Source organism: Verrucomicrobiota bacterium (genome assembly GCA_016200005.1).
GTDB lineage: Bacteria > Verrucomicrobiota > Verrucomicrobiia > Limisphaerales > PALSA-1396 > PALSA-1396.
The window spans coordinates 1-57487 of sequence record JACQFP010000033.1 but is presented as its reverse complement, the minus strand read 5'-3'; the positions used below and the strand labels follow the sequence as shown (position 1 = coordinate 57487).

Genomic DNA, 57487 nt, shown 5'->3' with positions numbered 1-57487 from the left:
AAAATCTGCAAGACTTCGTGTTCGGTCATGCGCGGAGTTTCACGCTTCACGTTTCACGTTTCAAGTTCGTTTGCGCCGGAGGTCAGGCGTTGGCTTGCTCCGCTGACACGCTGAAGCGTGAACTCCAACCCAGCTTCCACTCCGCTTTCTGCTGGATTCTGGATTCTGAATTCTGAATTCTTCTGCCGTGCCCAAGTGGTGCAAAACCATCATCGCCGTCCTTCTGCTGCCGGTTTGTCTCGGGGCAGCGCGGGCATTGTGGATGGTGCTGCGGGCCAGCGGCGATGCCACCACCATCTGGGTGGCGTCCATTGCCGGGGCCGCCTGTTGGGTGGTGATTTACCTGATGCTGCCCAAACCGATGTGGATCTATGTCTTCGGACATGAATTTACGCACGCGCTTTGGGCCTGGGTGTTCGGCGCCAGCGTCAAGAAATTCAAGGCCTCGGCCAAAGGCGGACATGTGATTGTCTCCAAAAGTAATTTCGTCATCGCACTCGCGCCTTATTTTTTCCCGGTTTATGTCGTGCTGGTGGTGCTCGTATTCGTCGTTGGCAATTTGCTCTGGAACTGGAAACATTATTTGCCTTGGTTTCACTTGTTCGTGGGCGCGGCGTATGCCTTTCACCTCACGTTGACCTGGCACATTCTGAAGACCAAACAATCTGACATCACGCAGCAGGGTTATCTGTTTTCGACGGTTGTCATCTTTCTGGGGAACATCAGCGTACTGCTCATCGGCGTGCCGTTGTTGACTGCGCGAGTGGATTTGTTGACTGCGTTGGGCTGGTGGCTCGAATGCACGGGCGAAGTTCTTCATCGCTTGGGCCGGCTGTTGTAGCTGGAGGATGGCGTTCCGCCACGACACTCTTTCGGGCCCGCACTTCGCGCTTGAATTGCGGCCTTGCTTCAGGCGAAATGGCCGAACGATTTTACGCTATGGACCTCGGGGATATTCTAAGCAAAGAGCAAGTCATCACGGATTTGCGGGCAACGAACCGCTGGGAAGCGATCGACGAGCTGATCAATCTGCTGGTCGCCACCGGCAAAATCCAACCCGAACATCTGGAAGCCATCTCCGCCGTGGTCAAGAAACGCGAATCCTCGATGAGCACTGGCATCGGCTTCGGCATTGGGATTCCCCACGCCTCGACGGACTTGATTTATGAAGTGGTTGGCGCTTTTGGGCGGTCCAAGAAGGGGGTGAACTTCGACGCGCTCGACAATCAGCCGGTGAATCTCGTCATGTTGTTTCTCGTGCCCCAAGGTCAGTTTCAAAAACATCTCCACACCCTGGCCAACATCGCCAAGCTGCTTCACAAAAAAGAATTTCGCCAGGCCTTGGAAGAAGCGCCGGATGCCGAAACCATGCTGAGAATCATCAAGGAACACGGCAAAAAATAATAGGGCTATGCACTTGATTCGCTTAAGCGAACCCACGCCCGCAGTTGAAAGCGACGGCTGATGTTCTCCCTCTCTCCTCGCGAGGAACGAGCGGGGAGAGAGCCGGAGAGAGGGGCATTCGAGTAAACAGCGCCTCCTCTCCCCGGCCCTCTCCTCCCCCGGGGTGGAGAGGGAGAAAGCGCCGCGTACCAAAACATGAAGGGGAATTAAGTGCTTCGCCTAAAAAAAATAATTCCCGGCCGGTTTTGCCGCGGCTGAACAACGAGAACAATTCGGCCCAAAACCTTTTCATCTCTGTGTTACCACATCAATTCCTCGAAGAGCGTTTACAACACGCGGTCAAGGCGATCCTGCCCGATGCAGCGGCGGCGACCGTGCTGGTGCGGCCCTGTCCCGATCCCAAGTTCGGCGATTATCAGACCAATGCCCTCATGTCGCTGGCCAAAGAACGGAAACTGAACCCGCGGCAACTTGCCACCGATGTGCTCGCCAAACTCAATGTGGGCGAGTGGTGCGAGAAGGTTGAAATCGCAGGCGCCGGTTTCCTGAACTTCCGACTCAAGACCGCCGCGCTGGCGGAAGCACTGCAAGCCGCCGCGCGTGGCGAACATTTGTTCTTCAGCAAGGCGACCCAACCGCGCACGATCGTTGTCGATTTCAGTTCACCGAACGTTGCCAAGCCGATGCACGTCGGTCACATCCGCTCCACGATTCTGGGGGATTGTCTGGCGCGCACGCTGCGACTGCTCGGTCACCGCGTCATCACAGACAACCACATCGGCGATTGGGGCACGCAATTCGGCATGCTGCTTCTCGGCTGGAAACAATTCCTGAATGAAGCGGCCTTGAACTCCGACCCGCTCGCCGAGCTGGAGCGTCTCTACAAACACGTCAGCGCCGCTTGCAAGGAAGCGCCCGCCTTGCTGGAACAGGCCCGCCAGGAATTGGTGAAACTCCAGGGCGGCGACGAGGAAAACCTTCGCATCTGGCGGCAGATGATTGAGCTGTCGCAACACCAGTTCGACACCATCTACGCCCGGCTCGGCGTGAAGTTCGATCACACGTTCGGCGAAAGTTTTTACAACCCGCGTCTTAAAGACCTCGTTCAGCAACTGCGCGACGCCGGCATCGCAAAAGAAAGTGAAGGCGCGACGGTTGTGTTTTTCGAGGACGTTCCTCAACTCAAGGAACCGCCCGCGCTCATTCAGAAAAGCGACGGCGGTTTCAATTACACGACGACCGATCTCGCGACGCTGGCTTATCGGATGGCAACCTGGCAGCCGGATGAAATTGTTTATGTCACCGATGGCCGGCAACAACTCCACTTCCAGCAACTCTTCGCCGTGTTCCGCCGCTGGCAGCCCGAAGTGAAGGTCAAACTCGCGCACGTCTGGTTCGGCTCGATTCTTGGCGAAGACGGCAAACCGTTCAAGACCCGCGCCGGCGAAACGGTCAAGCTCGCCGACCTGCTCGACGAAGCGGAGGAGCGCGCCTTCAAAGTTGTTTCCGAAAAAAATCCTGAAGTCGCCGAAACGCAACGGCGCGAAATTGCGCGAGTCGTTGGAATCGGCGCCATCAAATACGCCGACCTGTTGCTCAACCGTCAGAGCGACTACGTGTTCAGTTGGGACAAGATGCTCGCCTTCAATGGCAACACTGCGCCTTACCTGCTTTACGCCTATACCCGTATCCGAAGCATTTTTCGGAAAGGTGAAATTGAACACTCAACACTCAACACTCAACATTCAACACTCAACCTCTCGGCGACGGCGGAAATCGCGCTGACCAAACATCTTTTGAACTTCGGCCTGACATTGGAAGCCGTGGCCGAAGAATACCGCCCCAATTTTCTCTGCAACTATCTCTACGACTTGGCCGGCCATTTTGCGCGTTTCTACGAGAACTGTCCCGTGCTCAAAGCCAACGAACCGGAGCGCGCGACCCGTCTTCTGCTGTGCGAACTCACCGCGCGCGTTCTGAAACGAGGTTTGGAAGTCTTGGGGATTGAAGTGTCGGAACAGATGTGAAGGCCGACCACCCAGTTCAGCGACCGCCGCCGGGGACGCGCTCCAGCGGCAATGATTCCTCCCATGCCGGGCGCGTGTGGAGTGCTTCCGTCTCCTCCAGCCGCCCGCGTCGGCCCGGCGGGATCGCCACCGCGCACGACGGGTCGAGTCGCCGACTCACTGCCGGAGTTCTCCCGGTTTGCCCTGTCCGCCTTTGCCTGTCCGGTCGCCTTCCCACTTACGACAGGGACTTGACCCTCGGTTCACTGTCGTTGCAACCGGACAGTTCAGTCTGCGTGGTCCTATTGTGACAGAGGGACGACGAATTCTTCAGCCGCGATTCTGTTGCCTGAACACCAAAGTCGGTTACACTGCATGAGTGATTCGCAACGTCATCTTCGATTGGTCGGGCACACTGGTGGACGATTTGCCCGCCGTCTGGCAGGCGACCAATTACGTGTTGAGCCAGGCGGAGCGGGAGGAAATGACGCTGGAACAATTTCGCGCCGAGTTTTGCCTGCCATTCACCCGGTTTTACGAACGTTACGTCCCGCACATTCCGTTGCCGCAACTGGAGACCTGGTTTCACAGCCGGTTCAAAGAGGTGCACGATTCCGTGGTCGAACTGCCGCACGCGCGCGAGTTTCTGGAGTTTTGCCGCGCGCGCGGATTGCGAACCTTTTTATTGAGCACCGTCCACCGCGACCATTTTCAGGCGCAGCAGGTGACAACTGGCTTCGGAGAATATCTGGAGCGACCTTACATTGAAGTCTGGGACAAGCGCGCGAAGATTCACGAGCTTCTGGCGGAAAATAATTTGCACCCGGAGGAGACGATCTTCATCGGCGACATGCAGCATGACATCGAAACCGCCAGACACGGTGGCGTTCACTCCTGCGCAGTGCTGACCGGCTACAACAGCCTCGAACAATTGCGCGCCGCCGCGCCGGATTTGATCGTGGAACATCTGCGCGAGTTGCGTGAGATTCTGGAGCGAAACGAACTGCATTTGAAACCAGGCTCAAATTCCGCCGAAATGAACGGCGCGCCCGTCGTCACCGTCGGGGCATTGATTTTTAATGACGCCGATGAAGTCCTGATGATCCGCACGCACAAGTGGTCGAACCTCTGGGGCATTCCCGGCGGGAAAATCAAGCGCGGCGAGGGTTCAGTTGCCGCCTTGCGTCGCGAAATCAAGGAGGAAACCGATCTGGACATGACCGGAATTGAGTTCGTGATGGTTCAGGATTGCATCAACTCGAAGGAATTTTATCGGGACGCGCATTTTGTTCTGCTCAATTACACTGCGCGTTGCGTGGGCGAACCGCAGGTCAAATTGAACGAGGAAGCGCGCGAATTTCGCTGGGTGACTCTGCCGCAAGCGCTGGCGATGCCGATCAACCAACCGACGCGCGCCCTGTTGGAGGTGGTGCTAAACAGAGGACGGCAGGAGAAACGGAATGGATAAGATCACGATCTCCGAACTGGAAATATTTTCGCGTGTCGGCGTGCCGGACGCGGAACGCGCGCAACCCCAGCGTTTGCTCGTGACAGTGGAGATGGGGCATGATTTCTCGGCGGCGGCGACCCGGGATGACTTGTGGAGCACCATTGACTATCACGCGGTCGCGAATCGGTTGCTTCATTTCGGCGAAGGGAGGAGTTGGAAACTGATTGAGACGCTGGCAACGGCGATGGCCGAAATGATTCTGAAGGAGTTCAAACCGCAAACCGTTTCCGTGGAGTTGAAGAAGTTCGTCATTCCCAAAGCTCGCTACGTGTCGGTCATCGTGGTCAAGGGCCGCTGACACCGGCCGCGACGCAGCAAATGTGGCGTCAGAAGTCCCTCGCCTGCCGCTACAACAGCTTAACTCCCGCACTGTTTACCAAAATCAATTTCCGGATTACCGCTCACCCCTTCCCTCTCCTTTTCCGATGGCGAGAGAGATTCCCGAAACAAAAATTCGCGCATTGAACCGCTGAACCCACCGCCCGGCCCCTCCCAGGAGGGGAGCAGCGCACGGTGGATTGTCCCCCTCTTGGGAGGGGTCAGGGGTGGGTTGGGTAGGAAGTAGGTACATGGAAAGGGTGGTCGAAGGCCGGGTGAGAGGGCGGCGAATTCTTATCAGGAAATCGGGCTATGCACTTGATTCCCCTTCAGGCAAACGGGGGACAACCTAAAGGTTGAACTCCAACGGAAACGGCCCTCGCGCGGCGTTGGAGTTCACGCTTTAGCGTGTCGGATGGGCCAAGGGGAATTAAGTGCCTAGTCCAATCAGGAAATTTACTTTAGCAACCGATCTCCGCTCATCGGCTTCAATTCCCAATGGTTCGCACGAAGGAAAAATGTGACCGCTCCGCTCGTGCGCGTGTAAATCACTTGCGCATTTCTTTTCGCCAAACGTTCCCGCAACTTCTCGTTCGCGCGACGCGTGGCGGGAAATTCCGAGTCGGTAATGACAATCACTCGCGGTTGAACAACATCGAGCAATGCGTCGCTGATTGGTTCGCTGCCGGTCGGCAGGCCCGTGACCACGATGTCGGCACGCAACTCCGGCGTGCGTTCCAGCAAAACTTCCTGACCCGGCCGCCCCAAATCCGAGAGCAGCAGAATGCGCGTGCCTTGAATATTGCCGGACAACACCACCGAACTGTCGTCTGCCTGTGGAAAATGGTCGTCCGACTTCGGATGCAGTATGGTCCACGGGCCGATTCGGTCGTCACGGGCGACGTGTTGCCGTTTTTCAGGATTGCGTTCCAACCGTTCCAAAATATTTCGGTAGGTCGGCGAGCGGAATTGGATGGGACTGGTGGCGATTTGTTTCACTGAAAAAGCGTCGCCAACCAGTTCCGCTCCGCCCACCTGCCGCAGGTCGCCGTGAGTGAGCAGCAGTCGGTTCAACCGGTTCACGCCTTGCGCGCGCAGAAATGGCTTCACGATGAATTGGGCCGCGTTCGTGTTTCCGCAATCTACCAGCAGATCATTCTTGTGGCCGGGTGCGTCGAAGTAAACCGCGTGGCCACCGTTCAACGGAAGAATCGTCAGGCGTGTGGTCGTTCGTTCTTGTTGCCAATGGGACAACCAGGCGACACCGAGCAATGCCAGTCCAGCCGCGACCCAGACCCGCCAGCGCGGCCGCTTGAGCCAGCCGCCCATCAGGCTGACGAGCAGCGCGTAGTAGAAGATGAAACCGATGGCCGAAGGCGCGGCGATATAAACGCAACCGCCCGGCAGGTTCGCCGCCCATTCGCTGACGCGCAGCATCAACAGCATCCAAAACCAGGCGCTGTGGTTGAACAATTCAGCGCAGGCGGGAAACCAACCACCGACGATGAGGCTGGCAAGATTGCTCATCAAGGCGAGACTGCTCAGCGGCACGACAATCAAGTTGGCGAGCAAACTAACCGGCGTGAACAGATGAAAGTAGTAAGCGATCAAAGGAATCGATCCCAACCACGCCGCCAGTGAAGTGGTCAGACCGGCGGTGACATAATAGATCGGCACGTTGAGCCAGCGTTGCCAGCGGGGACGCAATTCGCCGGGCAACAAGGGATCGGATTGCAGCCATCGTTTGCGGATCTTTTCCAGCACCGGCACGAACAGCGCCAGGCTCAACACGACAAAAAAGGAAAGTTGAAAGCTGGCTTGAAAAAGTTGCTGCGGGTCCCAGATCAAAATGATGAACGCGGCGGCGGCCAGCGAATTCAGCAGATCACTGGGGCGTTTGAGCGACCAGCCGGCAATGATGATCGTCATCATGACGGTGGAGCGAATCGCCGACGCCTGCCAGCCCGTAACGCCGGTGTAAAACCAGATCAGCGGGATCACCACCAAGCCGCAAACGGCGCGCGGCACTTGCAGCACCCGCAGCACCGCGACAAGGATGCCGGCTATCAACGCGATGTGCAGTCCACTGATCGCAAAAATGTGCATCGTGCCGGAGCGCATGAACGGTTCGTTGACTTCGTTCGTGAGCGCAGTCTTCCAGCCGAGTGTCATCGCCCAGAGCAAACGAAGCGGTTCATCTTCCACCGGCAAGCCTAGCGCGAGCGTTCTCTTGGCCCAGACGAAAAAACGATCCGAAATGGGCGGTGATGGCGGCGCGTTGGTGGAGGAAACAATTTCCCAGTCTCTCAGCGAGGCAACCTGTAACTGGTAATAAATTCCCTGGCGGCGCAGATAAGTTCGGTAATCGAAAAGCCCATCCGCCACGGCACCTTTCGGCGCGCGGAGAATGCCGGTGACTTCCACGGTTTGTCCGGCGAAGAAGTTGGAGGAAAGAATTCCCGGCGTGCTGATGGCGACGCCACCAAAAGTGGGTCGCCAGATTTGTTTTTGGAACCGCAGTTCACTGACATCCACCAGTGACATCGTGCGCCACGATGGTTCTTGGTCGTGGTGTTCGTAAACACGCTGGTAGGGCGTTTCGCTCAGCGCGCCCCGGAGTGTGATGAATTCGGTCCGCTCACCGACCACCACGCGCAAATCAATTGGCGAAATAATCGCGGTGCGAAGTGTGAGATTGGTCCAACCCGCCAGGAGGACAAGGAGGCCGAGGAGCACGGAGCGCGCCTTGGCCCACAACAATGCGCCCACGGCGAGACTGAGCGTGACAACAATTAGTCCCACCAGTGGCACCTGTAAAAAGTCGGCCAGCAACAGGCCGCCACTGTAAAGCAACGCCACCATTACGAGTGGTCGTTTCATTCGGTATCACCAGTATCTTCGCCACCGGCCAAAACCCCAGACCAAAATCAAACCAAGCGCCGCGCCAAATGCGTCAATCAGTACATCCACCACCGAACTCTCGCGACTCGGCACGAAAGCCTGGTGAAATTCGTCCGTGGCGGCATAAGCCATCGCCAGCAACACAATGAACCGGGCCTCCGACCATCGCCAGGCGGGGCGTTTGTCCTTGGACGGTTTGTTGCGCGCGCGCCAAAGCAGGATGGCGAACACGGCGTATTCAGCTTCATGGGCGCACTTGCGCGCGAAGAACACGATTTCGTCAACCCGCGTCTGCGGCATGTCCGGGAAAAGCCAGTGGAGAATCGGTCCGATGATCCGCGAACTGTGCTGGCCAGATTGGGTGTCGCCGGAAAAGGAAAAGATGATCAACATCCAGAGGACGACGGCCAGCCAGTATTTCAAGAGCGAACGCACCCAGAGCACGACGCATCAAAGCAAGCTTGTTCGCGCCAAGGCAATCTTAATTCTAATATGACACTGAACTTGATTCCCCTTATCGAACCGGAGCGTGAGGTCAACGCAGTTTCTCCCTCTCTCCCTGCGAGGGACGAGCGGGGAGAGAGCCGGAGAGAGGGGTTTTCGAGCAAAAGTTCCTCCTCTCCCCAGCCCTCTCCTCCCGCAGCGGAATGAGAGGGAGTGTCGCCGCGCCTGCCGAAAGCTGAAGGAGATTCAAGTGCATAGCCCTAAATTCTTATTCCGTTTGCCAAGGTGATGCAACTTTGGCAATAAACGTCCTGCCGTGCGGAACTGCATCCAATGTTAAAACTCGGACTCAACATCGACCACGTCGCCACGTTGCGCGAAGCGCGCTATCGCGGGCGCGAGTGGGGCGAGCCGGACCCCGTCGCTGCGGCTTTGATTGGCGAAGCGGCGGGCGCGCACGGCATCACCGTCCATCTGCGCGAAGACCGGCGGCACATTCAGGATCGCGATATTTGGAAGTTGAAGGAAGCGATCAAGACCCGGCTCAATTTCGAGATGGCCAATGCGCCGGAGATCATCGCCATTGCGCTGAAACAGAAGCCGCACGTCGTCTGCCTCGTGCCTGAACGCCGCCAGGAAGTCACGACGGAAGGCGGACTCGACGTCGCCGGTCATTGGCAGGAACTGGCCGAGACCCGGAAAAAGATGAACGATGCCGGCATCGAGGTCAGCTTGTTCATCGCGCCCGACGCGGCGCAGATTGAAGCCTCGGCACGTGTCGGCGCGCAGTTCGTCGAACTCCACACCGGCGCGTTCGCGGAAGAGTTTGGAAAAGCAGAAAGCGGAAAGCAGAAACCTGAAATTGAAATCCAGCGGTTGATTGCCGGCGCGAAACAGGCGCATGCGCTGGGATTGAAGGTCAACGCCGGGCATGGGTTGAATTATCAGAATACATCTGAGATTCACCGTGTGCCTCACTTGATCGAATTGAACACCGGTCACAGCATCATCAGCCGCGCCGTCACGGTCGGCCTCGCCACCGCCGTCAAAGAAATGCTCAAGCTGATGGAAAACTATCCGGGTTGACGTGATTGTCTTTTTGCTTCTCTCAACTCTCAACTCTCAACCCTCAACTATCTTGTGATCCTTGGCACAGGCATCGACATCATTGAGGTGGAACGCATCCGCACGTCCTTTGAGAAGTTCGGCGAACGGTTCGTGAACCGCATCCTGCATCCGGCGGAGATTGCCTATTGTCTCTCACACAAAAATCCCGCGCCTTTCATCGCCGCGCGGTTCGCGGCCAAGGAAGCGATCTCCAAGGCGTTCGGCACCGGCATCGGCGCATCACTCGGCTGGCACGACATGGAGATCTGCCGCAAGGAATCGGGCGAACCTTACGTCGTTCTGCACGGCAAAGGAAAAGAGTTGCTGGAAAAACGGTATGCGCGCGCGGTGCTTGTCAGTCTTAGCCACACCCAGAATTACGCGGCGGTTGTTGCGATTCTGGAAGCGTAGCCGCCGACGTAAAGAGGCGGACCAAGGTGCATTGTGTCGCGTGGAATCCGCCTCCTCACATCGGCGGCCACGTTTTTCAGACACTCTCCTGATGAAGGATTATGAATGGCGCTCGTGAAATCATGGCTCGCCATTCTGTGCTCGATCTGCTTATACTAACCGTGTCAGCCTCACTCACTAGTCGCTTGTCGAGGCATGAGAATGAAACATTTATTACTGGTGATGGTCGCCTTCAGCGGCCTGTTCTGCGTGGTTGATTTTACGTCCGCCCAAACTTGGACGCAGACCAGCGCTCCGAATAAAAATTGGTGGTCGGTTGCCTCCTCAGCGGATGGTAGCAAATTGGTTGCAGTGGTCTATGGCGGCCCGATTTACACGTCAACGAATTCGGGAGGAAACTGGTTATCGAACAATGCGCCGACAACGAATTGGCACGCCGTCGCATCCTCGGCGGATGGCACCAAATTGGTGGCGGCGGCTCTTGACGGCCCAATTTACACGTCGACGAATTCAGGAAACACTTGGACGTCGAACAGCGCTCCTACTAGATCTTGGATGTCGGTGGCTTCCTCGGCCGACGGAAGCAAACTCGTGGCGGTAGTCGATGGTGGCCCAATTTACACGTCGACAAATTCGGGAGACACTTGGACGTCGAACAGCGCACCGAACCTGCTATGGAATTGCGTTGCCTCTTCCGCAGATGGAAACAAACTAGTGGCGGGGTGTACTGGTGGCCCGATTTACACTTCGACGAATTCGGGAGACACTTGGACGCAGGCCAACGCCCCCACCAATTATGGGTTTTCCGTCACCTCCTCGGCCGATGGAACCAAATTGGTAGCGACGTCCTTTTTCAGCCGCCCGATTTACACCTCAACCAATTCGGGAGCGACCTGGCAGGCAACCATTACCCCCTCCCTATTTTGGTCTTCAGTCGCCTCTTCGGCAGATGGAAAGAGACTGCTGGCCGCAGCCTATAATATCGCGATTTACACCTCGACCAATTCGGGAGGAACCTGGGCGTCGAACAACCTGCCCCAAAAACCATGGATTTCCGTCGCCTCTTCGGCGGATGGAAACAAATTGGTGGCGTTGGCTGGTGGTACTGGCATTTACACCCGGCAATCTATACCGTCGCCGTTGTTGAACATTACCTCTTCGGGCAGCGACGCCCTCATTTCCTGGATCGTTCCCTCAATGGATTTCGTTTTGCAGGAGAACTCCGATCTCGCCAACACGAATTGGACGGACGTGCTAACGCCACCGAGTACCACAAACTACGAATTCCAAGTAACTGTCTCGCCGACCAACGGCAACAATTTCTATCGCCTCAAAAGCCCCTGACATAATAAGGCGGCAAGGCTGGCAAAACCAATCCTGTCCGCCAGCTTTCGACTGCATATTAAAAGTGCTTCATGCTCTTGTTCCGTGAAAAAATCCCGCTGATTGGCTCCCGAAGGTTCTGGCCAATCTTCCCGCGGTGCTGGTTGATCACGCTCACTTGGAACGCAAAGCGGCGACGACGGCCTTGAACCTGGAAAAATATCGCGATTTGTATTCCCGCGTGGAGGAGCTGAATGCCATCGCCATCGAAGAGCTGCAACATTTCCAGCTTGTGTTGGGTTTGTTGAAGCGACGCGGCATTCCCTTCGGCCAGCCTTATCCCAGTCCGTGGATCAGCGGCTTGATGAAGTCCGTCCGTAACGGACAACGGCATCAGGCCATCGACCATTTGATTTGCTGCGCGCTGATCGAGGGGCGGAGTTGCGAGAAGTTCCAAATTCTTGCCAATGAACTCAAAGCCATCGATCCGAAGCTGGCGCAGTTCTACGCCGGGCTGGTCGAGTCGGAAGGGAATCATTATGCCACCTACCTGTTGATGGCGCGGAGCATTGACGAAGCGGAAACCAATCGCCGGATGGAGTTCTATCTCGACCTCGACGCGCAACTCATCCGCATGCCCAATCCGCTGCCGATGCTGCATTAGGTTTTGAGGAAAGCCTCCGGCTTTGTTGAAAGGTTGGAAAAGCTCGACGGTTCAGCGAAAGAACTCCGTAAACCTCGCCCGCGTCTTGCGCCCCTGAACCCAAAGGAATGCGGGTGGTCGCGTTAGCGTTTGGAGTGCGGCGACTTGTCGCCGCTTTGGGGATGTGCCGACTCCAGAGCAGGCGTGTCTTCCCCACACGCGAAGTGCAACAGCGGCGACAAGTCGCCGCACTCCATACGCTCCGCGCGTCTCCGACGGTTCGGAAAGTATCGAGGTTCATGGGCGGGAAGGACGTTGATGAGATGTCCTCTCGCTCCAGTTCTCTCTCTGCCCGGTCCGTGGCGGCTGAGCGCGTGCGAAGCCGAACGATGCTTGTCGATGCCGCGCGAACCTGTTTATCATCCCACCATGATCCGCCGAATGTTGATTGCTTTGTTGCTCACGTCGCTTTGCTTCGCCACCGCCTTTACCCTCCTTGCTGAAACCGACTTCGAGCGTGATTGCGCCAAGCTGGCTAAAGGGAACGGTAGGGATGCCGAGCGCCTGCATCAGCTTATCAAGCTCCACTGGGAATACACGATGCACGAGAACCCGGAGTTCGCGACCGGAGTCGGTTATCCTGGTCAGAACCATCGCTGGACGGACAATTCACTGGAGGCGATCGATCGTCGCAAACGCGAACTGCAAGCGCCGATGAAGGTCATTCAATCGATCAATCGTTCGAAGCTGAAAGCCGCCGATCAGTTGAATTACGATTTGTTCAAGAAGGACCAGGAGAACGCCATCGAAGGCACGCGCTTCAAAGGCGAATACATGCCGCTGACGCAATTGAACGGCGTGCAACAGGACGTGGCGCAGTTGCTGGAGATTTCTCCGCGCGCGAAGGTTAAGGATTACGAAGACATGATCGCGCGGTTCAACTCCGTGCCGACACTAATCGATCAGACGCTCCTGCTGCTGAACAAGGGACTTGAAACGGGCATCACACCACCTCGCATCACGCTGCGCGATGTGCCACAGCAAGTGCTGAATCAACTCGTGGAAGACCCGGACAAAAATGCGATGCTTAAACCATTCACCGAGTTTCCTTTGGAAATTCCGACGGCGGTGCGGGATCGTTTGCGCAAGGACGCCGCGGTCGCTCTGAAAGAAGAAATCCTGCCGGCGTTTCGCAAACTGCATGAGTTCCTGGTCAAAACGTATCTGCCCGGCGCGCGTGAAAGCATTGCCATGAGCGACCTGCCCGATGGCAAAGCCTGGTACGCCTACAACGTCCGCACTCGCACGACGACTTCGCTGACGCCACAGCAGATTCACGAGCTTGGATTGTCCGAAGTGAAACGCATTCGTGCCGAGATGGACAAAGTCATCGCGGCGACCGGATTCAAAGGCAGCTTCGACGAGTTCCTGAAATTTCTCCGCAAGGATTCACGATTCTATTTCGCGGACGCGGACAGCCTGTTGACGGCTTATCGCGAAATATGCAAGCGGGCCGATCCGGAGTTGGCGAAATTGTTCGGCAAACTGCCGCGCCTGCCCTACGGCGTGTTGCCCGTTCCGGCTTACGCGGAGAAATCGCAGACCACGGCCTATTACCAACCCGGCTCGCCACAGGCGGGTCGGCCCGGATATTATTACGCCAACACCTACGCGCTCGACATGCGGCCCAAGTGGGAGATGGAAGCGCTGACGTTGCACGAATCCGTGCCGGGTCATCATCTGCAAATCGCGCTCGCGCAGGAAATGACCGATGCGCCGGAGTTCCGCAAGCACGGTGGCTACACGGCGTTCGTCGAAGGCTGGGGGCTGTATGCCGAAAGTCTCGGCGACGAGATGGGTTTCTACAAAGACCCCTACATGAAGTTCGGTCAGCTCACTTACGAAATGTGGCGCGCCATCCGGCTGGTCGTCGATACCGGCATGCACTCGATGGGTTGGACGCGTCAGCGGGCCATCGACTACTTCCTCGCCAACGCCAGCAAGAACGAACACGACGTGACGGTGGAAGTGGACCGCTACATCGTCTGGCCGGGACAGGCGCTGGCCTACAAAATCGGCCAGTTGAAAATGCAAGAACTCCGCGACTACGCCAAAAAGGAACTCGGCGACAGGTTCGACATCCGCGCCTTCCACGACGAACTCCTCGGCAACGGCGCATTGCCGATGGATATTCTGGAAACGCGGATGAAAGCGTGGACGGCAAGACAGAAGAGGTAGTTCGGAGCGAATTGGTCGCGCGTGGGTAACCGGCATCCCTCTGAACGCGTTTCCCATCACTGCGGGTATTGACTTCCTCGGGAACGCGGTATAATAGCCCGGCAAATGCAGTGGTTGCCCACCGTCCGGGTTGCCTTCCAAGCCGAGGGTCGCGGGTTCGACTCACGCCGGGCGCGCCACTTCGGATTTACGATTTTGGATTTGCGATTTACGATTTTCTCTGCGTGCTAAACCTCGAACAATTTTCCGAGTTGCTTGAAAAGAATCGCGCTGCCGCACAAGCGCACACTTGAAATCTGCCCGGCCCGGCGGGTAGGCTTCGCACATGAGCGATGTCACCCACATCCTCGACCGCATCGAGCAGGGCGATGGCAACGCCGCATCGGAACTGTTGCCGCTGGTTTATGAGCAGTTGCGCCACTTGGCCGCAAGCAAGATGGCCCAGGAAGCGCCCGGCAACACGCTCCAACCTACCGCCCTCGTCCATGAAGCTTGGCTCCGACTCGCCGGCAACCAAAATCAGCATTGGAACAGCCGTAACCATTTCTTCATGGCGGCGGCCGAGGCCATGCGGCGCATCCTTATCGAGCACGCCCGGCAGAAATCCCGGCTCAAACGCGGCGGCGACCGGCAGCGCGTGCCGCTCGAGGAATTGGACCTCGCCGTCAACGCCGATTCCGAAACCCTGTTGCTTGTTGAAGACGCGCTCGCGCGGCTGAACGCTGATGATCCTGTCAAAGCCCGGCTCGTTGAGCTGCGTTTCTTCACCGGCTTGACGCTCGAGGAAGCCGCGCAAGTGCTCGGGGTCTCCACGCCGACGGCCAAGCGCTATTGGGCCTATGCGCGCGCGTGGCTCTTCCAGGAAATCGAACGCCTCCGCTGATCCTTTCCGTCGCCAAACGGCGCACTAAATAAAGGAATGAACCGCGAAGAAACCATCTTTGAACAGGCGCTGGGGTTCGATTCCCCGGCCGCCCGCGAGGCCTACCTCCGTGAAGCCTGCGCCGGGGACGAGCCGCTATTTCAATCCCTCCAGGGATTGCTTCGGGTGCATGACCGGGCTGGAAAATTCATGGAACACAACCGGCCTGCTGACGGAGCGCACGAGTTCGGTGTCCCGCCTTCAGGCGGCAACCAACTCCGACCGGCTGAAGCCGAGACAACAAGCCTGGTGACCGAGAAACCCGGCGACCGCATTGGCCATTACAAGCTGCTCGAGAAAATCGGCGAAGGCGGCTGCGGCGTGGTCTATATGGCCGAGCAGGAAGAACCGGTCCGCCGCCGTGTCGCGCTCAAGGTGATCAAGCTTGGCATGGACACCGAGGCCGTCATCGCCCGCTTCGAGGCCGAGCGCCAGGCGCTGGCGTTGATGGACCATCCCAACATCGCGAAGATTTTTGATGCGGGAATCACAGGCATCCCCCTCACCCCATCCCTCTCCCCCACTGGGGGAGAGGGTGTCCGAAGGACGGGCGAGGGGGATTCCGGTTCCGCCAACACTCAACCCTCAACTCTCAACTCTCAACTTTCTCCTGGCCGCCCCTATTTCGTCATGGAACTGGTTCGGGGAACCAAGATCACGGAATACTGCGACCACAACAATCTGACCATGCCCGCGCGGCTGGCCCTTTTCATGCAAGTCTGCCGCGCCATTCAGCACGCGCATCAAAAGGGCATCATCCATCGCGACATCAAGCCCTCGAACATCCTGGTCACGCTGCATGACGGTGTCCCGATTCCCAAGGTGATTGACTTCGGCATCGCCAAAGCGACCCAGGGCCGGCTCACGGACAAGACCGTCTTCACCGCCTTCCATCAATTCATCGGCACACCCGCCTACATGAGTCCGGAGCAAGCCGAGATGAGCGGACTGGACATTGACACCCGCAGCGACATTTACAGCCTGGGCGTGCTGCTCTATGAATTGCTCACGGGCCGCCCGCCGTTCGATCAAAAGGAACTGCTCGCCGCCGGTCTGGACGAAATGCGCCGCACCATCCGCGAGAAAGAACCGCTGAAACCTTCCACGCGGCTGACCCAGGAACTCGTAGCAGCGGACGTCAGTCCGCTCAAATCTCGTGGTGGAAACGAAAGGGATATTAGAGCCGACTCACGTCGGCTGCTACAGGAAGTGCGCGGCGATCTGGATTGGATCGCGATGAAGTGCCTGGAGAAAGACCGTGCGCGGCGTTATGAAACGGCCAACGGTTTGGCATCGGACATTCAGCGGCACTTGGCCAACGAACCAGTCGTGGCCCGCCCGCCGAGCGCGGCCTACCGATTTCAGAAACTGGTGCGCCGGAACAAAATCGCCGTCGCCGCCACAAGCGCGGTGGCCGCCGCACTGATCATTGGCCTGGGCGTCTCCACCTGGATGTTCCTCCGAGAAAAGGCCGAAGCCGCCAAGAGCCAGCAAGTGGCCAAGTTCCTGAAAGACACGCTTGAGGACGTTGGCCGAGTGGTCAGCTTGGGCCGCGACAATAAGATAATGCAGGACGTACTGGACAAGCTGGCTGAGCGCGTAGCCAAAGACTTGACCAACCAGCCAGAGGTCGAGGCGGAATTACGAATGACCATCGGGAACATTTACAGGTATATGGGCCTGTATCAGAAGGGCGAGGCAATGTTTCGGAATGCTCTGGCCATTAAACGCAATCTCTGGGGAAACGAGCATCCAGAAGTGGCTGCCTCACTCAACAGTCTGGCCGGTGTGCTCTGGGATCAACAGAAGCTGACCGAGGCCGAGACTTTGGGGCGCGAGGCGCTGGCGATGAGGGAAAAGTTCTTGGGACCCAAACACCGAGACGTTGCCCAGTCGCTCAACACCCTGGCCATAGTGCTCGTCGATCAAGGCAAACTGGCCCAGGCCGAAGTAATGCTTCGGCAGGCGCTCGCTATTCGGAAAGCACTACCGGGCAAAGACGAGCGTTCAGAGGAGCGTTCGGCTTTGGCCCAGTCGCTCAGTAATCTGTCGAACGTGCTTGCTAGGCAAGGCAAGCTGGCTGAGGCCGAGACGATGCGGCGCGAGGCACTGGAGATCTATAAAAAGTACGGGGGCAACGAATGTCCAGAGGTGGCCTTTGCGCTTGGCAACTTGGCCATAACGCTCCAGATGCAAGGCAAGCTGGCCGAAGCCGAAACGATGCAGCGCGACGCTCTCAGGATGAACAAAAAGTTTTTGAACGGTGATCATCCGTCGGTAGCCACCTCGCTCACCGAGTTGGCCAACGTGCTCTACGCCCAAGGCAAGCTGGCCGAGGGCGAAACGGAAGAGCGTGAAGCGTTGGCGACATACAGGAAATTGGACCATCCGCATGTGGCCGACTCGCTCACCGAACTCGTTATCGTGCTCTCGGACCAAGGCAAGCTGGCGGAGTCGGAAATATTCGCCCGTGAATGCCTGGCCATCCGTGAAAAGAAAATGCCAGACAAGTGGCAAAGCTTTTTCGCGCGGTGTCTGCTGGGCGACATCCTGCGGGTTCAGAAAAAATACGCCGAAGCCGAGCCACTGCTGCTTTCGGGTTACGAAGGGATGAAAAGACGGGAGGGCCAGGACCCTGCCGGTACCAAACTGCGTCTGAAGGAGGCGCTTCAGCATCTGGTGCAGCTTTACGAAGCCACCGGCCGCTCTGACCAAGCCGCCGAATGCAAACAGAAGCTGGCCGAGTTCGACCAAGCCGAAGCCGGGAAAAAGGCCGACGGCCCGTAGCGCCGCGCCCCGCTCAAAACGTAGCCGCCGACGTGAGGAGGCGGAGGGAACGCAACAGGGCGAAGCCACAACCGAAGGAACTCCCTCTCCTCCATCGGATGGAGGAGAGGGTTGGGGAGAGGAGGAACGTTTTCACGAAGCACCCCTCTCCTCGATCCTCCCCATTCGTTCCTCATAGGGAGAGGGAAAAGCAGCGCGCTCCGTAATCCTCGCGGCGCGCGTGGGTGCTCAAGGATGGCCGTGCAACGAATTGTCCAGGAAACCCGCCTCCTCACCTCGGCGGCTACTTCTTTAAGAGCGTGTGCGAAAAAGCCGTTTGGTGTCCCGGCTTTAGCCGGCAAACGCGACCAACGCACGCTAAAGCGTGGACACCAAACGGTAGAATCCGCTCGTCGTCGCATTTCCGTAAACGCGCTAAGGGGTTGCTAACCCAGGTCTCTTCCTCCGCGACCCATCCGTCGCCAAAAACAATCTTCATTCTCCTGATCCTTTTCGCTCCGCTTTTGGCGCACTTATGGTTGAAACGGCAATTCCAAAAAAACCATGAAAACACTCCTATCCACGCGACTGGCCCTGGCGGGCACGCTCGCTTTATTCTCCCACACCGCCCTCGCCCAAACCTGGCAGACGGTGGATGACTTCCAGGTGGTCAGCAACCACGTGGCCGAGCCTTACGCGATGACGGTGGATGCCCAAGGGTCCATTTATGTCGCGGGCATGTACCAGAATGGCGAGCTTGGCTTCCGCAACGGGTTGGTGCGGCGCAGCACCGACCAGGGGGCAAGTTGGACCACCATCGAAGATTACGGTTACCCCGATCCCACCAACCACGTTGTTGTCTTCACCGCCATCGGCCTCGACGCGCACCAAAACCTCTACGCCGTCGGCCTGACCGGACTGGGCGCCGCGGATGCCTCCGACCGGTTGGTTGTGCGCAAGAGCGCCGATGGCGGCGCGACTTGGGCCACCACCCTGGATTTCGCCGCCCCCAAGGCTCTGAACGGGACCGCAACAATTGGAAGTCCCGCGTTTGCCGCGGACGCAGCCGGCGCGATTTACGTCAGCGTGGTTTACAATGCCGGTGCTTTCATCCTGAAAAGCACAGACGCCGGTGGTACCTGGATTTCCTGGAATGCAGGGGCTTGGGTGAGAGGGATGGCCATTACCTCGAGCGGGCTTTTCGCCGCCCAAGCGCTGGGCGGCCCTTGGGGGATGGTGAAGAAGAGCCTGAATGCCGGAGCAACGTGGACGACTGTGGACAGCTACACGCCGCCCGGCTTCAATGGCACGGGTAACTTGGAGGCTCTTTGCGCGGACTGGACCGGCAACCTTTACGTCGGGGGATTTGCCAATATCAATGTCACCACCAAGAAAACGACGACCACCACCTATAATTGGATCGTCCGCAAGGGAACCAATGGCGGCGCCACTTGGAACACGCAGGTGGTCATCCCGACCGGCGGCAACTGTATGCTGAACGGACTCGACGCCGATCCCGTCGGCAACGTCTATGCCGTGGGACTGGTGGACGACACTACGGGTCATCACCGTTGGATCGTCGAGAAAGGGGCCAACCAAGGCGCGAGTTGGACTTTGGTGGACAACTACGGCCCGTTGCTCACTGCGTTCGCTACGGCCGTCACGTGCGATGCCGCCGGCGGCGTGTATGTCTGCGGACTGGCTTTGTTACCGTCCGGAACGCAGGGTCATTGGGTGGTCCGAAAGCAAGTGGGGCCCTGAGCGAATCAGACGTGACCTGCCTTGGCTGAACCTTCACCAAGGCAGGTGCGTGGTTTCCTCCGGTAGCGGAGGTGACGAAAGCCCGGAAAAGCCGCCCTATGAAAATTCAAATCAAGAAACTTGTTCCACTGGCACTGGCGTTGGCCGCCCTGATGTTAAACCTGTCGGTCATTCAACCGGCCCAAGCGCAATCATTCCTCCCCACCGGCTCGATGAACACCAATCGCGTTAGCCACACGGCGACGTTACTGGCCAACGGCAAGGTGCTGGTCGCGGCTGGTTACAACCAAACCATCGGCTATCTTTCCGGCGCGGAGCTGTACGATCCGACCACAGGGTCGTGGACGACGACGGGCTCCTTGAAGACCATACTCATAGGTCACACGGCCACGTTGCTGCCCAATGGGAAGGTGCTGGTCGCGGGAGGCACGGCCGACGGCGGAAATCACTATCTCTCCAGCGCGGAGCTATACGATCCGACCACCGGGAATTGGACATTTACCGGCGCGATGAAGACCAACCACTACCTACACACGGCGACTTTGCTGTCCAATGGGATGGTGTTGATCGCCGGTAGTTTCTCCGTTCCCGGTGACAGCGCGGAGCTGTATAATCCGGCTACGGGGAAGTGGACGGCCACCGGCGCGCTGAACACCCGACGGTATGCTCACACGGCGACCTTGCTCCAGAGTGGGAAAGTGCTGGTCGCAGGGGGCGTCGGCGGTCTTCGCACCGCGGAACTGTACGATCCGGCCGCCGGAACATGGGCAGAGACCGGCGCGATGACGACCAACCGTGAACATCACACGGCAACGTTGCTCCCCAATGGGAAGGTGCTGGTCGCTGGGGGCGATAATGGCAACACCGGCGGTTTTCTTTCCAGCGCGGAGCTTTTCGATCTGGCAACCGAGACCTGGGCAGAGACCGGCGCGATGATCAGCGATCGCTTTTTGCTCACGGCGGCCTTGCTCCCCAATGGGAAAGTGCTGGTCGCGGGAGGCATCAGCGGCAGTTATCCCTACACCTATCTTTCCAGCGCAGAGCTTTTCGATCCGGCAACCGAGAAATGGTCGGAGACCGGTGCGCTGAACACCACGCGCGCGCGACACACGTCCACCTTGCTCCCCAATGGGCAAGTGCTGGTCGCGGGGGGGAGACGATTACAACTACGACGCCCTTTTCAGCGCGGAGCTATATGATTCGGCCACCGGGACGGTCACCGTTTTGAGCAATCCGGCAAAGCTGCCGAACGGCGCGTTTCAATTCGCTTTCACCAATACACCGGGCGCAACGCTTACCGTTTTGGCCACCACCAACCTGTCGTTATCCTTGTCCAACTGGACGCTCCTCGGCTGGGCCACGGAAACTTCATCCGGCCAGTTCCAATTCACCGACTCGCAGGCGACGAATGGCGGCCAGCGATTCTACCGCGTCCGTTGGCCGTAATTCCACGCCGCTTTCTGGCAAAACGCACTGCGCGACTCGCGCCGGACGGCAGCGGCGGCTACGTTCTCCGCTTCAATGGAGTTCCCGATCTCACCTACCGATTGCAGCGCGCGCAAAGTCTGACCGGCCCGTGGAGCACCAGCGCCCCGCAGACCGCGCCCGCCTCCGGCCTGCTCGAATTCCACGATCCCTTCCCGCCCTCGAACCGGGCCTTTTACCACGCCGTGCAACAATGAACGTGGTGATAACTTTGAATCAGACCAACTGACGGTGCCTCCGGAGCCAGTAGTCATCAACGGACAGAACGCCGTGACCAATCCCATCTCCGGCGCGCAGCAATTCTTCCAAGCTCGCGGCTCCGTAGCAGGAAACATCTGCAAGATTTGCATCATTGACAGGTGACACAGGCGACTTATCTTGGCGCGTATGGCGACCAAAACGATTCAGGTGTCACTGCCGGGCGAGTTGAGCGGCTACGTCGAGCGAAAGGTCAAAAGCGGGCGCTACGAAGACCCCGGCGAGGTCGTTCGCGAAGCTCTGCGCAAGATGGAAGCGGGCGAGCTGGCAGATGAACTCAGGGATTTCGAACGCGCGTTTGCGGGTGGCCATGACCGGTCCGAGACGGAGGACGACGTTCGCCGCATTGAGGCTGCCGTTCAAGCCGGTCGCAAGACGTGATCCCTGTCGTATTTGATACGGGCGTTCTCATCAGTGCCATCGGGTGGCGCGGCCCGGCGCATCGGTGCCTCACCCTCGTGGCGAGAAGGCAGTGCAGATTGGTCGTGTCGGCGGAAATCCTCGCGGAGTATCAAACGCGTGTCCCCGAAGTGCTCGCGAGACAGGCACCGCGGGCGAACGCCTTGGGCGCGTTGGCTTGGGTGCGTGCCAAGGCGCTGTGGACAGAGCCGTCTCCATTGGGCAAACAGCGATCGCGGGACTTCAAGGACGAGAGATTCCTCGCCGCAGCTCTGGCGGTCGGAGCCAAGGTCATCGTGAGCTACGACCGCGACCTGTTAGTTCTTGAAAAGCCTTTCGGCATTCCGATTATGCGACCGCGCGCTTTCCTGCTGTGGATGCAGGAGAATTCCTGAGTCAGGCGGACTTGGATCGGTCTCAAACTTCAAGGCTGGACAACGATCTGGTGCTGAGCTGGACCAACGCCGGTTTCAATTTGCAATCCGCGCCCGCTATCACCGGCACGTTCACCAACCTTCCTGGCGCGACGAGTCTTTACACCAATCCACTCACCACCCCGCAAGAATTCTTCCGGCTAAGCCAGTAAATGCTTTAATAGGCCAGGCACAAGCAGCCGAAATGACCAGTAACTCACGACATGGGATGCACCGCGGCGGGCGCGCCATTCTCCATTCTCCATTTACGATTCATGATTTTCGATTTACGATCTCGTCCGCTGTGCTGAACCTCGAACAACTTGCCGAACTGCTGGAGCGAAATCGTGCCGCAGCAAACACGCGGGTGAAGGAGTTTTCCATTGGCGGCCAACAGTTCGATTTCGATTCCCAACCAGGGATCATGGGCGTCATCAATCTGTCCCCCGATTCTTGGTATCGGGAAAGCGTGTGTCTGACGACGGAATCAGCGGTTCAACGCGGCAAAGTTCTGCGCGAGCAGGGCGCGGACATCGTTGATCTCGGCGCGGAATCAACCCTCGCCCACGCAGAGCGCATGGACGTCGCGGCGCAAAGCGGCAAATTGCTTCCCGTCATCAAAGGTCTGCGCGCCGCGAACATTCCAGTGTCAGCGGAAACGTATCAACCGGCGGTCGCCCGCAACTGTCTCGAAGCCGGCGCGAACATTTTGAATCTGACCGGCACGGCGGGCAGTGAGGAAATCTTTCGCCTGGTGGCCGACCACGATGCGGCGGTCATCATTTGCTACGTACAAGGAAGGAACGTGCGCGAAGTCGGAGATTTTGATTTCAGCGCTGATCCGGTCGCATTGATGCGCGATTATTTCTCCAAGCAGATAGAAATCGCCACGCACGCCGGCGTGGAGAAAATATTGATCGATCCTGGCCTGGGCTTTTACTACCGCAATTTGCGGGACAGCGCGGTGCGGGTGCGGCATCAAATGAACGTGTTCCTGAATACGTTTCGGTTGCGGGCATACGGCTACCCGGTTTGCCACGCGCTGCCCCACGCCTTTGAATATTTCGGCGAGGAAGTGCGCTGTGCCGAGCCGTTCTTTGCGGTGCTGGCGGCGTTGGGCAAGACAGACTTGTTCCGCACTCACGAAGTGGCTCGCGTCAAGGCCGTGCTGGATACGTTGAAAGTGTTTTGAACCGCAGATGAACGCTAATGAACGCAGATTGACTCGAATGGATTCACATTCGCTGGCAGAGATAGACTCCTTCCTCTTCCGATCGGGCGATCCATTGGTCCAGGACTTCCAATCCGCGCTGGTTTAACAGCGACCGGACACGTCCGGACGTGTAACGGTAGGAAAAGAACAAGCGAATGGCTTCGCCGTCAGAAAACACAAACCGTTCGTCGTCCAACAGGATCGCACGCGAGCGCGAGAAATGAAAATACGCGGTGACGCGTTTCAACCCACACTGGCCATCCTCGACAGTGAATCGCAAGTCGCCATCGTCCCGATCCACGCCGAGGTCGAGCAGAAAAGTCATCAGCCAGTCGCGGGTCAGCACGTTGTCGTATTGCGGTAAAATGCGTTGGACGCCGGCGGCATAGTTTGGCCCAGGCGCGAGATTGGCGCTGAAAAGTAAGTAATCGCCGTGACGCAACAAAGCCACCAAGCGCGGCAGGATCCCCTCCGGCTCGAAGTTCGGAATCATGCCAAAGAACGTGACGAGCCGCGTTGCATCGGGATCAATTCGTCGATCGAAAATCTCTGTCAGATCGTCTGCCGTCGCCAGGTCACAGACGAACGGGTGACAATCTTTTTCAGAAATCACTGACAACGCGGTCTGTCGGGCCACTAAAACCATCGCCACGCTGACGTCGGACGGAGTGTAGGCGACGCGTTTGCCGTTTCGTTTCAGCAATTCCAGGAGCCGCGCGTCCTTTTGACCGCCACCACAACCGAGCCCGATCAAGTGAACATGGGCAGGGTTGATTCGAGCCGAGACTGCTTCGAAGCTCCGGTCATAAGTCGCCGCGCAGTCGGAATCATTGCGCGACGGCGAGCAGGCCTGATGCAGCGCGAGCCATTTTTGCGTTTGCTTGACGCTATCGTAGTGGAATTTGTGGTTCACCTGGCGGGTGCGAAGCGATTCCAGCAAATCCCGCCGCACGTTTTCCGGGAATTGACTCGCATGAATGGCAACTTTGACAACCGACGGCATGAGTTGCTTTTCGCTGAAACGACCTGACAACTCAAGTCCGCCCTGAGTTCCCGCGAGATTTATTTTCGCAGCCAGCGATTCGGCGCGTTGACTTGCGGAAGACTGGCGTCCATATTGCGGCCATGAACTTCGACATCTCGCACCTTCTGGCGCAGTGGGATTATCAACCCGGGCAGGTCGTGGTCCGGAAATTCATGGGCAATGACGGTGTTGAAAAAATCCAACTGCGCGTCGATATGGGTTTGTTGCAGATGAACGCCACCGGACGGCCCGACGGCAAACGTCCGCTTGGTCATCCCTCCCTGTTCGATTATTACCAGGCGCAGCTTTACAAGCACCTCGCGGCGAATGAGGGCGACGACGAGGACTTTGTGCTTCAGGCGGAGGACTGCGCCAAATTGCAATTGGAAGCGTTACAGTACCATCATCGTTACATTTGTCTGTTGCAGCTCGAGGATTACGACGGGGTGATTCGCGACACGGAGCGCAATCTTGCGGTGTTTGCCTTTGTGAGCGCTCACGCAGAATCGGAGGAGCTTGCGTGGTCACTTCAGCAGTTTCAGACGCAACTGCTCATGATTCACACCCGCGCCCGCGCCACGCAATCGTTGAAGGCGGATGATTATCCCAACGGCGTGAAACAAATTGAAGAAGGACTGGAACGCATCCGGGAATTTTACCGGGAACACTCACGCATGGAAATGCTGGAGCAGAGCGGCGAAATTCATTCACTCGAAAACTGGCTGGAGGAGATTCATGCCAAACGGCCGCTATCGGAGCGGGAAAAAATCGAGAAAGCACTGCACGAGGCGGTTCAGCACGAGGATTATGAGAAGGCCGCCCAGATGCGCGATGCCCTGCGCAATTTCAAAGTCACCGAATAGTCTATGACCTTGCAGGAACGCGTCGGGCAGGAAATCAAGACCGCGATGCTCGCCAAGGATGCCGACCGTCTCGGCACGCTGCGGTTGCTCAAGTCTGCCATGGGTTACGCGCAAATCGAACGCAAGACCGAAAACCTGTCGGATGCCGAAGTTGTCGCCCTGGTGCAAAAGGAAATCAAAAAGCGGCGCGATTCGATTGAGCAGTTCGAAAAAGGAAACCGTCCCGAACTGGCCGCCAAGGAAAAGCAGGAGGTTGTTGTGCTGGAACAATTCCTGCCTGAGCCATTGGCAGCGGAGCCATTGGAATCGCTCGTGCGAGCGACAATTCAGGAGGTCGGTGCGACGAGTAAGAAAGACGTGAGGACGGTTATCAAAGCCGTTCAAGCCAAAGCTGCCGGGCGGGCCGACGGCAAGACCATCAGTGCGCTGGTGGGAAAGCTGTTGCCGTAGTTGGAGTTCAAGCTTCAGCTTGTTCCCGTTTCTCGTCTCCGCCGCGATCCGGAACAAGCTGAAGCTTGAACTCCAACTTCAGTGTTGCGGGAAGATTTTGTAGAGCAGCAGGTAAATCACCACACCCGTCACCGACACATACATCCAGAGCGGCCAGGTCCAACGGGCGATCTTCTTGTGGAGTTCGAAGCGTTGTTTGACCGCGCGATTAAGCGTGATCAAAACCATCGGAACAATCACCACGGCGAGCACGGTGTGCGTCAGCAGGATCATCAAATAGATCGGGCGAAACCAGGCCGGGTCTTTGAAAACCGTAGGCCCTCTGTGCAAGACGTAGGCAACGTAACTGTGATAGGTGATGTAGCAGATCAGGAAAAGGACCGAAGTGATGAACGCCGAGATCATGCAGTTGCGATGGGCAATTTTCTTTTGCCTTCGGATGAAACAGTAACCTGCCGTCAAAAAGATTGCGCTTAATCCGTTCAGACAAGCGTTGACGGCTGGAAGATCAGCAAAGGTCATGAGTTTATTTTTCGCCGAGCAATTGTTTGACGGCTGAAGGTATCAGTGCCCGCTCATCGGGATTTTCAGAATCATAATAAGCGTGCACTCCACCCTGTTTATCCGCCCATCCTCGGACGCGCCCCTGCCGATCCACCACCACAAACCCGGTGCTGTGTAGGAACAAGTCTTCGGGAATGTCGCGCTCCTCCGGTTTTTTTTCCACGACGACGAACTTGAAATCATTCACGGCGAGCCGGCGGATTTGCGGTTTGTCACCGGTTAGAAACCACCAGCGATTTGAATCCGCGCTGAATCGCTCCGCGTATTTTTTCAAAATCCTGGGCGAGTCATATTCGGGATCGCTGGTCAGGGAAACCAGCTTGATCGGTTCGTTGGCCGGCAAGCTGGATTGCAATTCCGCAAAATGGCGGGTCATCTTTAAGCACGGGCCGGGGCAGCGGGTGAAGATGATGTCGGCCACCCAGACTTGACCGCGCAGATCGGCCAGTGAAACGGCTTGCCCAGATTGATTGGTCAGAACGAAATCAGAGAGTTGTCCGATTACGGGCATGGGTCCGCCACTCGAAGCCGCGCCGGTCGCCAGCTTGGTCCAGAAAAATGCACCGCTGATCGACGCGATGACCAGCGCCAGGCCACCCCAAACCACCCACTCCAGAGGTCGGACGGTAAACTTCATCGCTTCAATTGCCGCACGCCGGCGCAGAGCACGCAACAAAGATCTTCTGGTAGGTCAACCAAGGTCGGCACCGCTGATTTCCCACGGAGGCAACTGCGAGGCAGCAATCCCGCCACTTTATTCAAAACTTTGCGCCGCGCCGCCGGCGGACTTGGATTTGGCGGCGAGCCACTTTTGGTAATCTTCCTCCGACTCCACGGTCAATCGCCCCATCGCCATGGTGGCGTGGCCATTGCCACAGAGTTGAGCGCAGTTGATCTGATAAACTCCCACCTTGGTGGGTTTGAAGTGCGTGGGCACCGGCAGGCCGGGAATAGCGTCCTGAGTGACACGCATGGCGATGATCTTGAAGGAATGAATGACGTCCTTGGAGGTCAACTTGACGATCACCGGCTTGTTGACCGGCACATGCATTTCGTTGAGTGTGGTAAAATCGTCCTTGCTGTTCGGGTCGTTGGGATCGAGACCGAACGGATTCTTGTCGCTGACCAGACGAAAGTCCTGTTTCCCGGCGATGCCATCCTTGCCGGGATAACGGATGTTCCAGGCGAATTGCTGCGCGACCACGTGGATGACAGTGGATTCGCTCTCCTTTGGAAACTGACTTGCCGCCGCCATCCGGCTCCAGAACGGGATGGCAAAACCGAGCAGCAACACAGCTTCAACCACCGCCACCGCAACTTCGAGATAGCTGGAAGTGTGACTGCGAACGCCGTGGTAATCGGCCTTGGGATGGGTTGTCTTGCGGAAACGCAGCAGCGCGTAGAAAAAATAGGCGAGCCAGCCGACGAACAGCACGATCATCAGCCAGTGGATGTAAATGATCAGAAGATCAACGTCGCGGCCATGCTCGGAGGCCGACACGGGCAGACACAAAAGTTTGTGAAAGAATTCGAAGATTGTTTCCATGGTCAAAGCCTTACGGTTTCTTCTGAAATCGGTGAGTCGGACGATTCAACCGCGACGTCAGCGGCGCGTTTCACCAGGAAGATTCCGACCCCGGCAATGCCGCACAACACCGTGCCAACGACCACCAGCAAAGTGAAGATGCCCCAGTTCATGCCTCTGGCCATGGGCGCGTCCGATGCCCCGTAGCACGCCGCACAGGCAAAGGCCGATTTTGCCGACAACATCAAAGCGGCCGGCAGGATTTTTTTGATTGCGGATTGAAAGTTCACAGGTAACCCACTTTTTTCAGTTTCTTCAAAAAATACCGGCCATAAAAGATGAGTGCAACGCCCGCAGCCAGCGAGCCGATGCCGAAGACCCAGTCCCATCTTGTTCCCGCGTCGGAAAGGGCGTTGTTCAGCGACCACACGCCCGACCCGATGGCCAGCGCGCTGGAAGCCGTGATGAAAACGATATGGAATGCTTTAAGGGACATTGTGGATAATGCTGTCAGCGTGGGTGGACCAAAGCGTCAGGTACATCAGTCCCGAGAAGAAAACCGCTGTGAACGCCAGCACGATATAGATCATCTGCCGCTCCGAAATCAGGTGCATGAAGAACAGCACCACCAGCGACGCCTTCACCGTGGCGATGATGAGCGCGAGGATGATGTTCCAGTGATGGCCCAGGTCAAGGTAGGACGCCAGCACCGTCAGAATGGTGCCGATCAGCAATGTCGCGCCCACGATCAGGTAGCCGCGGATGTGTTTAGAAACGTCAGCATGGTCACTCATAAAAAACTCACAACAAGTATAGAACCGGAAACAGAAAAATCCAGACCAAGTCAACAAAGTGCCAGAACAGGCCGGAGACTTCAACCCGGTTGGTCAGGCGCTCCGGATCGGTTTTCCACAACTTGCTGCCCGGCCCCAGCAAGTACCCAATCACGATGGCCCCGCCCAACACGTGCAATGCGTGCAACGCCGTCAGCGTGAAGTAAACTGCGAAGTAAGTGCTGTGCGACGGCACGTATGCGGAGAGACGTTTGATTTCGGAAACTGGAATGTCGAGGGTCTTGTGTGGTTCGTTCGCTGTGTGTCGGACCATTGCCTGCCTACCTTCGGTGTAGTGATGCGGGTCGGCCTCCAACACGATGTGGTCCTTTCCTGCCGCCTTGACCTTGTCGAGCGTCATGAACATCGGGTGTCCTTCCAGATGCCCGGTGATGCGGGTGCCATCCGTTTTCCAGACTTCGTAGTGGACAAATTTTTCGTGGTATTCGTAGCTCTTGATTCCCAAGAACATCAGCGCGCAAAGCACTGTGCCGGTCTGAAAAACCTTGAACCGGCCAAATTGTTTCATCTTCAGCGAAACCCAGGCCATGACCACCGTCACGCTGGAAACAATCAGCACCGTGGTGTTGAACGCGCCGATGGGAACGTTGAGCAAACCGTGCGGCCAGTTCTCCGGCGGCGAGCCTACGCGCAACAGGATGTACGACGAAAACAACGCCCCGAATAGCATCACTTCCGAGGCGAGAAAAAGCCAGATGCCGACCTTGGCGTTGTAAAGGCCGGTGTCCCGGCGGGGTTGAACAGCGTAGGGGATTTCCATGTTGGTTAAGGTTCGTTCTGCGGCGTGAAGTCCTTCGATGCCCCCGGCACGCTGTATTCATACGGACCCCGATGAACCTCCATCGGCTTGGTGAAATTACCGTGCGGCGGCGGTGTGGGGGTCTGCCATTCCAGAGTCGTGGCTTCCCAGGGATTGTCCGAGGTCACGCGTTTGCCGTGACGGATGCTCCAGAAAAAATTGATGATGAATGGGATTTGCGCCAGCCCCAGGCACCACGCCGCCCAGGAAATCGTCGAGTTGAAATGCATCATCGTCGCATTGAGGCCGCCGATGCCGTCCGGGACCTTGGCCATCGAATAGCTCGCGCCGCCGTCCGACATGCGGCGCAACATGCCCGCCATGCCCTGCGCGAACATCGGTTGGAAAATCAGATTCATGAAAATCAAGGAGAGCCAGAAGTGCACCTTGCCCCAGTATTCACTCATCATTCGCCCCGTCACCTTCGGAAACCAATAATACACTCCCGCGAAGAGCGCAAAAATCGTTCCTGGTGCGACGATATAATGGAAGTGAGCGATAACGTAATAGGTGTCGTGCAGGTGCAGGTCGGGGAAGTTGAGTCCCAGTGGCAAACCCGTCAGCCCGCCGATGCCAAACATTGGCAGGAACGCGAGGCAAAACAGCATCGGCGTGTTAAACCGGATCGACCCACCCCACAACGAAATGAAGAAACACGTCAGGATGATCACCGACGGAATTGAAATGATCATCGTCGTCGTCTGGAAGAAGGTGGCAATTTTCGTGCCCATCCCCGTCATATACATGTGGTGCGCCCAGACGATGAACGAGAGAAACCCGATGCACAGTGCCGAATAAACCAGTGAGCGATACCCCCAAATCGGTTTGCGGGTATTATTGGCGATGATTTCACAAACAATGCCCATCGCCGGCAAAATCAAGACATAAACTTCCGGATGACCTAGAAACCAGAACAGGTGTTGCCACAATAACGGACTGCCACCTCCGCTGATGTTGGAGTAGGCACCGCCGACCGCCAGCCCGGTCGGCAGAAAGAAACTCGTGTGCGCCACCTTGTCCATCAACTGCATGACGGCGGCGGCTTCCAGCGGCGGAAAGGCCAGCAACAGCAGGAACGCGGTCACAAATTCCGCCCAGACAAAAAACGGCAGCCGCATCCACGTCATGCCCGGCGCGCGTAATTGGATGATGGTAGCAATGAAATTCACCGCACCCAACAGCGATGACGTGATCAGAAACACCATGCCGATCAACCAAAAAGTCTGTCCGTCCGTCGCAATGATGGACGCCAACGGCGAATATGAAGTCCAGCCTGCCTGGGCCGCGCCACCCGGAATGAAGAAACTGACCAGCATGATCACGCCGCCAAGAAAATACGCCTGGTAACTGGCCATGTTGACCCGCGGAAACGCCATGTCCACCGCGCCAATCTGCAGCGGCACAACAAAATTTCCGAACGCGGCAAACGCCAGCGGCACAATCGCCAGAAAAACCATGATCGTGCCATGCATCGCACCGAAAGAGTTGTACAGGTCCGGAGACATGATCCCTTTGGCCGCCACATCTCCAAGCAGCGAATTCAGCAGTCCGCCAATCAACGGGATCGGCGTGCCGGGATACGCCATCTGCCAGCGCATCAACGCCATCAAACAAAAGCCGAACATCAGGAAACACAGACCAGTGATGCCGTACTGGATGCCGATGGTTTTGTGGTCGGTGGAAAAAATGTATTTCCGCCAGAAGTTCACGTCCTCGTGATGTCCTTCGTGAACTCCGGTGTGCGGTAGAGCGTGTGCGGTCGCGTCCATGCTTTTTCTGTATCGGTTATGGTTTTAATTTTTCGTTGCGAACCAAAATCATTTCTCGTTTCTAATTTTTAAGGGGCGAAAGTTAACTTCGCCTTTCCGCAAGTGTCAACGGTAGAATGTCCTTTGTTTTCATCGGAGTTTATCGAACACCATCAAGCCCAACAGCAGCGGCAGGTACAAGATCGACGCGTAAAACAATTGGCGCGCCCGCGGCCTTGTCAGGTGTCGCGAGAATTGGATCGCGAACCACAAGAACCCCAGCCCCAGCACCAACGCTCCGAATACATAAACCGGGCCCGCGACCCTGAACAGAAACGGACACAAACTGATCGGCAGCAATCCCAGCGTGTGGCTCACCGCCTGGCGGCCCGTCCGGTGCCCCTGCGGATCAATGACCGGCAACATCACGAACCCGGCCCGCGCATAGTCCTCGCGATACATCCAGGCAATCGCCAGAAAATGCGGCAGTTGCCAGAAGAATAAAATGGCGAACAGCGCCCAGCCTTCGATCGTGATCTCGTTCCGCGCCGCCACCCAACCCATCAATGGCGGCAGCGCGCCCGGAATCGCTCCAACGGCCGTGTTGAGCGAAGTCACGCGCTTGAGCGGAGTATAGACGAACAGATAGCTGACCAGCGTCACAGCTCCGAGCAGACTGGTCAGCAAGTTGACCGCCAACGCCAGATAGAGCATGCCCACGGCGGCGGACGCCCCGCCCATGATCAGCACCGTTTCAGGGGCCAACCGCCCCGAGGGCAACGGGCGATCCTCGGTGCGCCGCATCTTGGCGTCATACTCCCGCTCCAACAATTGGTTGAGTGCGGCCGCACCGCTCGCCACCAACGCCGTCCCCAGCATCGTGTGGAACAGCAACGCATTATCCATCGCTCCCCGGCAACCAACGTAAAATCCAACCAAAGTCGTCAGCAACACCAGCATGGTCAGCCGCGCTTTGATCAATTCGCTCAAAACCGTCAGCCGCGTCTTCTTGTCAACAAGCGGCGCGGCGATGATGGTTTGGGCGGTGGCTTTCATGTCGCTCTTATTGCAGATGGCCTGCGCTGGACGGTTGCGCCGTAAAATCATTCGCCGCCGCCTGCCTTGTCATCGATGCCACGGACTGCACTCTGGCTGGTTTGAGAGAACGAAAAGCAATCAAGCTGAGCAGGGCTCCGTTCACCAATGACAGCGCGCCCACGGCGACGTGCGCGGTAGTGACATCGACTTTTTTATCAGACCAGATCGTCGCGGCACCCAGTGCAATCTGCATCGCAATCAGCCCCAACCACACGCATGAGAGGCGGGTCAAAGGACTTCTCCAGCCGCGGTGCCGGACGCCTTGGCGCAGACTGAAAACCACGGCCAACAAAATTGCGACTGCCATGATGCGATGGACCATTTGCAGGCCGACTTGAAATGCAGTGATCGGGTTGTCACCCTGAACTTCAATCCGGTTTTGATTGTAAACCGCCACTGACTCCGCGTCCATCGCCGGCCAGACCTTCCCATAGGCCAGCGGAAAATCCGGGATGGCCAACCCCGCATGTTGATGTCGCATCGTCGCTCCGAGCATCAACTGGCCGAGAATCAAGAAAGTCGTTGCGAGAAAGTAATATCTCAACCGGCCCTGTCTGTCGGATGCGTAACGATCAACCGTGAGGTTCTGCCACCATCGGGTGGTGAACAACGCGATGGAGCAAATCAGCACAAAAAAAAGTTGCGCCATCGTTGCATGAAAAATTCCCAGTTCCGTCCCCCAACCGTACCTGTCGAAAACCACGCGTAGTCCGCCCAAGACGCCTTGCAAAATCACAGCCAGAAAGGCGGCCACGCCAAGCCAGCGTAACCAACGCCGCGACTCCTTCAGCCAGAGCCACACGGCCAGGATCGTCGTCAACATTCCGACGCCCGATGCCACCAGACGATGGCTGTGTTCATAAAAAACACCACCCACCCACTTGCTGAAGGGAAATAGGAACATGTTCTCGCCAAAAGTGTTGGGCCAGTCCGGCACGGCCATGCCCACTCCCTTGCTCGTCACCACGCCGCCAAGACCCACCAGAAAAAGTGTGGCCAGCGCCGTCAAAAAAGCAAAACGGCTCAACCAGCGATTCTCAGTGGATCGTTTCATTACCAGGTAAAACCAATCAACGTCGGCCTTGAAAACAAGACCGCCGTGGTCGATTAAACCACAGCGGCTTGGTTTGAGAAGAAATTTTCCGGGTCAAAATTATTGCCCTTTTAACTCAATCGTGAAGTCAACTTTCTTGTCGCCTTCCACGGTGATCTCCTGCGTCACCACACCCCCCTTGCGATGCTGCGCTTCAATCGTGTATTTGCCGGGCGGCACGTTCGCGATCTTGAAAGTGCCATCCTTGCCCGTCACGGCGAAGTAGGGATGATCGAAAACGCTGGCATACGCGAACATCCACGGGTGGACATTGCACGCGAACTTCAAAAACGGTTCCGGCTTTTCAAACGCGAAGGTCAAATCGGGACCGTTCGGCATCTGCGCCTTGTTTTCTTCCTTGTTGCCGGCCACGGCGGGGGTGGGATGAACATTGTGTAACACCGGATCAGAGTTCTTCACATTTATTTTTTGGCCGGTCTGGACCGCGAAAACGTAAGGGGCATATTCACAACCTTTTTGGTCCACAACGGCGGGTGTCGCCGACGCACCAGTGGATTTGCCGCTGACTCCCTTCAGCGAAACGACTACATCGGCCAGATTACCGCTGGCATCAACAACGTAAAACCTGGTCTTGACCGGAGCCGTATGGAGTTTGCCGCAAATGGGGTCGTTCATCAGCGGCGCGATCTCCTTCTCCGGCGGCGGCGTGCCTTTGAGGGTGACTTTGCCCGTGATATCGGCGGCGAACAAGGTCGGCGCGATCACGGCCAGCGCCATGGTGGTGAGTATCGGAAAGTGCGTTTTCATAGTTTTATTTTGTCATTTCTCAAACAAATTTGCTCAAGCTTATCATCGAGAAAATGCGCTGCAAGAAATTTGTGAAACTTTTCACAAGGTCTGCTAACACTCATTTCCTCCAGTAAGGACGCGCCAAATCACCCTGTATTCATTGATGCTTTCGGCGACACGCAAACGATTGCGCTTAACGCAATGTGGTCATGACCACGGCCATTTCCAGGGCCGTTCGTGCCGCTTCCATGCCGCGGTTGTATTGCTTGCCGAGACACCGCGCTCGCGCCTGTTCCTCGTTTTCCAGCAGCAACACCTCGTGGATGACGGGGATTTCGGTTTCCAACTGAATCTGCATCAGCGCCCGACTTACCGCCTCGCCAATGTGCGCCGCATGCGTTGTTTCGCCGCGTAAAATCACTCCCAGACAAATGATGGCGGAGAGCGGTGCTTGATGCGTGAGGCGTGATGCGTGGGAAGAACCCGCTCGCGCCAACCGCGCAGCGACGACCGGGATCTCGTAAGCGCCCGGCACACGGACGATTTGAATCTTCGCCCCTGCGTGCCGCAATTCCGTCTTGGCCGCGCGCAACATTGCGTCCACGTAACGCGCATTGTAGCGCGATGCGACGATGGCGAACGTCCCTCCAGTGGCGCGCGATTTTTGCCGTTGAACTTTGCGAAGCATAATCAAACTGTTTTAACCCGCGCGACGAAAACCGCTGGTGTCATGATCTCAATGCCAAAAGGCTTTTCCAACGCCAGCAAATCCCGGTCGTGCGACACGATGAATTTTGCCCCGCTGGCCAGCGCACACGCCAGGAAAATATCGTCGGCGAGATCGCGGCTGCGCTGTTTGCCCACCGGTGGTGGCTCGAAATAAGCCGCCTTGTCATGCACCCAGCGAAACAGCGGACGCCACTTCATGCCGTGATATCTTCCCGGCCTGCGCGACAACTCTTCGGCGGTGCGTTCGTATTCGTGTAAAATCTCCTTGGTCACAGCCAGCAGAAACTTTCGACGCGCGAGCAAAACAAAACAGCGGCGCGAAGAACCCATTTGGGAAGCCGCCGCGGAGACAAACACGTTCGTGTCGAAGCCGACCGTCATTTCCGACGTCGCTTTTCAGCGCGGTATTTGCGGACTTCTTCCTGAATCGCTCCCAGCAACTCGGCATCTTCTTCGATTGGCGCGCGGCCATTGTCCATCTCGCGGAACACGCGCGCCAGTTCCGATTCATCCGGCGTAGGCAATTGATACGGCGCAATCATCACATGATTCTCACCGCGCGGAATGACCACCGGCTCGCGCGTTTTGATCACCTGGTCAATCACCCGTCCCAGCCTTGACTTGGCGCTGCTGACACTCAAAACTTTCATGGCCTGAAAATGGACTGCTCTTGGTCTGCTGTCAATCCAACGCGACGAGGACGAAGGTACCGCAGTCCCCGGTCGGGTTGGTTCTGACGAGTTTCAACATGCTATTTGTTACTTTGCGCTACATGCAGTTCGTAAATCTTGGACACGCTAATAAGCTCTCTACCCCGTTTAGCAACGGGTGAATCGCCGATGCACAAAGGCGGTAAAAAACCAAAGACCTCGTCGCCGCCGACTGTTTCCAAATCCTTCTGCCAGCTTCCCCATCGCATTGCCTCGTAATACGTCGCCAAATCGCCTTTGAAACACCAGACAAGAAAATCCGAATAGCCTTTTTCGGTATTTTCCCAAGTTAAAGTGTCCGGCGGAAGATAACAAACCTTGCCACGTTCAAATCCAAGCCCGCCTCCATCAATGGCAAAAAAACCGCCAACGACATCGTCGGCAATAAGCAAAAAGGAGGGTCGCTGACCAGACACTGTAAATGAGCGATCAGAATTCCAGCCCGGCAATGAACGGGGAAGACGTGGGTGGCCGGCGGCTAAGATACGCAACCAACCATGGTCGATTAGAATGCCTCCGCTCTCATAAGTAATTGCTCCCATCGGCGAGCGTGTCGTGACTTGCGTGTTAATCAAAGCTCTCTCGCGCGTGGCGTCATCAGGCGGCGGCAAAATCTCAACAGGGTTTGCAGCTTCCGCGATCCATTGTCGAACCAACGGCCAGGCAGGGTCTTCGCGGTTGATGAGTTCCTGCAAGGTTTTCATCTAGGCCGAAGAAATCGGAGTTCTTAATTCGCAAACTATAACAAATGCCCCAACTTCTCCCGCTTCGTCTTCAAATACTTCGCGTTGTGCGGATTGGCTTTCACTTTGATCGGCACCTGCTCGACAATCTCCAGACCGTAGCCTTCCAGCCCGACGATTTTCTTCGGATTGTTGGTCAGCAACCGAATCGTCTTCAAACCCAGGTCCACAAGGATTTGCGCGCCCAAACCGTATTCGCGCAAGTCCATGGGAAAGCCCAGCTTCTTGTTCGCTTCCACGGTGTCGTAGCCGCGCTCCTGCAATTTGTAGGCCTTGATCTTCGATGCCAGACCAATTCCCCGCCCTTCCTGCCGCATATAAACAATCACCCCGCATCCCTCGTTGGCAACCTGCCGCATCGCCTGATGCAACTGCGGCCCGCAATCGCAGCGGCGCGACCCAAACACATCGCCGGTGAGGCATTCGCTGTGAACGCGCACGAGGACATTCTTTTTACCCGAGACATCGCCTTTAACGATCGCCAGATGATGCTGTCCGTCGGTATGTGAACGGTAGAGATGCAATTCAAAATCCCCGTATTCCGTGGGCATCTTCACCATCTCAACGTGCTCCACCAGCTTCTCGCGGGCGCGACGATGCTTGATCAGCGCTTCAATGGTGCAAATCTTCAGCCGATGTCGCCGGGCAAATCGGATTAACTCCCCCAAACGCGCCATCGACCCATCATCGCTCATGATTTCGCAAATGACGCCGATGGGACGAAACCCCGCGAGCTTCACCAGGTCAACCGCCGCTTCCGTGTGACCTGCCCGTTGCAAAACGCCGCCTGGTCGCGCGCGCAACGGAAAGACATGCCCCGGTTGCACCAGGTCGTCCGGCAACGCCGTCGAGTCCGCCATGATCTCGATCGTGCGCGCCCGATCCGCCGCGCTGATGCCAGTCGTGATTCCTTTGGCGGCATCAACGCTAACCTGAAAGTCGGTTTTGAACGTCTCCCGGTTTTGCAACACCATCCGCTCGATGCCGAGTTGTTTCAGCCGTTCGGAAGTTGTCGGCACGCAGATCAATCCGCGTCCGTGCTTGGCCATGAAATTGACCGTGCCCGCCGTGACAAATTGAGCGGCCATGATCAAGTCGCCCTCGTTCTCGCGGTCGGCATCATCCACCACGATCACCATTTTGCCCTTCTGCAAATCGGCGATCACGGATTCAACTGGGTTCAACCATTTCTTCATAAAGCAAAGACGAGAATATCTGGCCCCAGCCTAATTGCCAGTCAGAAGGGAACGAGCTAAAGACCCAAGCAGCCAAGTACCACAAATACCCAAAGTGACTGCTTGGGTATTTGGGTGTTTGGAGGTTGGGTGTTTTCTACGCCGCCACCGGAATCGCCTCGTCAATCAGCATCACCGGAATATCCTGGCGAATGGGATAAACAAATTTGCCGTCGGCACGAATCAATCCCCCGTCGATTCTTTCCTTCAACAACTGGCCGCCGCGATTTTGCAGTTTTCCCGCCACGATTTGTTCGTTCAACTTGACGATGAGCAACGAGTCAGCGAGCGAGACAGCTTGATGCGTCTCCGGGCAGCAGAGAATCTTCAAGAGTTCAGAATCAATCATAAATCAAGGTTTAACCGCTTTGGTTGCCGCTTCGTAAATCTGCTTCAATGGAACACCAGCCTCCTCCGCCAGTTTTTTGCACGATTCAAATTCCGGCGTCGCTTGGATTGCCTTTCCATCGAGCTTGCCGAGTTTGACGGTCACTTTACCCCACGGTGTTTTGACTTCCGCAAACTCACGTTGCAATTTGCGCCGCTCCGCCATGGTGCGGCGCACGCCAAACGCGCTCGTCTCGCGCAACATCAACTCGGTGAATTTGTCCGCCTCCGCTGCCGCGCACAAAACAGTCAGCAGCACGCCGGGCCGATTCTTCTTCATCTGGATCGGGGTGTGAAACGCATCCAGCGCGCCCGCCGCCAGCGCCTGTTCCACAAAATGGCCGAGCAACTCGGCGTTGATGTCGTCCAGGTTCGTTTCCAGAACCGCGATGGTGTCCGTCTGCCAATCGTGCGCAGCGCCGCTCGTCGCAGTCGTTTCCCCAAGAACCGCGCGCAGCACATTGGGTCGTGTCTGGTTGTCACGCGTCCCGAGGCCAAAACCTATCTTCGTCGCGGTCAATCCTTCCATCGGGCCGAAACGTGCGACAAATTCCGCGAGCAACGCCGCGCCCGTCGGCGTGACCAGTTCATGCGGCTCCTCGCATTGTGAAATCGGAACGCCGCGCTCACCAAGGATCGCCAGTGTGGCCGGTGCGGGAATTGGAAACCGTCCATGCGCACAATTGATCCAACCCGTGCCCTCGACGAGCGGCGACGCCAGAACGCGCGGTCTGTCCAGCAGTTCCAATGCAACACACGCCCCGACGATATCGACAATCGAATCAACCGCGCCGACTTCATGGAAATGCACGTTCTCCGGCGACATCCCGTGAATCTTTCCTTCCGCCACCGCCACGCGATGAAACACAGCGATCGATTTCTGTTTCACCCAATCCGAGAGGGCGCTGGACAGAATCAGCTTCTTGATCTCGGCAAAGTTTCGCCCGTGTTCGTGTTCGTGATGATGATGATCTTCGATGAACTGCGTTTTGTGGGTCTCCGTCCGGCTGCCGCGCTTGAGCTTGAGGATCGCGGTGAATTCGTGTGGCTCGGGCAGTTCATCAGTTGCTTCGAGGTAATCACCGTGGCGTTTGAACTTGAACGATTGCCTTTTTCGGCCGTCACGAATGGTTTCCAACCCGACGTTACTGGCTGTTGGCGGCGCCACCGCCTTTCCCTTGGCATCGTAGAAATAAAGTCGGAAACGTGGCGGAACGTTCGTTTCAAAAACGCTCAACTCTATCTGGCCCGGTGACGTTTTGACGAGCGGGCCGCCATGGGGACTGTGCGAGTGGCTGTGCTCGTGGTCATGGTCGTGATTGTCGTGCTGGTGCGCGTGAGTTGTGCCGTCGGCGTGCGTGTGTTCATGCGTGTGTCCGTGGGCATACTCGTGTTCCAGGTGCACGTCGAACTTGATGCCTTCGATGTTCGCTTTCTGTTTTCGCGCGACGTGCAGATGGTAGCCATCCAGTTTCAGCTTGGCCAACTCGCGCTCCAGTTGAGGAACATTGACGCCAAGGTCAATCAGCGCGCCCAGAAACATGTCCCCACTGATGCCGCTGAAAATATCGAGATAAAGTGTTTTCACGTTTAAAGAAATACTCCTAAGAAAGCCAGTAGTACTTTATCCACCATTCGCGACTCCAGCCAAAAAACCAAAAAACAATTCTGCGGCCGCCTACTCCATCTAACTGCCCAACCTGATAACCTGCTTCGTCCATGATCAAGAACGGTGCGAGAGGAATACCCATTGTTCGATAACGCCACCACCCAACGGGCACTCGTTGCCCTCGCGTACCAGAAGGGCCAAACATACCATAAGGATCGCGAAGATTGACCTGGTGAATTCGGGTCACCTCCGCTATTCGATTGGTGGCTTCTCGCCGGTCCTCTGACCGAGCGAATTCTCGGTTAAATGCTTGCTCTATGTCCACCAAGCCCCATGTTGCTGTAAGCAGCCACAACGAACAATTGATAGATGCGGCCACTCGCAACCACCTTTTGCGTTGTTGATTCATTCCGTCGACGTTGCTTCCAGCGTTTGCCTCGTCAATGCAGTCATGCGATTCAATTGGCGGTCACAGACCGCCGCTCCAAAGCGCGTTGATCTGACTCGCCGCATACCCCGCGCCGAAGCCGTTGTCAATATTCACTACGGTGACGCCGCTCCCGCAACTCGTCAACATGCCGAGCAGCGCCGTGATGCCGCCGAAGTTCGCGCCGTAACCGACACTCGTCGGCACCGCAATCACCGGCTTTGAAACCAGCCCGGCAACCACGCTCGGCAACGCGCCTTCCATGCCTGCCACGACGACGATCACGTTCGCACGTTGAATCAATTCCAGTCGGCTCAACAGCCTGTGCAATCCGGCGACGCCGACATCGTAAATCCGCTCCACGCGATTGCCCATGATGTCCGCCGTGACCGCCGCTTCCTCGGCGACCGGCAAATCGCTCGTGCCGGCGCAGAGAACGGCAATCGTTCCAGCGCGTTTCCGCAATGGCTTCCTTTCAATTGTGACGCAGCGGGGAATTTCGTGATGCACGGTGCGCTTGAATTTTTTGTGTAGCGCCCGCGCGTGCTCCGGAGTGATCCGCGTCACGAGCAACCGCTGTTCGTGTTCGTAAATTCTGGCGGCGATTCTGACCACTTGTGCCGGCGTCTTGCCCGCGCCGAAAATGACCTCCGGGAAACCCTTTCGCAGCGCGCGGTGCGTGTCCACCTGGGCAAAACCGAGGTCGGCCAGCGGCGCCCGTTGAAAGGCGCGCAACACCTTCTCGCGGCGGACGCGGCCGGTGCGAAACAGTTCCAAGAGCTTGGTGGCCTCAGTGATTGTCACGCGACGAGGATGCCATGAAAGTCGCGTGCGGTCACGTAGGAAAAAGTGAATATACTGTTTGCCAGAATTAATTTCCGAATTGCCCCTCACCTCTTCTCTCCCCATCCGATGGGGAGAGGGTGGTCGAAGACCGGGTGAGGGTTCTGCGTATTTGTAGTCGGAAAATTAATTCGGCAACCGCTCTAAATCGATCAGCGCCAAAAGACCTCGACTGCTGACGGTTGATTGGGCGCTCGACTCACTCCCCGCGACCCGCTACCGTCCACGTCATGCAACTCAAGCTGATCAGCCTGCTGGGGCTGGTGGTTTTCGTCGCGCTCGCCTGGGCGATTTCGTTGAACCGTAAATTGTTTCCCTGGCGCACGGTCATCTGGGGCATCGCGCTGCAATTCGTCTTTGCGGTGCTCATTCTTAAGACCGACGCTGGCCACACAGTGTTCGACCTCACCGGGCGCGCGATCACCAAGTTGATTCAATTCTCGAATGAAGGCTGCCAGTTCGTCTTCGGTCCGCTGGCCGTGGACGAAACCATGCGCCAGGTTTTTCCCAACCGCCCGCTGGTATTCGCCGTTCTGGTAACCGGCACGATCATCATCGTCTCGTCGCTTTCTTCGCTGCTCTATCACTGGGGCATTTTGCAAAAAATTGTTCACGCAGTCGCGTGGGTGATGCGCAAGGTGATGCGGACGAGCGGCAGTGAGACGCTTGCGGCAGCAGCCAACATCTTCATGGGTCAGACGGAAGCGCCGTTGGTCATCAAACCTTATGTCGCGCGCATGACACGCAGCGAATTGCTCTGCTTGATGACCGGCGGCATGGCGACCATCGCGGGCGGCGTCGCGGCGGTTTACATTAAAATGGGAATGGACGCCGGGCACAATGACATCGCCGGGCATTTGCTCACCGCGTCCGTGCTGAGCGCGCCGGCGGCGTTGCTCATCTCGAAAGTGATGCTGCCCGAGACCGAGCAAAGCGAAACCGCCGCCACCGCGCCCGCCGACGTGCCCCGCACCACGGCCAACGGCATCGATGCTCTTTGTCGCGGCGCCAGCGAGGGCATGACGCTCGCGATCAATGTCATGGCCATGCTCATTGCGTTCATCGCCGTCGTGGCGCTGGCGAATTATCTCATCACCTTTCCGCAAGCGAAGTTGGGCGTCGCAACCCCGGTCACGTTGCAGACGATCTTCGGCTGGGTGAACGCGCCGTTCGCCTGGCTGATGGGCGTGCCGACGCAGGATTGTCTGAAGATCGGCGGCATCCTCGGGGAGCGCATCGTCCTGAATGAATTCATTGGCTATCTCTCGCTCACCAACCCGAAGACAGTCGTTGATGAACGCAGCTTCGTTCTGGCCACCTACGCATTGTGCGGCTTCGCCAACTTCGCAAGCATCGCCATCCAGGTCGGCGGCATTGGATCGCTCGCGCCTGAGCGTCGCGGCGACATGGCCAAACTGGGCATTCGCGCGATGATCGGCGGATTGTTGGCAAGTTATTTGACGGCCACAGTGGCCGGAATGTTATTATGAGCCGTGCTGAAAATTCTTTTTAAGCTGAGGTTGGCGGTTTAAACTGATCAACATCCGAAATGAGCGGAAGGGCAAAAATAATTTTGTATGCGGGCTTGATCCTGTTCACGGGCGTTTTTGCGGCGGCGTTCTTCCATACGCACGCCGCGGGCTACGGCGTCGGATTTCTCTTGGTGGTGATTACCCTCGGGCTGATCGGCGCGTATGACATCGTCAATTACATGGGCGACCGGACTGAGGAATTGCTGTTCACGGATGCCGAGGAGGAGAGTCTCGATCCCGAATATCTCCAGGCAGAACAGGTGCGCGGCGACGGTGACCCGCTCCAAGCCATCCGGCTTTTGCGCGAGTATGTTCAGAAAAACCCGCGCGATACGAATGCGGCGGTGCGGATCGCGGAGATCTACGACAAGGATTTGAGGAATCAACTGGCCGCTGCGTTGGAGTACGAGGAAGTCCTTAAACTGAAACTGCCGCCGGACCGCTGGGGTTGGTCGGCCATCCGGCTTTGCAATCTGTACTCCAAGCTGCGTCAGCCGGACAAAACTGTCGCGTTGCTGCGCCGCGTGGCGGCGGAATATGGCGAAACCACGGCGGCGGTCAAAGCCCGTGAGCGCCTCGCCAGAATTGATCCAGATTTTGGGAAGCCGGCGGCGGAGATAAAACTAGTCCAAGCTCCACCCAAACCGGCACCGGCAAGTGCCACCCCGCCCGCCTCCAATTTACCGCCCGGATTCAGACCGAAAGACAGTTGAATTTCGCGCTGCCGATGGTTCGACGAGGTTGACCCGCTTGCTTTGCCATGCCGCTTCGACTAACGTCCGCACTTTGATTTCAAACTGAGACAAAGATCATGGCTTATTTGAACGAGAACTATTTGAAACTGAAGGCCGGCTATCTGTTTCCAGAAATCAGCCGGCGCGTGAAGACATTTTGCGACGCCAATCCCGAAGCTGCCAAACGCCTCATCCGCTGCGGCATTGGCGACGTGACCGAGCCGCTGCCACCCGCCGTCATCGCCGCGATGCACAAGGCCGTGGACGAAATGGCCGGGCGTGAGACATTCAAAGGATACGGCCCGGAGCAAGGTTACGAATGGCTTCGCGCCACCATTGCACAAAATGATTTCCGCGATCGTGGTTGCGACGTGGCCGATGACGAAATCTTCGTCAGCGATGGAACGAAGTGTGACACGGGCAACATCCTCGACATTCTTGGCGGCAAAAACAAAATTGCCATCAGCGACCCGGTGTATCCGGTCTATGTGGACACGAACGTGATGGCGGGCCACACGGGTCCTGCCAACGAAGCCGGCACTTACTCCAAGCTCGTTTACCTGCCGTGCCGACCGGGCAACGGTTTCATTCCCGAACCGCCGAAGCGCCAGGTGGACGTGATTTATCTTTGCTCACCGAACAATCCGACCGGCGCGGTCGCCAATCGTCCCCAACTTGAAGCGTGGGTGAAATATGCCCTCGAACACAGGGCGATCATTTTGTTCGACGCGGCGTATGAAGCGTACATCAGCGACCCGGCGCTGCCACATTCGATTTACGAAATCCCCGGCGCGCGCGAGTGTGCCATCGAGTTTCGCAGCTTCTCGAAGAACGGTGGGTTTACTGGCACGCGCTGCGCATTCACCGTCGTGCCCAAGTCCCTCAACGCGCAGACAAAGTCCGGCGAGGCCAAGCCGCTGCATCCGCTTTGGGCGCGGCGCACGACGACGAAGTTCAACGGCGTGAGTTACATCGTGCAGCGCGCCGCAGAGGCGCTTTACTCCGCCGAAGGCAAGGCGCAGGTGAAGTCACTTATCGAACATTACATGGGCAACGCCGCGGTGTTGCGTGCGGGAGCGAAGCAGGCTGGGCTGAAAGTCTTTGGCGGCGTCAGCGCGCCGTACATCTGGGTGCACACGCCAAAGGGTGCCACCAGTTGGCAGGCGTTCGATAAAATCCTCGGCGAGGCAAACGTGGTCATCACGCCCGGTAGCGGTTTTGGTTCAAAAGGCGAAGGCTATTTCCGCATCAGCGCCTTCAACAGCCGCGCCAACGCCGAGGAAGTTGCGCGGCGCTTGCAGGAATTGAAGTGGTGAATCGCGCACCAACCGATATGAGCATTGGTTTACCCAACGATCCTTCAGCGCTTTGTGTCCGGGGGAGTTCACGAACAGCTTCCGGGTCGCACGTTTGCACGGCCTCCGGATACGGACGAATGGTTCATTTAGAATCCGCCAGCACGCGCAAGCCCTTATCACGAAATTCTCCAAGCGAGCGTTGAGCCGCCACGCCTCCCACCCTCGCCGCCCAAACTGGACCGGGACGGTAGCGTCTGGCTCTCCTGCCTGCGGTGGAGAGCCGGCGTCTTGCCGCCTGGAATGGACGGGCGAAGTGTTCAGCACCTCACGCGATTTCCCGGCGCGTTGATGCGCCGGCAGGTCTTTTTCGCCGGGCAGGACGCTCCGGATCTACGGCCGGCGGGGACGCCTGCCGCCACGGGCACGGGGAGAAAATCCATTTCAACCCTGAGAGTGCAGACGCTGGCGGGTTCCAGCCGATGACTGTTTGCGAGCCGTTCGAGCACGGGTCATGGAATCGGCAATTTGAGCTGGTTCATTCGCTTGCGCGCCTGGTCGAGAATCTGTGGCGACTTGGCGGACTTCAGCACCTGGTTCAACGACGTCCCGATGTCAGCGGAATCTTTGGCGTCGAGTTTCTCGGCGATCTTGACGGCCGCGGCGCCGGCCTCATCGGCCACCGCCGGGTCCGACAAATGTGGCGTCACCAATCGAAGCGACTCAACCGAAAGGATGTCTCCCAACCCGGCGAGCACGAGCATTTTTTCCTGGGGACTGGTCGTCAAGGTTGCCGCTTCGGTCAGCATCTTGAGCTTCTCGGCAGGCGTCCCACCTGATTCGCGGGCGAGCCTCACGTAGCCGCGAAAAGCCACATCGCGCTGATTGCCGTTCGCCGCTGAACGCACGACTTGCAAGAGGTCCGGCCCGGCTGCCGCATCGGGCCACTCAGACAGCGCACGCAAGGCGGCATCCCGAACTTCTGCGTTCGGATCACTCAACCCGGCGCGTACCGAAGCGAGGGCTTTCTCTCCGCCGACTGCACCAAGAACGTTGAGCAAGGCTCCTTTTTGTGCAGGCTGCGCGCTCGCCAATGCGGTGATGATTTGTTCAGTGGCCGGTGCAGGCGAACCAGCGCGGGTGCAAATACCGCTCAATGCCTCCGCCAAACCATCGAGGTCTTGCGTGTCGGTCGAACGCAACAACAGTTTTATCAAGTCGGGCACTTCGGCGGGTGTGCCCAGTCTGCCCAGTCTTTGGAGGGTGCTGGCTCTCACCTTGGCGTCGGAGTCGGAGACGGCGGTCAGCAATGCGGGAGCGGCCGTGGCCATCCGGCGTCGGCCGATCAGTTCAATGCCTGCAATCCGACGCTCAGCTTTCGGGCTTTTGACCATATTGAGCACGACCGTGTCAGCTTCCCGGCCCGGAATTCCCGCCAGCCCATCCAGCGCGGCCTGCGAGATTTCGTTTTCCGGGTCCTCGATCAACTCGACCATCACAGGCACGGAGGAAGAATGACCGATGGCGGCCACGGCGCGGAGGGCGGCTACGCGGGTGGCCTTCGCACCTGCCCTTGCCTGGGTGGCAAGCGCGGACACCGCCAAATCGTCACCGCGACTTCCGAGCGCTTGCATGAGGACAATCTGATTGTCGGCTGGGAGTTGCGGCAGGCTGGTCGTCAGCACTCGGGTCACGTCGGCACCGGACATTTCGAGCGACGCACGAACGGCGGCGTTGAACAAGACACGGTCGCTGGAGGTGAGAAATTCTTTGAGCAGCCCAAGACCGCCCTGGCCCCGGGTGATGATGGCGCCGCGCAGCGCACCGGCGCGGACTTGGTGCGGAACTTCGGTCAATCCGCGAAGCCGATCGTAAAGCGCGATGGCCTCTTTTGTTTTGCCTTTGGATGTGAAGGTCTCGGCGCAACGGAACAAACCCTCACAGAACGCGAGCCGGTTCGCGGGCGCGGTTGTCGGGAGGGCATTCTCAATGGCTTTGGCGGCCTCGGCGGTGCCGATTTTGCCGAGCGCACGCGCGGCGGCCTGGGCGACTTCGGGATCGGTATGACCGAGCAATTGCGACAAGGGCTTCACGGCCTTGGCATCTTTGCGCACACCGAGACTGCCGATAACTCCAACGAGCGGCCGGCCTTTGAGCCGCGTCAGTTCGCCGCGTAACGCTTGGTCCACACCAGGGTCGGGGATGGTTTCCAACGCGTAGCGGGCCATGTGGGTGAGTTCCTCATCCGCGAGCAAACCGACGAGCACGGGCACGGCCTTGCTGGTGCCAATGACGGCGAGTTCGCGACAGGCATCGGCCTTTTCCTTCCGACCGGCTTTGGACTTGAGCACACCGATGAGTTTGTCCGGGGATTGCGTGAGGAGGGGCGTGGGCTCGGGCTTGGCAGCTTGCGCGAATGCGCCGGCTGTGGCGCACAACAGCACCGCCGTTAGAAAAATGCTTTTCGTTTTCATGGTTGTTGAGATTGGTGGCTCGTTGATCAAATGATGAACGGTTCGCGCATCGCGCGGGACCGAAGACGGTTGGCCTCGGCGTCGTTGACAAATTCCTCCTTCACCGGATCATAGGTCAGGTCGCGCTTGAGCCACATGCAGATGTTGGCCGCGTGCACGGTACTCATGGAACGGTGCATCACTTCCGCGTTGGCCACCGGCAACTGGCGCGACTTCACGCAATCGAGGAAATTGCGGGTGTGACTCATGGCGCGTTGCGTGCGCGTCTGGTATTCGTGGACCACCTTGTCGAAATCCTCCAGCAACTTGGGTGACGACGCCTCGGTCTTCCGATAGCCGTCGGCGGCGCCGATCCAGCCTTCCGGCCCGTCGAAACGTTCACCACAGGAGCCGTGCCAGTGTTTGTCGCCGCGCGACAGGATGAGCTTCGTGCCGTTGGCAAACTTGGTCACCATGCCGTCGCCGCTGATGTTGTTGACGTATTGGTAGTGGACGGGCGAGGTGTGCAACATGCCGAGTCCCGCCTGGGCTTGGGCAAACGTGTGCGCGCCCCATTCGCCAATGCAGCTTGTGTGGAAGTCGTAATGGCCGCGCCAGCCCCCGCGCGTGTATTCAGGATGGTACGGCCGCCACGGGCACGGGCCGAGCCAGAGGTCCCAATCCGATTGCTCTTTCGGCGGTTCGGGTTGGCCGGGCAGCCAGTCGTGCCGCATCTCGGCCGCGTCCCACGGCGCAATGTGCGCGTAGGCCGTGTGGACCTGGCCGAGCCGCCCGCTGCGGGCCAGTTCAATGGCATAAACATGATTCGCCTCACTCAACCGCTGCGTGCCGGTTTGATAAACGCGGCCGTAGCGTTTGGCCGTATCCGCCACGGCGCGGCCCTCCGCAATGGTCATCGAGGAGGGCTTCTCGGAATAAATGTCCTTGCCCGCGCGCATCGCCCAGATGGCGGCCAGCGCGTGCCAGCGGTCACCGGTCGCGCTCAGGACTGCGTCAATGTCCGTGCGCTCCGCTAGAAACTCGCGGATGTCCGCGTAGAGCTTGCAATCGGTGTTGCCGTAATGCTCGTCCACGAATTTCTTTACGATTTCGCGCCGCGCCTTCTGCGGATCGCAGGTGGCGACGAACTGCACGTCCTTCTCGGGCAGCATCGCGCGCAGATCGTCCCGGCCGCGCCCGCCGATGCCGATGCCGCCCAGCACAATACGTTCGCTCGGCGCCACCGCGCCACCGCGTCCCAGGGCCGAGGCGGGAATGATAGTGGGCGCGAGCGCCAGGCCCGTGGCGGCGGCGAAAGTGCTTTTGAGAAATTTCCTGCGGTGAAGTTTTTTCATGATTCGTGAGAAGTTTGGGTCCTGCGTTTCCGGTACCCGTGAGACTTGGCATTCGGTCCTGCCGATCCTTCGTGTAACGCAGACGCGGAGTCGTGTCAAGGAATTCGATTTCAAACTTTCAACCAAACCCGTCTGGAGTCGCACCTTCCGTTGCAGTCCGCATGAGCAACCGTTGTTAAGCCGGTGATTTTCCCAGGCGATGACTACGCGAGAATGTGCCCGGTCGTGTTGCCCACGATCCAGGTCGGGCGCGCATCGAGCCGTTGGAATTTTGCTGAAAGCTTCCTATGTTCAATCCCGTGGTCGTGACCAGGGCAGTGTAGCCCAATTCATCCATGAAGATGTAAACGAACCCTGGCTTGAAAAGCCGCCGCTGCGCTCCAGTGGTTCATTTGGCCGGCAGCGCGTACACTTCAATTTCCTGCCAGCAATTCAACGCACTCAAACTGCCGCCACGGGTGAAGCTGCGCACGTAACGGGCAGTGACACCTTTGCCGTCAACGATTCGCCCCGCGTGCTTCTCGAAATATTCGCGGTCGGTGCCGACACCGAGACCGGAGGAGTTGTCCACGTCGTTGTTGAACAGCGTCGTCACGCCATTTTTGAATTCTGGATCGTCGGAAACCTGCACGATCACGTCGTGCATCACCTGGACGTAACGGTGGTCGTGCCACAGAACGATGGCGTAAATCGCGACACTCTCGCCCAAGTCCACTTGCACCCATTGCGAACCCTTCTTCATCTCCACCGCGTCGTAGTCGAACGCCTCCTTCTTGCCGTCGGTGATCTGGCTCAACTCGCCGGTGAACGGTTTGACGCTGCTGGTCACCGGCTTGCCGGCGGCGACGTTCTTCACGCCCTTGGGCACGAAGAACGCGGGGCGCGGTTTGTCCGAAGGCGGCTCAATGTTCGGCCCGGCGGGCAGGTCGGCCGGCGTGCCCTTGAGTGTGGGGGCGGGCAATTGCAAGGCCAACGACTCAGTGGCGGCGGCGACGGGACTTGTCGTCTCGGCGGCGCGCGCAGGTTCGCCGAGCAGCAACGCGGCCACGGTCACGGCGAGGGCAAGTCCGCATTCGAAACCGGAAGTCAATCGAAGAAATTTTTCAGAATTCATCTTTCTTAACACAGGATAACCGAATGTTTCGGCTTATTGAAAATCATACATGAATTGCAGCGCGTCAAAAAGCAATTTCCCAACAGATGGACACCAAGCACGCAGATTTACCAACCGCAGCCAGTTTCGATACGAGTTGACCTTGCCTGCCCACTTGCCTGCTTCGTTTCGTCGAATCCCTTGAATCCGAAGTTCGTCAGTGCCATGTGCGTTCGTCCGCGTGCCTTTGCGGTTTAATTCGTCATGCCAAGGGCAGGGAAAAATCGAAGCTTGGCGTTTGCCGTGCGGCGTTCTACAACATCATTACTATCGACCTATGAAAATATCTACAACCCAAGCGTCGGTGTCTCGAAACTGGCGAATACTTCTCACCACACTGCTCGCGTTCTACACTGCCGCAATGCAGGCCGGATTCACAATCGCCGAAAAAGGCAAAGCGAACTGCGCCATCATCCGCCAGGCCGATGCGACCGAGGCCGAACGTTACGCGGCCAATGAACTGGCGCAGACATTGAAGCAAATCACCGGCGCGGATTTTGAGGTGCGGGACGGAATGGAGAAAGCGCCCAGCCGCGCGATCATCATCGGGCCAGGCGCGGCGGCAAAGAAGTATTTTCCGGACGTTGACTTTGAAAAACTCGGCGGCGAAGAGCTTGTCATTCGCACAAAAGGGAACAGATTGTTGCTGGCGGGTGGCCGGCCGCGTGGAACGCTTTACGCGGTGAACCGGTTTCTCGATGAGCAATGTGGCGTGCGCTGGTGGGCACCGTGGGCCTCTAATGTTCCGCAACAACCAAATCTGCGCATTCCAAATTTGAACAAGCGGGAGAAACCGGCGTTTGAATATCGCGAGCCGTTTTGGTTTCCCGCGTTCGACGGGAAATGGGCGGCGCGAAATTATTACAACGGCAACAGCGCGCGCCTCACGCCGGCGATGGGCGGCAAAATCAGTTACAAAGGGTTCGTCCATACGTTTTACCCGCTCGTGCCGCCGGAGAAGTATTTCAAGGACCATCCCGAATGGTACAGCCTGATCGATGGCAAACGAACGACGAACAAGGCGCAGTTGTGTCTTACCAATCCCGACCTTCGCGATTTCATGGTTGAGCGCGTGAAGGAGTGGCTGCGCGAATCGCCGGAGGCAACGATCATTTCCGTGTCGCAAAACGACTGGCACGGTGCGTGTCAGTGTGAAAATTGCAAAGCCATCGATGACGCCGAGGGCAGTCACGCCGGCACGATGTTGAGCTTCGTGAATTATGTGGCGGAAAAAGTCGGGCGCGATTTCCCGAATGTCGCCATAGACACGCTCGCGTATCAATACACCCGCCGCGCGCCCAAGACCATCAAGCCGCTCCCCAATGTGATCGTGCGGCTCTGTTCCATCGAATGCAATTTCGGCGTGCCGCTGGAAGATCCGGCCAACGCAACGTTCGCGCAGGACATGCGCGACTGGTCAAGAATCTGCAACCGGCTTTACGTTTGGGATTACACCACCGACTTCGCCCACTACGTGCAGCCGCATCCGAACTGGTTTTCGCTCGGCCCAAACGTCCGCTTTTTTCATCAGCACAACACTAAAGGATTGTTCGAGCAGGGCGCTTATCAATCTCACGGTTCGGAAATGGCGGAGTTGCGCGCCTGGGTTCTGGCGCGGCTGCTTTGGAATCCGAACCAGGATGACAAAGCTCTGATCAAAGAGTTTTTGGAAGGCTACTACGGCGCCGCGGCGGCAAAAATCATCCAGGAGTATTTCAACGTGATGTATCAGGCGTCGCGTGGCTACAACCTGACCTGCTTTTCCAAAACCGGCACCCCGTTTTTCAAATTTGAACCGCTGTCGCGCGCGGAGAAACTGTGGCAACAGGCCGAAGCGGCGGTGAAGGATGATCCCGAAAAACTCTGGCGCGTGCGGCAAGGTCACCTGCCGGTTCGTTACGTCTGGCTGGAGCGGTGGACGGCGCTACAAAGTGAATGCATGGAAACCGGGGCAACCTGGCCGCTGTCGGCTTCGCGCAAAGCAGTGGCCGATGAATGGTTGTCCGTCGCCACCGGGCCGGGGCCGGAAGGTTGGTCCAAGATGACAACCTTGAGGGAATCCGGTCTGACACCCGAAGCCTTTGTGGCGAGATTCGACGAGGACCCTCCGCCGTTGGAGCAGAAACCGGAATCCAAAAACTAAATTCATCATGAGCACTCAATGTAAAATCGGCCGACGAGAGTTTCTTAAGCGCGGCAGCCAATTCGCCGGCGGATTCATGCTGGCGTCCGCCATGCCCGCTTCCGCGTTCGCCGCCACTGGCAAACGCGTGAAAGTTGCCGCGGTCATCACGGCCTTCACGTACCGCAGCCATGCCCACGTTATTCTGGAAAACTTCGTCGAGCCGTATCTGTTCAACGGCAAATGGATTTCTCCCGACATGGACGTGGTCAGCCTGTATGCGGACCAGTTTCCGGACGGCGAACTGGGTCGCGCGTTTGCGGAGAAGTACAGAATTCCAATCTACAAGACGATCAACGAAGCGCTCTGTCTCGGCGGTGACAAGCTGGCCGTCGATGCCGTGCTCTCCATCGGCGAACACGGAACCTATCCGGTCAACGAGAAGGGACAGTGTGAATATCCCCGCAAACGTTTCTTCGACGAAATCGTGGCGGTGTTTCGGCGGAGCGGCAAGGTGGCGCCAGTTTACAATGACAAGCATTTGTCGTATCGCTGGGATTGGGGGAAGGAAATGTACGACACCTCGCGCGAACTGAATTTTCCTTTCATGGCTGGCAGCTCCGTGCCGCTGGCGCAACGGCGTCCACCGCTGGAACTCCCCGCACGGGCGAAGATTCAGGAAGCGGTTTCGATCCACGGCGGCGGTGTGGAATCGTATGACTTTCACGGCCTCGAAGTACTTCAGTCGATGATTGAAGCACGGCGAAGTGGAGAGACTGGCGTCGTGCGGGTGCAATTTCTCCAGGGCGACGCGCTTTGGAAGGCGGCGGCGGACGGACTCTGGTCGGTGCAACTGGCGCAAACTGCGTTGGACGCCGAACCGAGTTCAGGACGCCCTCCGGCGAAAGAGTTGATTCGTCCACCGAAGCCCGGCGATACAGGCACGCCATTTGTTTCGCACGGTATCCTTCTGAATTACCGCGATGGTCTGCGCGCCGTCGTGCTCGCAGCCGCGACCGGCGGCATCAAGTGGCACTTCGCCTGTCAGCTCGCGGGGGAACAGCAACCTCGCGCGACGAGTTTTTACGTTGGTCCGTGGCAAAACCGGAATCTCTTCAAGGCGTTATCACACGCCATTCAAACGCACTTTCGCGAGCGGCGCGCGCCGTATCCGGTCGAGCGGACGCTGCTCGTGACCGGGATTCTGGATGCGGAAATGGAATCCCGCTTTCAAGGCGGTAAGCCGATGGACACACCGCAGTTGGCCATCGCTTACCAGCCACGTGATTATCGAAAGATGCGCGAGCTGGGCGCGAGTTGGAAAATCATCACCGAAGACATACCGGAGCCGAAGGGTATTGAGATGTGGAGAAAGCCATGAGCGCCCCGGAAGTTCTGCAACGCAAGCACACGCGCCGCGAGTTCCGCGAACGGATGCAATCCGGTGAATTAAAGGCGTGCATCATTCCCGTGGCCGCCATCGAGCAACACCTCGAACATCTCGCCATGGAACACGATTGGCGCAGCGTGTGTCACGTCGCCACGGCCGTGGCCGAACGGCTGCGACCGCACGTGCTGGTGGCGGAAGGATTGATGGCTGGCATCAGCGAACATCACATGCGGCATCCGGGCACGTTGTCATTGCGGCCCGGGACGTTTCTGGCCGTGTTGTCCGACTTGATCGATAGCGTTGTGCGGGCGGGTTTCAAAAACGTTTTGGTCCTCAATGGTCATGGTGGTAATACCGCGCCGGTCAACGGCACGTGGGAGCAGTTTCAGCGGATGAATCAGGTCAATCTCCATTTTCTTTCCTACTGGGACGTGCTTACTGAAGCGGATGCAAAGGAATTGCTCAAGAGTGGACATCGACTTCCTGACGACCTGCCCGGCCACGCGCAGGAATTTGAAACGGCTTTCGCGTTAGCGGCCTTTCCCGAGAACGTGCGCACGAAAATGTGGACGGATCAGACGGACAAAAAGCCATCGATGGCTACAGCGCAACAAGGTGAGGAATTCATCAAACGAATTGTGGAGCGGGTGACGGTTTACGTGCAGCAAATGATCGACAAGAAGCGCGTCGCCAAAACCCCGCCCTATTTCCCATGAGCCTACACTTGCACGAAGCGGTGCTCCCTCTCCCCTTCCGAAGGGGAGAGGGTCAGGGTGAGGGGTTTGGCGGGGGTGACGACGAAGGAGTTTGTCAATGGCAGCAGGGCTATTCCCCCTCACCCCGGCCCTCTCCCCCTCTGCGGGGGAGAGGGAGAATCTCTCCTGCGACTCCTGGTTTTCTCGTCCATCCCTCGCCCCCCTCAGCATGAGTGCCGCGCCCGCATCCCGCTTCGGCGGTTGGAAGTGGTGGGTCTGCGGCTTGTTGCTGCTCGCCACGACCATCAATTACATGGACCGCCAGACGCTCTCACCGCGTGGACGACGAATTATAACCAGCTTCTCTTCTGCCGCACGTTGCTTGGGCTATTCGAGGCCGGCCACTGGCCCTGCGCGCTGAAGACCACGCATCTCCTGCTTTCGGAGCGAGACCGCACCATGGGCAACAGCGTGCTGCAAAGCGGCGCGTCCATCGGCGCCATCATCACGCCGCTCGTGATGCGCTTCATGATGACCGACGCGCCGGGAAGCTGGCGACTGCCGTTCCAAGTCGTCGGGGCGTTCGGAATGCTGTGGGTTCTGGCGTGGTTCGCGTTCATTCGCCCGCGCGACTTGAGCGGCATGTCGCAATCGAATGGCAGCCCGGCGGCGACAAGCGCTGGCCGGGAATCGCTTTGGAGCGTTGTGGTCAGCCGTCGCTTCGCGGTCACGTTGGTCATCGTCTTTTGCATTCACACCACCTGGCAGCTTTTGCGCGTGTGGCTGCCAATGTTTCTCCAAAAAGGTCGCGGTTACAGCGAGAGCGATGCACTGTACTTCAACTCGCTCTACTTTGTCGCCACGGACATCGGGTGCATTACGGCGGGCGCGGCGTCGCTCTGGCTGGCGCGTCGCGGCCTCACACCCCACGCCGCGAAGTGCCGCGTCTATCTCGCCTGCTCGTTGTTGACGGCGCTCACCGTCCTCGTCTCGGTGCTGCCCAAAGGCTGGCCGCTGCTCGCCGCGCTGCTGGTTGTCGGTGCGGCCACGCTGGGCCTGTACCCGTGCTTCTACTCGTTCGTGCAGGAGATTTCGTCGCAGCATGTCGGCAAAATGATCGGCCTGCTGGGCACGCTGGTGTGGGCCATTTCCTCCCCGGTGCACAAATACTTCGGCCGCTATGTGGATCAGACCCAGTCGTTCGATCTGGGCATAGCGATAGTGGGGTTGACGCCGCTGGTGGGTTACTTTGCGCTGCGACTGTTCTGGGACAAGCCGAAGGAACGAACGGCGAGGAGAAACGGATGATGCACAGTGCATCCACGAGCTGGCGGTGAAGGCGCGCGGCGTTCACGCCGCTTCAGCGTCCAAACCGAATGGCGTGCCTGATTTGCATTCGATGCTGCCGGTTGTTCGGGAGGTGAAGCGGCGTGAACGCCGCGCGCCTCCTGCTCTGCAATTGCAATTCGCACTGAGCTACACCACCCACTCTGTCACGACCCCACGCAAATCCATTTCGTATTCGATGTCGATCACCGGCGGCCGAGTATAGTGCCAGGTCACGCCATGGCGACGCGCGGCCGGCAAGTCGGGGAGCACCAGCGTCTCGATGAGCGGATACAGCGGATGAATCGTGTAAGCGTTGACCGCCGTGACTTCCTCCCAACTGCCGCCCAGACCACGCAGACGTTCGGCCATCACCTCACACACGTAGCGCGCCTTTTCCGCGATGGCCTCGGCCGAGGTCTCGCCCCGACGCAGGATGCCGTCATTGACGAGATTGCCTTCCACCAACTCACCCGCGCCAGCGACGATGAAAGTCTGGCGTCGGCAATCGGCGTTCGGACGAACGAAAGAAAAGGCATGCAGCACTGGCTCCGGGCCAGCCAGTGCGATCGGGCAGACGTTGGTTCGCGCGATGGGGTTCACGCCGTCCACGAACACGCCCCACTCCTCCAACACCGCGCAATAGCCGCGGTTGAACTCGATGAACCCCGGCATGGTGAACGGCTGGGGCGAACGCAATTCCATGGCGCAAAGTTCGGCGCGCTGGCGACCCTGCTTGCGGAGAAAGCGATCCACGAAATCAAAGCCCTCACGCCACGGCATCGCAACATCCAGCGTGACGTGAACGATCTCGTGGCCTGGATTTGCAATCACGCCGCACGAATAAGGAGCAATGCCAGGGAGAAAACGGTAAGAACCACCGAGATGCGAGACGAGAGGGGTCATGGAGTAAGCTCGAAATCCGAAATCCGAATTTCCGAAGCCCGAAGGAAGATCGAAATCCGAAGGCCGAAATGGGCTTGGGCCGCAGGATGGAAAAAGTGCTGCCGGACCGACGGCTGGGACAGTAGCTTTCGGGCCTCGGACTTCGGATTTCTTTCGGATCTCGGATTTTGCACTTCGGATTTCGGACTGACCCGAGAAATCAAACCACGCGCCCAGCCGATGTGTCGAGCGTGAAACCGCGTGGATGAACAAGGAATGCAGTCTGTCCCGGCGGCTGATGCAAATCGTCGCTTGCAGGCAGCGGTGTCGAAGCGTAATTTCGCGGCATGAATTATCTGACCGTTGAAGTCGAACTTGACCACGGGCACGTTGTGTCGAAAGGCGCGGAGAGCCTGCCGGAAAAAGCGTCCGGTCTGCTCACTATCCTCGCCCCGACGACGCTGTCGCAAGCGCGTCCCATCGGTCTCGCTAAGGGTCAGTTCACCGTGCCGGATGACTTCAACGCCCCGCTGCCGGAAGACGTTTTGCAGACGTTTGAAGGCAAATGAGAATCCTGCTGGACACCTGCGAATTCCTCTGGCTCGTGTCCGGCGACGCCAAATTGTCCGCCACCGTTTCCGCTGCGATTCGCGACCCAAACAATCAGGTCTTCTTGAGCGCCGTTTCGTTCTGGGAAATCACCGTCAAACACAGCCTCGGCAAACTACCCCTGCCGCAACCGCCCGCGCAATTCATCCCGCAGCAACGCGAAAAACATCTCATCGCGCCGCTGGCTTTGGATGAAGCCGCCGTCGCGCAGTTGGGCGGACTGCCCGCGCTGCATCGCGATCCCTTCGACCGGATGCTGGTCTGTCAGGCGCAAGCGCACGGTCTGACGCTCGTTTCGTCCGATCCGCTCATCCGCCAGTATCCTGTGGCACTGCTTTGAGCGGCCTGCGCGGCGAACGCCGGACGCCGCGCCGCCGAACAACAACCCTCACCAGTGATGGCCGGAGGTTTTGGCCGTGCGCCCTCATTTCAGAAACAAATCCCAAACCTTCGCGCGCCGCGCTTTGCCCGCCGGCCCTTCGATCCAAAGCGTGACGGTGAACTCGCCGCCTTTTTCGTAGCGGTGCTGCGGATGGCGTTCGGTCGAAGTCTGGCCGTCGCCAAAGTCCCACTTCCACGAGGTGATTTCGCCCTGCGACTCATCGCGAAACGCGACCAATCGCCGCGCGGGGTCCACGACTTGAAACGACCACCGCGCTTCGATGGGCTTGCGCAAGCTCGGCTCGAGCGGCATCAGTCGAAACGCGCAAAGGTCGGACGCGTTGCCGTACATCGTCGTTTTGTGGGAGAGATTCCAAAACGCTTTGTAGTGCTCGGCTTTTTCGTCGTCGTAATCGAGCACCGCCCACGACAGACCGATGATCGCATTTTCCTTGAGCTGGCACACGACCGCGCGCCCCGGGCCTTCGGCGGGTGCGTAGTCAAAAGGCGTGATCCAGAATTCCAGCACCAGCTTGCCGCTCTGGCCGGGGCGGAAACTGTAGCGTTGCGCGGCGTTGGCGTAG

Annotated in this window: 58 protein-coding genes and 2 pseudogenes (1 of these 60 cut by a window edge); 31 read left to right on the top strand and 29 right to left on the bottom strand. The window is 57.9% G+C overall.

Annotated features, from left to right (window positions below; genetic code table 11):
- Positions 1-29 carry the 5' end (the start) of an orotate phosphoribosyltransferase gene (locus HY298_12315; GenBank protein ID MBI3851043.1) on the bottom strand. It extends 538 nt beyond the left edge of the window, so the window shows 29 of its 567 coding nt (coding positions 1-29); its start codon is at positions 27-29; its stop codon lies off the left edge, out of view.
- A 158-nt stretch (positions 30-187) separates the two neighbouring features.
- Here HY298_12315 and HY298_12310 point away from each other — a divergent pair, with 158 nt between their 5' ends.
- The 3 genes from HY298_12310 to argS all read left to right on the top strand — a co-directional run bounded on the left by HY298_12310 (position 188) and on the right by argS (position 3431).
- Complete coding sequence (locus tag HY298_12310) at positions 188-841, top strand: hypothetical protein (GenBank protein MBI3851042.1); 654 nt, start codon at positions 188-190, stop codon at positions 839-841.
- A gap of 98 nt (positions 842-939) precedes the next feature.
- Positions 940-1404, top strand: coding sequence for a PTS sugar transporter subunit IIA (locus HY298_12305; GenBank protein ID MBI3851041.1), 465 nt, complete (start codon positions 940-942; stop codon positions 1402-1404).
- A gap of 296 nt (positions 1405-1700) precedes the next feature.
- A complete protein-coding gene (gene argS, locus HY298_12300; GenBank protein MBI3851040.1) occupies positions 1701-3431 on the top strand; it encodes an arginine--tRNA ligase in 1731 nt (576 codons plus the stop codon).
- 16 nt (positions 3432-3447) lie between these two features.
- Here argS and HY298_12295 read toward each other — a convergent pair whose 3' ends face one another.
- The gene (locus HY298_12295; protein ID MBI3851039.1) at positions 3448-3591 is read right to left on the bottom strand and encodes a hypothetical protein; all 144 of its coding nucleotides are present in this window, start codon (positions 3589-3591) and stop codon (positions 3448-3450) included.
- 198 nt (positions 3592-3789) lie between these two features.
- Between HY298_12295 and HY298_12290 the strand changes: the two genes are divergently transcribed.
- Both HY298_12290 and folB read left to right on the top strand, forming a co-directional pair.
- The gene (locus HY298_12290; GenBank protein MBI3851038.1) at positions 3790-4878 is read left to right on the top strand and encodes an NUDIX domain-containing protein; all 1089 of its coding nucleotides are present in this window, start codon (positions 3790-3792) and stop codon (positions 4876-4878) included.
- Positions 4871-5218: a dihydroneopterin aldolase gene (gene folB, locus HY298_12285; protein ID MBI3851037.1), complete on the top strand. Its 348-nt coding sequence runs from the start codon at positions 4871-4873 to the stop codon at positions 5216-5218. The genes HY298_12290 and folB overlap by 8 nt, the downstream gene beginning before the upstream one ends.
- A gap of 476 nt (positions 5219-5694) precedes the next feature.
- On the opposite strand, the gene HY298_12280 is transcribed toward folB, so the two are convergent.
- Entirely contained in the window at positions 5695-8118 is a 2424-nt protein-coding gene (locus tag HY298_12280) for a ComEC/Rec2 family competence protein (protein MBI3851036.1), read from the bottom strand.
- Positions 8119-8124: 6 nt separating this feature from the next.
- Positions 8125-8583 (bottom strand): VanZ family protein, encoded by a 459-nt coding sequence (locus HY298_12275; protein MBI3851035.1) that lies wholly within the window; start codon positions 8581-8583, stop codon positions 8125-8127.
- 333 nt (positions 8584-8916) lie between these two features.
- Here HY298_12275 and HY298_12270 point away from each other — a divergent pair, with 333 nt between their 5' ends.
- The 15 genes and pseudogenes from HY298_12270 to HY298_12200 all read left to right on the top strand — a co-directional run bounded on the left by HY298_12270 (position 8917) and on the right by HY298_12200 (position 23501).
- A complete protein-coding gene (locus HY298_12270) occupies positions 8917-9669 on the top strand; it encodes a pyridoxine 5'-phosphate synthase (protein MBI3851034.1) in 753 nt (250 codons plus the stop codon).
- Between the two features lie 54 nt (positions 9670-9723).
- Positions 9724-10101 carry a holo-ACP synthase gene (locus HY298_12265; protein ID MBI3851033.1) on the top strand — a complete coding sequence of 126 codons (378 nt, stop codon included), beginning with the start codon at positions 9724-9726 and terminating at the stop codon, positions 10099-10101.
- A gap of 201 nt (positions 10102-10302) precedes the next feature.
- Entirely contained in the window at positions 10303-11445 is a 1143-nt protein-coding gene (locus HY298_12260; protein ID MBI3851032.1) for a hypothetical protein, read from the top strand.
- A gap of 71 nt (positions 11446-11516) precedes the next feature.
- A pseudogene (locus HY298_12255) lies at positions 11517-12088 on the top strand (tRNA-(ms[2]io[6]A)-hydroxylase).
- Positions 12089-12496: 408 nt separating this feature from the next.
- Positions 12497-14305 (top strand): DUF885 domain-containing protein, encoded by a 1809-nt coding sequence (locus tag HY298_12250; GenBank protein ID MBI3851031.1) that lies wholly within the window; start codon positions 12497-12499, stop codon positions 14303-14305.
- Between the two features lie 325 nt (positions 14306-14630).
- On the top strand, positions 14631-15188 hold the full coding sequence (locus HY298_12245; GenBank protein ID MBI3851030.1) for a sigma-70 family RNA polymerase sigma factor: 558 nt from the start codon (positions 14631-14633) through the stop codon (positions 15186-15188).
- Between the two features lie 36 nt (positions 15189-15224).
- Positions 15225-18014 carry a serine/threonine protein kinase gene (locus HY298_12240; protein ID MBI3851029.1) on the top strand — a complete coding sequence of 930 codons (2790 nt, stop codon included), beginning with the start codon at positions 15225-15227 and terminating at the stop codon, positions 18012-18014.
- A gap of 543 nt (positions 18015-18557) precedes the next feature.
- Entirely contained in the window at positions 18558-19754 is a 1197-nt protein-coding gene (locus HY298_12235) for an exo-alpha-sialidase (protein MBI3851028.1), read from the top strand.
- Positions 19755-19852: 98 nt separating this feature from the next.
- Positions 19853-20953 (top strand): hypothetical protein, encoded by a 1101-nt coding sequence (locus HY298_12230; protein MBI3851027.1) that lies wholly within the window; start codon positions 19853-19855, stop codon positions 20951-20953.
- Positions 20954-20978: 25 nt separating this feature from the next.
- On the top strand, positions 20979-21200 hold the full coding sequence (locus HY298_12225) for a hypothetical protein (protein ID MBI3851026.1): 222 nt from the start codon (positions 20979-20981) through the stop codon (positions 21198-21200).
- Positions 21191-21436 (top strand): hypothetical protein, encoded by a 246-nt coding sequence (locus HY298_12220; protein ID MBI3851025.1) that lies wholly within the window; start codon positions 21191-21193, stop codon positions 21434-21436. The genes HY298_12225 and HY298_12220 overlap by 10 nt, the downstream gene beginning before the upstream one ends.
- A gap of 205 nt (positions 21437-21641) precedes the next feature.
- Positions 21642-21878 carry a type II toxin-antitoxin system ParD family antitoxin gene (locus HY298_12215; protein MBI3851024.1) on the top strand — a complete coding sequence of 79 codons (237 nt, stop codon included), beginning with the start codon at positions 21642-21644 and terminating at the stop codon, positions 21876-21878.
- Positions 21875-22291 (top strand): putative toxin-antitoxin system toxin component, PIN family, encoded by a 417-nt coding sequence (locus tag HY298_12210; protein MBI3851023.1) that lies wholly within the window; start codon positions 21875-21877, stop codon positions 22289-22291. Before HY298_12215 ends, HY298_12210 begins: the two co-directional genes overlap by 4 nt.
- The gene (locus HY298_12205) at positions 22270-22482 is read left to right on the top strand and encodes a hypothetical protein (GenBank protein MBI3851022.1); all 213 of its coding nucleotides are present in this window, start codon (positions 22270-22272) and stop codon (positions 22480-22482) included. The genes HY298_12210 and HY298_12205 overlap by 22 nt, the downstream gene beginning before the upstream one ends.
- A 131-nt stretch (positions 22483-22613) precedes the next feature.
- Positions 22614-23501, top strand: a complete 888-nt coding sequence (locus HY298_12200; protein ID MBI3851021.1) for a dihydropteroate synthase — start codon at positions 22614-22616, stop codon at positions 23499-23501.
- Positions 23502-23544: 43 nt separating this feature from the next.
- On the opposite strand, the gene HY298_12195 is transcribed toward HY298_12200, so the two are convergent.
- Positions 23545-24525: an L-histidine N(alpha)-methyltransferase gene (locus HY298_12195; GenBank protein MBI3851020.1), complete on the bottom strand. Its 981-nt coding sequence runs from the start codon at positions 24523-24525 to the stop codon at positions 23545-23547.
- A 122-nt stretch (positions 24526-24647) separates the two neighbouring features.
- On the opposite strand from HY298_12195, the gene HY298_12190 reads away from it, so the two are divergent.
- Together HY298_12190 and HY298_12185 are read left to right on the top strand one after the other, a co-directional pair.
- Complete coding sequence (locus HY298_12190; protein MBI3851019.1) at positions 24648-25409, top strand: UvrB/UvrC motif-containing protein; 762 nt, start codon at positions 24648-24650, stop codon at positions 25407-25409.
- A gap of 3 nt (positions 25410-25412) precedes the next feature.
- Positions 25413-25859, top strand: coding sequence for a GatB/YqeY domain-containing protein (locus HY298_12185; protein ID MBI3851018.1), 447 nt, complete (start codon positions 25413-25415; stop codon positions 25857-25859).
- Positions 25860-25937: 78 nt separating this feature from the next.
- Here the strand turns inward: HY298_12185 and HY298_12180 are convergent, their stop codons facing one another.
- The 19 genes from HY298_12180 to larB all read right to left on the bottom strand — a co-directional run bounded on the left by HY298_12180 (position 25938) and on the right by larB (position 41039).
- A complete protein-coding gene (locus HY298_12180; GenBank protein ID MBI3851017.1) occupies positions 25938-26381 on the bottom strand; it encodes a DUF420 domain-containing protein in 444 nt (147 codons plus the stop codon).
- A 4-nt stretch (positions 26382-26385) separates the two neighbouring features.
- Positions 26386-27060 (bottom strand): SCO family protein, encoded by a 675-nt coding sequence (locus HY298_12175; GenBank protein ID MBI3851016.1) that lies wholly within the window; start codon positions 27058-27060, stop codon positions 26386-26388.
- A gap of 117 nt (positions 27061-27177) precedes the next feature.
- Positions 27178-27969 carry a hypothetical protein gene (locus HY298_12170; protein ID MBI3851015.1) on the bottom strand — a complete coding sequence of 264 codons (792 nt, stop codon included), beginning with the start codon at positions 27967-27969 and terminating at the stop codon, positions 27178-27180.
- 2 nt (positions 27970-27971) lie between these two features.
- Entirely contained in the window at positions 27972-28238 is a 267-nt protein-coding gene (locus HY298_12165) for a hypothetical protein (GenBank protein ID MBI3851014.1), read from the bottom strand.
- A complete protein-coding gene (locus HY298_12160; protein MBI3851013.1) occupies positions 28235-28444 on the bottom strand; it encodes a hypothetical protein in 210 nt (69 codons plus the stop codon). Before HY298_12160 ends, HY298_12165 begins: the two co-directional genes overlap by 4 nt.
- Positions 28434-28742 carry a cytochrome C oxidase subunit IV family protein gene (locus HY298_12155; protein MBI3851012.1) on the bottom strand — a complete coding sequence of 103 codons (309 nt, stop codon included), beginning with the start codon at positions 28740-28742 and terminating at the stop codon, positions 28434-28436. Before HY298_12155 ends, HY298_12160 begins: the two co-directional genes overlap by 11 nt.
- Positions 28743-28749: 7 nt before the next feature.
- Positions 28750-29562 carry a heme-copper oxidase subunit III gene (locus HY298_12150; protein ID MBI3851011.1) on the bottom strand — a complete coding sequence of 271 codons (813 nt, stop codon included), beginning with the start codon at positions 29560-29562 and terminating at the stop codon, positions 28750-28752.
- Between the two features lie 5 nt (positions 29563-29567).
- Positions 29568-31370, bottom strand: coding sequence for a cbb3-type cytochrome c oxidase subunit I (locus HY298_12145; protein ID MBI3851010.1), 1803 nt, complete (start codon positions 31368-31370; stop codon positions 29568-29570).
- 129 nt (positions 31371-31499) lie between these two features.
- Positions 31500-32405, bottom strand: a complete 906-nt coding sequence (gene cyoE, locus HY298_12140; protein ID MBI3851009.1) for a protoheme IX farnesyltransferase — start codon at positions 32403-32405, stop codon at positions 31500-31502.
- A gap of 7 nt (positions 32406-32412) precedes the next feature.
- On the bottom strand, positions 32413-33501 hold the full coding sequence (locus HY298_12135; protein ID MBI3851008.1) for a COX15/CtaA family protein: 1089 nt from the start codon (positions 33499-33501) through the stop codon (positions 32413-32415).
- A 99-nt stretch (positions 33502-33600) separates the two neighbouring features.
- A complete protein-coding gene (locus tag HY298_12130) occupies positions 33601-34278 on the bottom strand; it encodes a hypothetical protein (protein ID MBI3851007.1) in 678 nt (225 codons plus the stop codon).
- Positions 34279-34483: 205 nt separating this feature from the next.
- Positions 34484-34978 carry a 6,7-dimethyl-8-ribityllumazine synthase gene (gene ribH / locus HY298_12125; protein MBI3851006.1) on the bottom strand — a complete coding sequence of 165 codons (495 nt, stop codon included), beginning with the start codon at positions 34976-34978 and terminating at the stop codon, positions 34484-34486.
- A gap of 2 nt (positions 34979-34980) precedes the next feature.
- On the bottom strand, positions 34981-35400 hold the full coding sequence (locus HY298_12120) for a putative toxin-antitoxin system toxin component, PIN family (protein MBI3851005.1): 420 nt from the start codon (positions 35398-35400) through the stop codon (positions 34981-34983).
- On the bottom strand, positions 35397-35669 hold the full coding sequence (locus HY298_12115; protein ID MBI3851004.1) for a hypothetical protein: 273 nt from the start codon (positions 35667-35669) through the stop codon (positions 35397-35399). The genes HY298_12120 and HY298_12115 overlap by 4 nt, the downstream gene beginning before the upstream one ends.
- A gap of 101 nt (positions 35670-35770) precedes the next feature.
- On the bottom strand, positions 35771-36433 hold the full coding sequence (locus HY298_12110; protein ID MBI3851003.1) for a DUF2625 domain-containing protein: 663 nt from the start codon (positions 36431-36433) through the stop codon (positions 35771-35773).
- 35 nt (positions 36434-36468) lie between these two features.
- Positions 36469-37668 carry a bifunctional 3,4-dihydroxy-2-butanone-4-phosphate synthase/GTP cyclohydrolase II gene (locus HY298_12105; protein ID MBI3851002.1) on the bottom strand — a complete coding sequence of 400 codons (1200 nt, stop codon included), beginning with the start codon at positions 37666-37668 and terminating at the stop codon, positions 36469-36471.
- Positions 37669-37804: 136 nt separating this feature from the next.
- Positions 37805-38056, bottom strand: a complete 252-nt coding sequence (locus tag HY298_12100) for a hypothetical protein (protein MBI3851001.1) — start codon at positions 38054-38056, stop codon at positions 37805-37807.
- Positions 38057-38059: 3 nt separating this feature from the next.
- On the bottom strand, positions 38060-39682 hold the full coding sequence (larC, locus tag HY298_12095; protein MBI3851000.1) for a nickel pincer cofactor biosynthesis protein LarC: 1623 nt from the start codon (positions 39680-39682) through the stop codon (positions 38060-38062).
- 490 nt (positions 39683-40172) lie between these two features.
- Positions 40173-41039 (bottom strand): nickel pincer cofactor biosynthesis protein LarB, encoded by an 867-nt coding sequence (larB, locus tag HY298_12090; GenBank protein ID MBI3850999.1) that lies wholly within the window; start codon positions 41037-41039, stop codon positions 40173-40175.
- A gap of 164 nt (positions 41040-41203) precedes the next feature.
- On the opposite strand from larB, the gene HY298_12085 reads away from it, so the two are divergent.
- From HY298_12085 to HY298_12075, 3 genes are all read left to right on the top strand, one after another.
- Positions 41204-42463, top strand: coding sequence for a Na+ dependent nucleoside transporter domain protein (locus HY298_12085; GenBank protein ID MBI3850998.1), 1260 nt, complete (start codon positions 41204-41206; stop codon positions 42461-42463).
- 59 nt (positions 42464-42522) lie between these two features.
- Positions 42523-43218, top strand: a complete 696-nt coding sequence (locus HY298_12080; GenBank protein MBI3850997.1) for a hypothetical protein — start codon at positions 42523-42525, stop codon at positions 43216-43218.
- Positions 43219-43316: 98 nt separating this feature from the next.
- The gene (locus HY298_12075) at positions 43317-44555 is read left to right on the top strand and encodes an LL-diaminopimelate aminotransferase (protein MBI3850996.1); all 1239 of its coding nucleotides are present in this window, start codon (positions 43317-43319) and stop codon (positions 44553-44555) included.
- 491 nt (positions 44556-45046) lie between these two features.
- On the opposite strand, the gene HY298_12070 is transcribed toward HY298_12075, so the two are convergent.
- The 3 genes from HY298_12070 to HY298_12060 all read right to left on the bottom strand — a co-directional run bounded on the left by HY298_12070 (position 45047) and on the right by HY298_12060 (position 49456).
- Positions 45047-47008: a HEAT repeat domain-containing protein gene (locus HY298_12070; protein ID MBI3850995.1), complete on the bottom strand. Its 1962-nt coding sequence runs from the start codon at positions 47006-47008 to the stop codon at positions 45047-45049.
- A 26-nt stretch (positions 47009-47034) separates the two neighbouring features.
- On the bottom strand, positions 47035-48342 hold the full coding sequence (locus HY298_12065; protein MBI3850994.1) for a Gfo/Idh/MocA family oxidoreductase: 1308 nt from the start codon (positions 48340-48342) through the stop codon (positions 47035-47037).
- Positions 48343-48730: 388 nt separating this feature from the next.
- Entirely contained in the window at positions 48731-49456 is a 726-nt protein-coding gene (locus HY298_12060) for a hypothetical protein (GenBank protein ID MBI3850993.1), read from the bottom strand.
- Positions 49457-49772: 316 nt separating this feature from the next.
- Between HY298_12060 and HY298_12055 the strand changes: the two genes are divergently transcribed.
- The 4 genes from HY298_12055 to HY298_12040 all read left to right on the top strand — a co-directional run bounded on the left by HY298_12055 (position 49773) and on the right by HY298_12040 (position 55010).
- Positions 49773-51638, top strand: coding sequence for a DUF4838 domain-containing protein (locus tag HY298_12055; protein MBI3850992.1), 1866 nt, complete (start codon positions 49773-49775; stop codon positions 51636-51638).
- A gap of 7 nt (positions 51639-51645) precedes the next feature.
- The gene (locus HY298_12050; GenBank protein ID MBI3850991.1) at positions 51646-52998 is read left to right on the top strand and encodes a hypothetical protein; all 1353 of its coding nucleotides are present in this window, start codon (positions 51646-51648) and stop codon (positions 52996-52998) included.
- Entirely contained in the window at positions 52995-53723 is a 729-nt protein-coding gene (locus tag HY298_12045; GenBank protein MBI3850990.1) for a creatininase family protein, read from the top strand. Before HY298_12050 ends, HY298_12045 begins: the two co-directional genes overlap by 4 nt.
- Before the next feature lie 249 nt (positions 53724-53972).
- The gene (locus HY298_12040; GenBank protein ID MBI3850989.1) at positions 53973-55010 is read left to right on the top strand and encodes an MFS transporter; all 1038 of its coding nucleotides are present in this window, start codon (positions 53973-53975) and stop codon (positions 55008-55010) included.
- Positions 55011-55178: 168 nt separating this feature from the next.
- Here the strand turns inward: HY298_12040 and HY298_12035 are convergent, their stop codons facing one another.
- Entirely contained in the window at positions 55179-55934 is a 756-nt protein-coding gene (locus HY298_12035; protein ID MBI3850988.1) for a hypothetical protein, read from the bottom strand.
- A gap of 446 nt (positions 55935-56380) precedes the next feature.
- Between HY298_12035 and HY298_12030 the strand changes: the two are divergent.
- A pseudogene (locus HY298_12030) lies at positions 56381-56482 on the top strand (type II toxin-antitoxin system Phd/YefM family antitoxin).
- Positions 56479-56862 carry a type II toxin-antitoxin system VapC family toxin gene (locus HY298_12025; protein ID MBI3850987.1) on the top strand — a complete coding sequence of 128 codons (384 nt, stop codon included), beginning with the start codon at positions 56479-56481 and terminating at the stop codon, positions 56860-56862. The pseudogene HY298_12030 and the gene HY298_12025 overlap by 4 nt, the downstream one beginning before the upstream one ends.
- A gap of 84 nt (positions 56863-56946) precedes the next feature.
- Here the strand turns inward: HY298_12025 and HY298_12020 are convergent.
- Positions 56947-57487: PKD domain-containing protein (locus tag HY298_12020; GenBank protein MBI3850986.1), on the bottom strand; the 541-nt coding region annotated here is incomplete at its 5' end.

Excerpts from the sequence above, each read along its gene's own strand:
- HY298_12305 (MBI3851041.1), top strand. The coding sequence starts at position 940 with ATGGACCTCGGGGATATTCTAAGCAAAGAGCAAGTCATCACGGATTTG.
- folB (MBI3851037.1), top strand. The coding sequence starts at position 4,871 with ATGGATAAGATCACGATCTCCGAACTGGAAATATTTTCGCGTGTCGGC.
- HY298_12280 (MBI3851036.1), bottom strand. The coding sequence starts at position 8,118 with ATGAAACGACCACTCGTAATGGTGGCGTTGCTTTACAGTGGCGGCCTG.
- HY298_12270 (MBI3851034.1), top strand. The coding sequence starts at position 8,917 with ATGTTAAAACTCGGACTCAACATCGACCACGTCGCCACGTTGCGCGAA.
- HY298_12260 (MBI3851032.1), top strand. The coding sequence starts at position 10,303 with ATGAAACATTTATTACTGGTGATGGTCGCCTTCAGCGGCCTGTTCTGC.
- HY298_12250 (MBI3851031.1), top strand. The coding sequence starts at position 12,497 with ATGATCCGCCGAATGTTGATTGCTTTGTTGCTCACGTCGCTTTGCTTC.
- HY298_12245 (MBI3851030.1), top strand. The coding sequence starts at position 14,631 with ATGAGCGATGTCACCCACATCCTCGACCGCATCGAGCAGGGCGATGGC.
- HY298_12240 (MBI3851029.1), top strand. The coding sequence starts at position 15,225 with ATGAACCGCGAAGAAACCATCTTTGAACAGGCGCTGGGGTTCGATTCC.
- HY298_12235 (MBI3851028.1), top strand. The coding sequence starts at position 18,558 with ATGAAAACACTCCTATCCACGCGACTGGCCCTGGCGGGCACGCTCGCT.
- HY298_12230 (MBI3851027.1), top strand. The coding sequence starts at position 19,853 with ATGAAAATTCAAATCAAGAAACTTGTTCCACTGGCACTGGCGTTGGCC.
- HY298_12195 (MBI3851020.1), bottom strand. The coding sequence starts at position 24,525 with ATGCCGTCGGTTGTCAAAGTTGCCATTCATGCGAGTCAATTCCCGGAA.
- HY298_12190 (MBI3851019.1), top strand. The coding sequence starts at position 24,648 with ATGAACTTCGACATCTCGCACCTTCTGGCGCAGTGGGATTATCAACCC.
- HY298_12185 (MBI3851018.1), top strand. The coding sequence starts at position 25,413 with ATGACCTTGCAGGAACGCGTCGGGCAGGAAATCAAGACCGCGATGCTC.
- HY298_12180 (MBI3851017.1), bottom strand. The coding sequence starts at position 26,381 with ATGACCTTTGCTGATCTTCCAGCCGTCAACGCTTGTCTGAACGGATTA.
- HY298_12175 (MBI3851016.1), bottom strand. The coding sequence starts at position 27,060 with ATGAAGTTTACCGTCCGACCTCTGGAGTGGGTGGTTTGGGGTGGCCTG.
- HY298_12170 (MBI3851015.1), bottom strand. The coding sequence starts at position 27,969 with ATGGAAACAATCTTCGAATTCTTTCACAAACTTTTGTGTCTGCCCGTG.
- HY298_12160 (MBI3851013.1), bottom strand. The coding sequence starts at position 28,444 with ATGTCCCTTAAAGCATTCCATATCGTTTTCATCACGGCTTCCAGCGCG.
- HY298_12155 (MBI3851012.1), bottom strand. The coding sequence starts at position 28,742 with ATGAGTGACCATGCTGACGTTTCTAAACACATCCGCGGCTACCTGATC.
- HY298_12150 (MBI3851011.1), bottom strand. The coding sequence starts at position 29,562 with ATGGAAATCCCCTACGCTGTTCAACCCCGCCGGGACACCGGCCTTTAC.
- HY298_12145 (MBI3851010.1), bottom strand. The coding sequence starts at position 31,370 with ATGGACGCGACCGCACACGCTCTACCGCACACCGGAGTTCACGAAGGA.
- cyoE (MBI3851009.1), bottom strand. The coding sequence starts at position 32,405 with ATGAAAGCCACCGCCCAAACCATCATCGCCGCGCCGCTTGTTGACAAG.
- HY298_12135 (MBI3851008.1), bottom strand. The coding sequence starts at position 33,501 with ATGAAACGATCCACTGAGAATCGCTGGTTGAGCCGTTTTGCTTTTTTG.
- HY298_12130 (MBI3851007.1), bottom strand. The coding sequence starts at position 34,278 with ATGGCGCTGGCCGTGATCGCGCCGACCTTGTTCGCCGCCGATATCACG.
- ribH (MBI3851006.1), bottom strand. The coding sequence starts at position 34,978 with ATGCTTCGCAAAGTTCAACGGCAAAAATCGCGCGCCACTGGAGGGACG.
- HY298_12120 (MBI3851005.1), bottom strand. The coding sequence starts at position 35,400 with ATGACGGTCGGCTTCGACACGAACGTGTTTGTCTCCGCGGCGGCTTCC.
- HY298_12115 (MBI3851004.1), bottom strand. The coding sequence starts at position 35,669 with ATGAAAGTTTTGAGTGTCAGCAGCGCCAAGTCAAGGCTGGGACGGGTG.
- HY298_12110 (MBI3851003.1), bottom strand. The coding sequence starts at position 36,433 with ATGAAAACCTTGCAGGAACTCATCAACCGCGAAGACCCTGCCTGGCCG.
- HY298_12105 (MBI3851002.1), bottom strand. The coding sequence starts at position 37,668 with ATGAAGAAATGGTTGAACCCAGTTGAATCCGTGATCGCCGATTTGCAG.
- HY298_12100 (MBI3851001.1), bottom strand. The coding sequence starts at position 38,056 with ATGATTGATTCTGAACTCTTGAAGATTCTCTGCTGCCCGGAGACGCAT.
- larB (MBI3850999.1), bottom strand. The coding sequence starts at position 41,039 with ATGGGGAGAGAAGAGGTGAGGGGCAATTCGGAAATTAATTCTGGCAAA.
- HY298_12085 (MBI3850998.1), top strand. The coding sequence starts at position 41,204 with ATGCAACTCAAGCTGATCAGCCTGCTGGGGCTGGTGGTTTTCGTCGCG.
- HY298_12080 (MBI3850997.1), top strand. The coding sequence starts at position 42,523 with ATGAGCGGAAGGGCAAAAATAATTTTGTATGCGGGCTTGATCCTGTTC.
- HY298_12075 (MBI3850996.1), top strand. The coding sequence starts at position 43,317 with ATGGCTTATTTGAACGAGAACTATTTGAAACTGAAGGCCGGCTATCTG.
- HY298_12070 (MBI3850995.1), bottom strand. The coding sequence starts at position 47,008 with ATGAAAACGAAAAGCATTTTTCTAACGGCGGTGCTGTTGTGCGCCACA.
- HY298_12065 (MBI3850994.1), bottom strand. The coding sequence starts at position 48,342 with ATGAAAAAACTTCACCGCAGGAAATTTCTCAAAAGCACTTTCGCCGCC.
- HY298_12060 (MBI3850993.1), bottom strand. The coding sequence starts at position 49,456 with ATGAATTCTGAAAAATTTCTTCGATTGACTTCCGGTTTCGAATGCGGA.
- HY298_12055 (MBI3850992.1), top strand. The coding sequence starts at position 49,773 with ATGAAAATATCTACAACCCAAGCGTCGGTGTCTCGAAACTGGCGAATA.
- HY298_12050 (MBI3850991.1), top strand. The coding sequence starts at position 51,646 with ATGAGCACTCAATGTAAAATCGGCCGACGAGAGTTTCTTAAGCGCGGC.
- HY298_12045 (MBI3850990.1), top strand. The coding sequence starts at position 52,995 with ATGAGCGCCCCGGAAGTTCTGCAACGCAAGCACACGCGCCGCGAGTTC.
- HY298_12035 (MBI3850988.1), bottom strand. The coding sequence starts at position 55,934 with ATGACCCCTCTCGTCTCGCATCTCGGTGGTTCTTACCGTTTTCTCCCT.
- HY298_12025 (MBI3850987.1), top strand. The coding sequence starts at position 56,479 with ATGAGAATCCTGCTGGACACCTGCGAATTCCTCTGGCTCGTGTCCGGC.